Source organism: Natrialba aegyptia DSM 13077 (assembly GCF_000337535.1).
Classification (GTDB): Archaea; Halobacteriota; Halobacteria; order Halobacteriales; family Natrialbaceae; genus Natrialba; species Natrialba aegyptia.
In genome coordinates, this window is record NZ_AOIP01000016.1 from 227,548 (window position 1) to 281,904 (window position 54,357).

Below are 54,357 nucleotides of genomic sequence, written 5' to 3' on the forward strand. Positions count from 1 at the left end.
CGCCCTCGAGATAGTCGCGCATCTGGCGGAAGTTCGAGGCGTTGATCCGGTAGACCTTGACCGCGACTTCGCGGTCGTCGCCGAGCGCGTGATAGACGTTCGCCTCCTTGCCCGTCGAGAGCGGCCCGCCGAACGCCTCGACGTAGCCGTCCTGGACGAGTTTGTACAGCGCGGCGAACGTCGCGTCGTCGAATACCGACTGCTCAACCTTGAACTGGTCGGCGTCCGTGATGCGTTCCTCGAACTGCTCGAACTCGCGGTCGCGCTTGCGGGCGATCCGGTCGGCTTCGGTGTCCGACACGTCGATTTCCTCCCACTCGTCGCCCGGCGTCTCGGCCTCGTCGAGGTCGACTAACCCGAACTCCGCGTCCGTTCCCTGTCCCATCTACTCCGTCGTAGGGGGCGCAGGCGGGTAAAGGACCGGGTATCCCTCGCGGTGCACCGACGGCTTCCACCCGCCTCGAATCAGCATGTTAGGCCTGGCTTTTTTCGCTTGGCGTTGTAGAGGTACAGATGAACGGAACGCAGAACGAGACCATGAACACGAACAGGACCACGACCACGACCACGACGATGACCACGGCCACGACCGAGCACGTCACCGCCCGGTTCGCACAGCCGATGGAGACAGCCAACCGATGACCAGCTACGACGTGACGCTCGAGCGGACCGACGGTCCGACCCAAACGATCGCGGTCGACGAGCGCGAGACGATACTCGAGGCGGCCCGGCAGGCCGGCGTCCGGCTCCCGTCTGACTGTCGAAAAGGAACCTGCACGACGTGCGTGGGACGAGTGCTCGCCGTCGATGGTGAACCCGAGGCCGAATCCGAAGTCGAAGTAGAGACCGAAGCCGAACCTGAACTCGAAACGCCGTCCGGCGATCGGAGCGACCACCAACCCGACGCCGCGACCGCCGTCGACTACCGACGGCCGCCGCGGGCGCTCGAGGAGCGCGAACGCACCGACGGCTATGCGCTGCTGTGTATCGCGCTGCCCAGAGCCGACTGTCGAATCGAGGTGGGGCCGAGGGTACGCGCGGAAGTCGGCGACAGTCCGTGGAAGTAGTCGCTCCCGGCGTCGCCCTCTCAGACCGGGAGCCGGCATCGTCGCGCCACCGACGGACAAGCGACTGCGGTAACGTTAACGGGTGCGCATAGCAACGCTCTACCAAGAATGTCTCTCGCCGACGAGAACGCAGACGAAGACAATCCGTATCTTCGTGATCCGCCGACCGAGTTCAGTCCAGTCGATGCGCTCTCAGCAGAAGAGGCCCGTAGACAGGTCGCGCAGTTACGCGAAGCCATCCGCGAGCACGACCGTCGGTACTACGTCGAGAACGACCCGATCATCGCTGACCGGACCTACGACGCGCTCTTCTCTCGCCTCCAGGCACTCGAGGAGGCCTTCGACCTCGCCCATCCGGACAGTCCGACCAGGAGCGTCGGCGGCGAGCCCATCGAGGCGTTCGAAACCGTCGAGCACGTCGCGCCGATGCTGTCGATCGACAACAGCGGAGACGCGGCGGCCGTCCGCGAGTTCGACGAGCGCGTCCGGCGGGAGGTCGGCGACGTCGACTACGTCTGCGAGCCCAAGTTCGACGGCGTCTCGATGGAGTTCGTCTACGAGGACGGCAGCCTCGCGCGGGCGGTCACCCGCGGCGACGGCCGCGAGGGCGACGACGTGACGCGAAACGCCCGCACCATCGGCTCGGTTCCCCAGCGTCTCCACGGCGATTATCCCGACTTTCTCGCGGTTCGGGGCGAGGTCTACATGCCGAAAGACGCCTTCCAGGAACACAATCGCGAGCGGATCGAACGCGGCGAGGAGCCCTTCGCCAACCCGCGCAACGCGACCGCCGGAACGATCCGCCAGCTCGATCCCTCGGTCGTCGCCGACCGCCCGCTCGACGTCTTCTACTTCGACGTGCTCGAAGCGAGCGATCTGGAGGAGAGCCACCGGGACGAACTCGAGCGCTTCCCCGACTACGGCCTGCGGACGAACGAGCGCGTCGAGGTCGTCGACGACGTCGAGGGGGCGATCGACTACCGCGACCGCATGCACGAGATCCGCGACGACCTGAACTACGAAATCGACGGTGTCGTCATCAAGGTCGACGAGCGCGAGGCCCGCGAGGAACTGGGCCGCACGGCGCGCCACGACCGCTACGCCTTCGCCTACAAGTTCCCCGCCCGCGCCGAGGTGACGCCGATCACCGACGTAGCCGTCCAGATCGGTCGCACGGGCCGCGTGACGCCCGTCGCCCTGCTCGAACCGGTCGACGTCGGCGGCGTCACGGTCTCGCGGGCGAGCCTGCACAACCCCGAGGAGATCGAGGCCAAGAACGTCAACGTCGGCGACACCGTCCGCGTCCAGCGCGCCGGCGACGTGATCCCCTACGTCGAGGAAGTGGTCGAGAAAGGCAGCGACGGCCACTACGAACTCCCCGATAACTGCCCCGTCTGCGACAGCGCAATCGAGCGCGACGGCCCGATCGCCTTCTGCACCGGCGGCCTGGCCTGCGACGCGCAGCTCCGCCGGTCGATCGAGTACTACGCGGGCGACGGCGGCCTCGACCTCGAAGGACTCGGCGAAAAGAGCGTTCGGCAACTCGTCGACGCCGAGTTGGTGGAATCCGTCGCCGACCTCTACGAACTCGAGCGCGAGGAGCTGACCGAACTCGAGGGCTGGGGCGAGACCAGCGCCGAGAACCTGCTGTCCGAAATCGAGGACAGCCGCGAGCCGCCGCTTCCCGACTTCCTCTCGGCTCTCGGCATCCCCCACGTCGGCCCGGCGACCGCGCGCGAACTCGCTCGCGAGTTCAGGACGTTCGACGCCGTCCGCGAGGCCGCCGAGGACGATCCGGAAGAACTCGAGACCGTCGACGACGTGGGTGAGACGGTCGCCGAGACGATCCACGAGTTCTTCGCGAGCGAGGCCAACGCCGAAGCGGTGGACGCGATTCTGGCGCACGTCTCGCCGCGGGAGGCGACGACGGAGGCCGGCGGCGACGAACTCGACGGGCTGACGTTCGTCTTCACGGGTTCGCTCGCGGAGATGACTCGCAGCGAGGCGCAGGAACTCGTCGAAGCCCGCGGTGGGAACGCCACGGGGAGCGTCTCCGGAAACACGGACTTCCTCGTCGCCGGCGAGAGTCCAGGCGCGACGAAACTGGAGGCCGCGGCGGAACACGACGTGCCGGTCCTCGACGGCGAGGACGAGTTCAGGACTGAACTCGCGGCCCGGGGCGTCGAGTTGGACTGAGGCGGTCTGTTGTAACGATTTACCGGCGCGACCGCGCCCGTCCTGCGGTTGCGCCGGAAATGATTTACAGCAGTCCGTATGAGAGGAGCGATCGGGTCGGAAACTCCCTTCAACGGCTAGTAGTCACCGACAGTGGCAGGCAGGGTGCGTAACTTAGTACCAGAACGGTGTACCGCGGCTATGGCGTCGATTCCAGACGACTTCCACGACCTGTTCGAGAAGAAAACGTTCGCCCACGTGGCGACGGTGTTACCGGACGACGAACTGCACGTCACGCCCGTGTGGGTCGACTACGACGCGGACGCGGATCGCCTGCTTATCAACACCGAACGAAATCGACGGAAAGCGAAAAACGCCAGCAACGACTCGCGGATCGGCGTGAGCATGACTGACCCCGACAATCCCTATCGGATGCTCTCCGTGACGGGGACTGTCGACGAGATCACGACCGACGGCGCGCGCGAGCACATCGACGAACTCGCACAGCGGTATACGGGCAACGAAGAGTACCAGAATCCGATCCAGAGCGAGCGGGTCATCATCTCGATCGAGCCCGAGGTGGTGCGCCACGCCGCACAGTAGGGCGAACGAAAATGTGGCGGGGAACGAGAACAGGAACGGGAACGGGAACAGGAACAGAAACGCAACCGCGAACGCAAACTACGATACGACTGCGCTCAGAGGTCGACGCGGTCGAACCGGAAGAGCGCGATCCCGATCGGGATGACGATCCAGGCGAGCAGGATGATAAGCGAGAACCAGTCCTGGAGATAGAACGGGACGCTACCGAACATCCCCTCGAGTACCATCTCGGTCTGATCAGTGAACCCGCCCATCGAGGTGACGAGTGAGAGAACGTTCTGGTAGGCGCTGTTGAGCGAGAGGCTGTTGAATAGCAAGGCGATCTGGGCGGTCGTTTCGTTCTGGGGAATATAATCGAGATTCATCAGCATCCAGAAGGCGGTAAGAAGACCGTTCCAGACGGCATAAAACAGCATGAAGATGCCGAACATCGCAGCGCCGGCGATTGTCGTCGACCGCGTCACGGACGAGAGCGAAACCGCGAGGCTCGTGTAGGCGACCCCATAGAGGATCGACACCGCGAGTAGTCCGACGTAATCGGCGACGTCGAAACTCCCGAGTAACGCGGCGACGACGGCGGCCGCGAGGACGAAGCCGGTAATCAACGAGACCGACAGCACGGCCGATCGGCCGATGAGTTTGCCGAGCAACACGTCCTTTCGCGAGTGCGGGAGCGAGAGCAGGATCTTGAGACTCCCTGACTGGCGCTCCCCTGCGATCGACTTCCAACCCAATACCAGCGCGATCAATGGGATAATGAGACTCGTCATACTCTGAACCATCCCAACGAGGGCCTCCGTCGTCTGCCCCTGCGCAGCGATGTCGCTCCCGAAGTACGAGAGGAGTCCCGTCGTCCCGACCAGCAGCATGAAAAAGAGGAAACTCAGGGTCCAGAACACCCACGAGCGAATCGAATCCCGAAAGTCCTTGCGCGCGACTGCGCGAACGCTGTCCGGGTTGACCGAACTCGCACTGGACGTCGTTCCCGTTCTCGACGTGCCGGTGTCGGCCTCGGTGCTCATCGCGCCGTCACCTCCGCACCCGTCGTGTACGACTGGAACACGTCCTCGAGCGACGCCTCCGTCGTCGAGAAGTCCCGCACCTCGACGCCGTGATCCTCGAGTTCAGCGAGGACGGCCGTCTTCGAGCCGTCGACCTGGGCGGTGATCGTCGGCGGATCGCGGTTCTCGACGGCGACGTTCGAGACGGCCGGCAGCGACCGAACCGCCTGGAGGGCGTCGTCGTCGACCCGGTCGACGGTGACCCGGAGCGAGGTGCCGCCGCCGATGGAGTCGCGCAGTCCCTCGACGGAGTCGACGGCGACCATCTGGCCGTCCTGAAGGATGCCGACGCGGTCACAGACCGCCTCGACCTGTTCCATGCTGTGACTCGAGAAGAAGACGGTCGCACCGCGATCGTTCTCCTCGCGGACGATCTCGCGCATCTCGCGGGCACCGTTGGGGTCGAGCCCGGTGGAGGGTTCGTCGAGGATGAGCAGATCCGGTTCGCCCACGAGCGCCATCGCGAGCATGAGCCGTTGGGCCATCCCCTTCGAGTAGCCGCCGGCCTTCCGGTCGATCGCGTCGGTCAGGCCGACCCGTTCGAGGAGCGCCTCCGGCTCGTCGTCGCTGCCTTTCGACTCGATGGCGAACTCGAGGTGCTGGCGGGCGGTGAGGCGGTCGTAAACCTGATAGCCTTCGGGGAGGACGCCGGTCCGCGAGCGAATCTCGCGGCTGTGGGCCTGAGCGTCGAGTCCGAGGACCTCGACCCGTCCCGCAGTCGGCCGGATGAAATCGAGCACGACGTTGATCGTCGTCGACTTCCCTGCGCCGTTCGGGCCGAGAAAGCCGAACACCTCGCCCTCGTGAACCTCGAAGGAGAGGGTATCGAGAGCGAGCGTCTGCCCGTAGGACTTCGTCAGTTCGTCGACGCGAAGTGCAGGCATGGCTGAGTCATCTCGGCGTTCACCGATAAGAGTTGCCACTTGGGGAGGATAATACACTCGACCACGGACGGTGAAGAAACCGATTCCGGCTAGCGAGGCCGACTCAGCGGCGTTCAGATCGAGTCGTCCGGCTCGTATTGCTCTCGGACGCGGTCGACTTCGGTCGCGTATCGGTCGCGCGTTTCCGCATCGTCGACCGATTCGAGGTCCGATTCGGGAACGTCGGTCGCCGCAGTAACCGCAGATCCCGTTCGAAGTGCCGTCGAGGATCGTTCGCGCCGGTGGTACTGCGATCCGTCCGGCGTCGCGTAGACGAGCGTGACGATGTTTCGCGCGCCGAAGTCGCGTTCGACCAGCCAGCACCGGACCGTCGGGTCAGACATACCCGGAGGTTGCGGCCGGACCACCGAGAAAGTATCGCGTCCGCTCTTCTGTAGGAGATTGTTGATACCGCTCAGCTGTGGCTGTCGAATCAAAGAGGACAAGGACACCGCGTCAGCGGTGTCCGATACGNCGCTCTTCTGTAGGAGATTGTTGATACCGCTCAGCTGTGGCTGTCGAATCAAAGAGGACAAGGACACCGCGTCAGCGGTGTCCGATACGTATGATTCCGCTAGATGTGTTTGGGTCGGAATCGGTCGCAGCGGACCTGCTCCAACAGGTTCGCTGGCGTAACGGAGTTTCCTGTCCCCGCTGCCGTTCTGACCTAACGGTCAAGAACGGCAGCTATGGGCACTTTCAGCGCTATCTCTGTAAGAATTGCGACCGCACATTCAACGACAAGACCGGCACGATTTTCGCCCATTCGAAGGTTGCACTCAGAAAGTGGCTGTTCGCGATTTACGCGTTTCTCCGGTTTAACACGAGTCTTCGCCAACTTCAGCTAGAAATCGACGTTCAGTACAAAACGATCTACCAGCGCGTCGAGCGCTTCACGAAGGCGCTCGACGCACCTTCGCTTGACCTCGTCGGTCCCGTCGAAATCGACGAAGTCTACGTTTCTGCGGGGATGAAAGGCCGCGAGCGCGACCGACCGTCGCGCTCGCGTGGCCTGTCCACGCGCGGACGAGGATCGTACGATCAGGACAAACCGCCGGTGTTCACGATCGTCGATCGCGGCACCGGCAATCGGTACGTGATCCCTGCGAAATCCGCCGATGAATCGACGATTCGGCTCCTTCTCGCAAACCGCGAGAAGGAGCCGCTAACTGTCTACAGTGACGGATTTCGAGCCTACGACCCGCTCAACGAGGACGACGCATTCAACCGCGAATACGTCGTCCACGGCGATGGCGAATACGCCGACGAAGACCTTCACGTCAACACCTGCGAGAGCCACGGATCGTTGCTGCGACCGTGGCTCTTGCCTCATCGAGGTATCTCAAAAGATAAGCTCACACGATATCTCCGAGCCTTCCAGCTTCGACGAAAACTATTGCGAAAACCAGGGAGAAAAGCCCTCAAACACGCTATCAAAGCTACGCTGTGAAATCAACAAAGTGCTACACAAGAGCGANAAAACTATTGCGAAAACCAGGGAGAAAAGCCCTCAAACACGCTATCAAAGCTACGCTGTGAAATCAACAAAGTGCTACACAAGAGCGATCGCGTCGCTCCCGGGTGCCGGGTCAGCGCAGCTAGCCGTCGCGCGGCCGCCCGGTCAGCGTTCGCACACACAGCAGAACGCCCCAGCGTACTTGACCCCCGGCGGTGCACTCTGAGGCGACGACTCACGTCGATTCCGAATCAGATTCAGATGGCCGTCAACTGGACCCACCACGTCGACACCCTGCGCTACGACGGCGAAACAGAACAGCGGCGACTCGAACTCGAAACCGCGACGATCGTCGTCACGAGCCACCGCGTTCTCGCGTTCGATCGCTCCAGCCGTTCACACTCACACTCACCAGGGACACACCCCTATCGTCATGCCGACCGTCCGAACGTCCAACACGTCACCGTCAGCCAAAGCGGCTCGACGAAACACCTGCTCCGGAGCCTCCTGGCCGGCGCGCTCGGACTCACGCTGCTTACCATTGCGGCAGTCGTCTCCTTCGGCGAGTTGGTTCCTGAACTCGAACTCGACGGAACAGCCGCCGGAGACGGGACGGGAGCGGGAACCGACGCCGGAGATGCCGCCGGGACGACTGCGGCTGTCGACAGTACGTTCGAGACGCTCGGGGTGCTGTTCCAGGTACTCGATACCGGTATCCTCATCGGCGGTATCCTCTCGCTCGCGCTCGCCGTCGTCTTCGCCGGGCTCTACATCCGCTCGCGGTCGAGACAACTCGTCCTCGAAGTCGCCGGCGGTGACGACATCGCCGTTCCGCTCGGCGAGACCGACGATGCCGCCCCGATCACCCTCAGCCTCAGCGAGGCCATTCAGCCGGGTCCGACGGCCGATCGGCGCTCGCCGGCCGAGAGAGCCGAGTTCAGCCAGTCCTCGGAGTCGGGCGAATCACACCCGCGGGGCGACCGCCGGCGCGGTCGCGATGAGTCAGGCTGAAAGCCGTCGACGCCCTAGGACCGGCGATGAACGCTGACGGGGTTCGCGACCGCGCGCGATCGCTGCCGCGTGAGCCCGGCGTCTACCAGTTCCGGGCCGACGGGACGACGCTCTACGTCGGCAAAGCCGTCGATCTCCGGAATCGCGTCGGATCCTACGCCGACCCGCGGAGCGCGCGCATCCGACGGATGGTCGACCGCGCCGACGGGATCGAGATCGCCGTCACCGACACCGAGACGCAGGCGCTCTTGCTCGAGGCCAACCTGATCAAGCGCCACCAGCCCCGCTACAACGTCCGGCTCAAGGACGACAAGTCCTACCCGATGGTACAGTTGACCGACCACCCGGCCCCGCGGATCGAGATCACCCGCGATCCCGACGGCGAGACCCAAGGCGTTGCGAGCGGACCGACCGTGTTCGGTCCCTACACGAACAAACGGCAGGTCGAAACCGTCGTGAAAGCCCTCCGGGAAACCTACGGCGTCCGCGGCTGTTCGGACCACAAGTACGCAAACAGGGATCGACCCTGTCTCGACCACGAGATGGGACTCTGCACCGCCCCCTGCACTCGCGAAATCGAACTCGAGGACTACGTCGCGGACGTGACGGCGGTCGAGCGCTTCTTCGAGGGCGAGGCGGGCATCCTCACCGATCCGCTGCGCCGGGAGATGGAGGCCGCCGCCCAGGAGCGGAACTTCGAGCGGGCGGCGAACCTCCGCGATCGACTCGAGACCGTCGAGGCCTTCCACGGCGAGGGCGGCGAGGCGGTCCAGTCGGTCGGCGACGAGCGCGCGGTCGACGTGCTCGGCGTCGCGATCGAAGGCGAGGACGCGACCGTCGCCCGCCTGCGCGCCGAAGACGGCAAACTCGTGGACCGCGAGCGCCACACGCTCGACGCGCCCGGTGCGGCCGCGGGGGCGGAGGTGGAGGTGGAGGAAGAGGAAGCAACCGGACGCGACGAACGCGGCGGCGTCCCCGCCGTCCTCGCCGCCTTCATCGTCCAGTACTACGCCGAGCGCGACCTTCCCGACGCGCTCCTCCTCCCCGAGCGCCACGGCGACGAGGAGGTCGCCGCCTGGCTCGACGCCGAGACCGTCTCCGTTCGGGTGCCGGGTGCCGGCCGCGAGGCCAAACTCGTCGATCTCGCGCTCAAGAACGCCCGCCGGAACGTCGGCCGCCGCGACGAGTGCGGCATGCTCGCCGACGCACTCGAACTCGATGTCGCTCGACGGATCGAAGGGTTCGACGTGAGCCACGCTCAGGGATCCTCGGCGGTCGGCAGCAACGTCACGTTCGTCGACGGAAGCGCCGAGAAGGCGGATTATCGCCGGAAGAAACTGCGCGATCAGAACGACGACTACGATAACATGCACGCGCTGCTCGTGTGGCGCGCCCGCCGCGCCGTCGAGGGACGGGACGACCGGCCCGACCCCGATCTCCTGCTGATCGACGGCGGCGAGGGCCAACTCGAGGCTGCCCGCGACGCGCTCGCCGAGGTCGGCTGGGACGTGCCCGCCGTCGCGCTCGCGAAGGCCGAAGAGACGGTTATCACGCCGGACCGGCAGTTCTCCTGGCCCGCAGACGCGCCGCACCTGCACCTCCTGCAGCGAGTTCGCGACGAGTCCCACCGCTTCGCCGTGCAGTACCACCAGACGCTGCGCGACGACGTGTCGACGGTGCTCGATGACGTGCCCGGAATCGGCCCCGAAACGCGAAAGCGGCTCCTCGGTCGGTTCGGCAGCGTCGAGAACGTCCGCGAGGCGAGCGTAGCGGACTTACAAAGCGTTTCGGGCGTCGGCGAGAAGACGGCACGGACGGTCAAGGAGCGGCTGTAGTCCCGTCGACCGGCGGCTGCGGTCAGGAGTGTTACTCGGTCGGAAGTACCATTCGCCGCGGGCTGGAAGTCCAGCCCACGACGGCCGAATCAACGAATCGCGGACTATCACAGCACCTTTTAAATCATGCTATCGTGAACCACGTTAGCATGACATCGGAGTTCGGAGCGCTGTCGTTGGTGCCGCCACTGCTCGCGATTGCACTCGCCATCATCACCCGTCGGGCGCTGTTGTCGTTGTTCATCGGCATCTGGGCGGGCGGCGCGATCATCGCGGCGGACGGAGCGGAGACCGCACTCGAGTTCGCGGCGGTCCCGCTCCTGGCCGTCGTGGAAGCGTTCGGATGGATCGTCGCCTCCTACGGAGACGATACGTTCCACGCCGAGATCATCGCGTTCACGTTCCTGCTGGGTGCCGGCATCGCGCTCGTCTGGCGGATGGGCGGCTCGGTCGCCGTCGCTCAGGCCGCCACCACGAGAGTCGACTCGCACCGCCGGGTCGGGCTGGCCGCGTGGCTGCTCGGGCTGGTGTGGTTCTTCGACGACTACGCAAACACCGCCATCGTCGGCTCGGCCGTCAAGGATATCGCCGACGAGGTTCGGATGTCGCGCGAAAAGCTGGCGTACATCTTAGACTCGACCGCCGCACCGGTTGCAACGTTCGGCATCTCGAGCTGGGTCGCGTTTCAGATCGGCCTCATTCAGGACGTCTATGACTCCGAGGCGATCAGCGGGGAGACTCCCTCGGCCGTCGGGACGTTCCTCCGGTCGATCCCGTTCAACGTCTACTGCCTGCTGGCGCTGTTGATGGTGCTTATCATCGTGCTCACCCGGCGGGACTTCGGCGAGATGCTCGACGCCGAAACGCGCGCGCAGCGAACGGGGAAGGTGACCCGGGAGGACGCCACCCCGCTCCAGAGCATGAAGAAAGATCTCGGCGAACCCGCCGTCGACGACCCGCTGCTCCGGACGTTCGTCGTCCCGGTGGCCGTCCTCGTCACCGTCGTCGTCGGCGGCGCGACGATCACGGGCTTCCAGGCCGCGGGCGTGACGCCCGGGGAGGCCCTCTCGGAGACCGGCGCGCTCATCGACTTAATCGACAACACGGATTTCACCGGCGCGCTCGTCTGGGGCTCGTTCTCGATGGTCGCGACGGCCGTCGCGATGGCGCTGTACGACGACGTGCTCACCCTCGAGGAGTCGATGGAGACCATCCTCGACGGCTTCGGGATCATGCTCACCGCCGTCAGTATCCTCGTGATGGCGTGGTCGATCGGCACCGTCGCCGAGGTCCTCGAAACCGGCCAGTACGTGACCGCCCTCGCCGAGGGAATCGTCACTCCCACGTTGCTTCCGGTCGTCGTGTTGCTGTCGACGGGGATCATCGCCTTCTCGATCGGAACGTCCTGGGGGACGATGGGCATCGTGACGCCCATCGCGGTGCCGATGGCCTACGAGATCGGCGGCGGATCGCCGGAACTGCTGTCGGTCGCCGTCGGCGCGATTTTCTCCGGGGCGATCTTCGGCGACCACTGCTCGCCGATCTCCGACACCACCATCCTCTCGTCAACGTTCGCCGGTGCCGACCACATCGACCACGTCCGCACGCAACTGTACTACGCCCTCACCGTGCTCGCCGTCTCCATCGTCGTCTACCTCCTGTACGGCTTCTTCGGCCTCTCCCCGTTCGTACTGGTTCCGATCGGCGCGGTCGTCCTCGTCGGGCTCGTCTACGCCCTCTCGGAACTCGACGCCGCCCGCAAGGACCTCGTCGCGAAGCCGTTCGCCGGCGCGAGAGAGCGGGACGTTCCGAGCGACGACTGATACGGTCTGCTGTAACGATTTACCGGCGCGACCGCGCCCGTCCTACGATTGTGCCGGAAATGACTGACAGCAGTCCGTATGAATCGAGTTCAGATCCATTCGACGCTCGAAACGAGTCGGAAAACCGGACGATGGACATTTCTATGCCCTTCGCGAGCGTAGTCTATCCCGTGTCTAACGACGACCCGCTCGATGACCTGCTCGACGAACTCGACAGCCAAAGCGACCTCGAAACGGCGGAACAAGTTCTCTCGATCCGCATGGAAGAACGACGCTACGGCAAACCGGTGACGATCGTCGAGGGCTTCGACCTCTCCGAGTCCGAGATCGAATCGACCGCCTCCGAGCTCAAATCGTCGCTCGGAACCGGCGGGACCGTCGACGAGGGCCGCATCGAACTCCAAGGCGACCACCGCGACAGAGTGCCGGATCTGCTCCGCGACCGCGGCTTCGACGTGCAGACCTAACCCAGTTGTCCCAGTACAAGTCGAGTTGCGAGTACAACTTTGTGCACTGCTGTCGTGACCCACACTATGGAGATTCGCCCGGCAACCACCGACGACCGCAGCGCCATCCGCGAAGTCGCCCGCGACGCGTGGCACGACACCTACGACGAACTCGCAAGCGACGTCATCGATGACACCGTCGACGACTGGTACGCCGACGACGAACTCGAGCGCGCGCTTTCGAAGCCCGGAACCGCCGTCCTCGTCGCAGAAACCGATGCCGGCGTCGTCGGCTTCACCCACGGCGTCGTCCAGGACGACGAAGGCGACGTCCTCCGAATGTACGTCCACCCGGATCACCAGCGCGAGGGTGTCGGAACTGCACTGCACGAGCGACTGCGCGACGACCTCGCCGACTTCAATATGAACCGCATGCGAGCGATCGACCTCGCCTCGAACGCGACCGGACGCGCCTTCTACGAAGAACTCGGGTTCGAAGAAACTGACACTGGGACAGTCGAGTTAGGCGGCGAAGCGTACGAGGAAGTCGTCTATACGCTGTCGTTGTAGGCGACGGTCGCTGTCTCACCCACTCCCGGTGTGTAATCGGCGACCAGCGGCAGCTATTTATACCATGGTGCTAAAGATATTTTTAGAGATGTCTAATAATCGTGCCGTCGGATCGCAGGTTCCGAGTGAGAACTCGTGAACGAGGCGCTGACGGTTCTTCTGGAATCACTTCGAGATGGTTACGTGCAGGTGAGTGCGTTCGTCGCGGTGACGATCCTCGCGTTCGGGCTGCTCCAGTACTACACCGACGGTGCCGTGCTCGCCGCGATCGAAGAGAACGAGCGATTACAGGTACTGTTCGGCGGTCTGCTTGGATTGACGCCAGGCTGTGGCGGAGCGATTATCGTGATGCCGCTGTACGTCCGGGGAACGGTCAGTTTCGGTACTGTCGTCGCCACGCTCGGGGCGACCGCCGGCGACTCGGCGTTCGTCATCCTCGCGCTCGCCCCCGAAGCCGCACTGTACGCCTACGCCATCGCGTTCGCGGCGTCCGTGGCGACCGGCTACCTCGTCGACTCGGTCGGTCTGGGCGTCTCCCGAATCGATGCTGCCGTGGCTCAACTCTCGCCCGCCGCAACTCCCGACGGCGGAACCGTCGTCAACAGCAGTGTTGGACCGAACCCGGCCCACGACTACGGCGGTCCGGCACCAACACACTCCCACGAGACGGGACCGGATCGCCACTCGCGAGTTCTCACGCCGCTCTCGCATCTCGTCCACGTCGGCTGGTGGCTGAGCGCCGTCGCCGGGCTCGTCCTCGGGACGCAGTACCTGCTCCTGGGCGGGCCCGAGGTTCCGATCCGACTCGGCACCGGCTTCGCGGGCGCGTTTACGGCCGTCGGCATCGTCGGTGCGGTACTCTCGTTGTACCTCTACATCGTCGGCCGCCACTACGTGGGTGAAGGAGAGGTCGCCCGCGCTCGCGATTCGTTCGGCTCGGTCTACGAGACGCTTACCCACGCGGCGATGGAGACCAGTTTCGTCACCGTCTGGGTACTCGTGGCCTTCCTCGTCTACGAGTTCGGCGTCCTCTTGACCGGGGTCAACGTCGCGACGGTCGCGGCGGCCGCAGGCGTGTTCGCGCCGATCGGCGGCGCGGTCGTCGGGCTGATTCCCGGCTGCGGCCCGCAGATCCTGCTGGCGAGCGTCTACGCCGAGGGTGGATTGCCGTTTTCCGCACTGACCGCCAACGCGATCTGCCAGGACGGCGACGCGCTGTTCCCGCTGCTGGCCGTCGACGCTAAAGCGGCGATCGTCGCGACGGTCTACAACTTCCTGCCCGCGGTCGTCGTCGGCGTCGCGCTCCACCTGCTGTGGGGGCCGGTCTTCGGCATGGCGGAGTTCGGATTCGGCGTGCTCTGATCGGTTCGTCTTCTCCACACGTGGGTCACTCGAACGCGACGAGACGGCCCTCGTCAGTCCAAACGAAGACCGCTCCGCCGACGACTGCCGGTCGGCTGAAACCGCCGCGCTTTGCGACCGCGACCTGACCCTGATCCGGATCCAGACCGCCGGGGACCGACTCAGAACTCCTCGGTCGGCGGCGCGATCCCCTCGTCCGCGTCGCCCTCGAGTTCGAATTCCTCGCGGACCTCGCGAATGCGATCTCGAATGTCGGCTGCCAACTCGAACTCGAGGTTGGTCGCGGCTTCCTGCATCTGCGTCTCGAGTTCGTCGATGTAGCGGGCGGCCTCGTCTTCGTCGTCGAGTTCGCGGCCGGAGATTTCGGTGGTATCGGTTTTGCTTCCGGGGAGGTTCGTCTCGCTGACGGCCTTGTCGATGGTGGTCGGTTCGAAGCCGTGGTCCTCGTTGTACGCCTGCTGGATGCGCCGGCGACGCTGGGTTTCCTCGATCGCGGATTCCATCGCGTTCGAGGGGTCGTCGGCGTAGAGGACGACCTCGCCGTTGACGTTGCGGGCGGCCCGTCCCATCGTCTGGACGAGGGTGGTCTCGCTGCGCAGGAACCCCTCCTGGTCGGCGTCGAGAATTGCGACGAGGCTCACTTCGGGGATGTCTAACCCTTCCCGCAGGAGGTTGATGCCGACGAGGACGTCGATCTCGCCCAGTCGGAGCGAGCGGATGATCTCGTGGCGTTCCAGGGTATCCGTCTCGTCGTGCATGTACGCGACGTCGACGCCGGCTTCCTCCAGATACTCGGTCAGGTCCTCGGCCATCCGCTTCGTGAGCGTCGTCACGAGCGTGCGTTCGTCGCGCTCGATCCGCTCGTCGATGCGGTCCATGAGGTCGTCGACCTGACCGCTCGCAGGCGAGACGGAGACCTCGGGGTCGACGAGGTGGGTCGGGCGAACGATCTGCTCTGCGATCCGCGCGGAGTGGTCGCGCTCGTAGTCGCTCGGCGTCGCCGAGACGTACAGCGTCTGGTCCGTTTTCTCCTCGAACTCCTCGAAGGTGAGCGGGCGGTTGTCGTACGCGGTTGGAAGTCGAAAACCGTTCTCGACGAGCGAGTCCTTGCGGGACTTGTCGCCGGCGTACTGCCCGCGGATTTGTGGGATCGTCTGGTGGGACTCGTCGATGACGGTCAGGAAGTCGTCGGGGAAGTAGTCGAGCAGCGTGTACGGTGCTTCGCCGGATTCGCGATCCGAAAGGTAGACCGAGTAGTTCTCGATGCCCGAACAGTAGCCCGTCTCCTGCATCATCTCGAGGTCGAACGTCGTCCGTTCCTCGATGCGCTGGGCGGCGAGCATGTCGCCCTGGCGCTCGAAGTACGAAATACGGGAGTCGAGATCGTCGCGGATCTCGTCCATCGCGCGCTCGAGTTTCGGTTCGGGAATCGAGTAGTGCTCCGCCGGGTGGACGAGGACGGCCTGCTGCTCGCCCTGCATCTCCCCCTCGAGCGGGTCGACCTTTACCATGCGATCGATCTCGTCGCCCCAGAGTTCGACGCGGACGGCGTAGCGGCCGTACATCGGATAGATCTCGATCGTGTCGCCGCGAACGCGGAACGTCCCCTGCGTGAAATCGACATCGTTGCGCTCGTAGTTCAGGTCGACGAGCTGGGCGAGCAACTCGTCGCGGCCGATCTCCTCGCCGACCTCGAGTCGCAGCGACATATCGACGTAGTTTCGCGGGTCGCCGAGGCCGTAGATGGCGGAGACCGAGGCGACGACGATCACGTCCTCGCGGGTCAACAGCGAGCGCGTCGCGGAGTGGCGCAGGCGGTCGATCTCGTCGTTGATCGAGGCGTCCTTGTCGATGTAGGTGTCCGTTTGTTCGACGTAGGCTTCCGGCTGGTAGTAGTCGTAGTAGGAGACGAAGTACTCGACGGCGTTCTCGGGGAAGAGGCTGCGGAACTCTTCGTACAACTGCGCCGCGAGCGTCTTGTTGTGGGCGATCACCAGCGTCGGTTTCTGGATCTCCTCGACGGTCCACGAAACGGTGTTGGTCTTCCCCGATCCCGTGACGCCGAGGAGCGTCTGTTTCTCCATATCCGACCGGAACCCGTCGGCGAGCTGCTCGATCGCCTCGGGCTGGTCACCCGCGGGTTCGAACGGGGCGTCGACCGCGAACGGCCGGTCGACATCGGGACGGTCCGGCTGGAGTGGCCCTCGAGAATCACTCATATCCGTTACACGGACTCGAACCACTTTACGCGCTCGCATGCGGATCGAGACGCGTCACGCCCGGGCCGGGCGGTGTGATCGGCGACCGCACACTACCGACACCACCGTTGAACTCGTACCTCTCAGCCACTGATCCACCACACTGCCAGCGACGGGAGTATCACACGTGGCGACTGCTCGCCAAACCGTTATGAGCCGACTCGTCGTGGATCGAACCATGACAGAGCAACTCCAGGCGGCCCGCGACGATCTCGAAGAGGCGGCGAAGTCCGCCGACGACGACGTCCGGGACGACATCCGCGAGACCACCGACGCGTTCGCCGACTACGTGATGGGCGATACCGAGCCCGATCACGCCCTCCTCGACGAGCGACTCAATACGCTCCGTCAGGTCCGCGAGCGAGCCGACGGCAACACCGAAGCGAAGGTCGACTCGGCTATCGAGACGGTCGAAGCGTATCGAGAGACCATCGACCAGGCCTGAGTCGACGACGGCTTGAGGCCGCGGCGCTATCCGACGGGGGTGAAACGGCGGGCGTAGCGCGTGTCAGTGGAGTTCTTTCTCGACGATGTAACCCCATTTCTCGTAGTTGCGGTTTTCGTAGTACTCGTGAACGGCCTCTTTCGCCGATGGTGACGCTAGTGCGACGTACTCACACCCGTTCTCCGTCGCCCACTCTTCGATGAACGCGATCAGTTCGGTTCCGTATCCGTTCTCCCGCCGGGATTCGTCGACAACGAGATCGTAGAGCCACGCGTGGCGAGCGTGATGGAGGACGTGCGTAACGAGAACGCCCGCAACGCCGACTACCTCGCCAGCGACGAACCCGCCAAACAAGCGGTAGTCATCATCCGCCGTCCATTCCAACACGTCCGCCGGGTCGGTATCACGCCATAATTGACGGAGGATCGGAACCGCTTCGCGGCGCTCCGCCTCGGCGGTTAGCTCCCGTATTTCCATGCTGTCCGTGACAAGTGACCGGTGAAAAATATAATCGAGGGACGTTACCAATTGGCAATGAGAACCGAGATCGAGAAACCGCTGTGTCAGTTCCGACCGACGATTGACCATCCGTTCGCGCCTGAAGGCGCGCGAATCCCGAGCGATGGGAGACGACGAATTCCGGAATCAACAGCCGAACGATAGCACGCTCAATACTCGTCCGGCGTCCGCTCGCCCACGTCGACCGCCGCGTCCGTCTCCGCGAGCAACTCTTCAAACCCGTACTGACGGAACTGATCGACGACCGCCGGCCGGTCCCGCTCGTCGACCGCCTCGAGAATCATCCCCAGAACGCTCGTCGTCGCGTCCTGGGCCGGAACGTCGACAGTATCCATGCGCTGATCGACCCGCGAGACGAACGCTTCCTCGGAGAACCGTTGGCCCGATTCTCCCTCGGTAAGGTGCCGTCCGAGGTCGCCCGGAAGCTGTGCGGCCAGCTCCTCGCTCTCGTCCGCGCTCAATCGCTCGCCGATCGTCTCTAACACCGCCCGCGTGGCGTTGGCCGCCGATTCCTCGTCCGTATCGATGCGGTCGCTCACCGTCTCGAGGAACACTGCTCGCTCCATGTCCTTGCCAACTGCGACTCGCCCCCTCACGGTTCGGGCAGCAACTGCCGGGTCCGACGGATTGGGGCGAAAACGCTCTCACACGGCACCGGGGCCGGATTCCGGCACAACCGCCTCGTACCCGAGTTCAGCGAGACGCTCCCGAAGCGCCGCTTGGTGCTCGTCGTCGACGTGCTCGAGCAACGTCGCGACGACGACCCTCGCGAGCCGCTCGGGGTCGTCGGCGTCGGCGTGATTACTCCCCTCGTCAACTCGGTCGATGAACTCGTCGTAGGAGCGGTTTCGTCCCGAGGGACCGTCGGTGAGGTGGTCACCGATCTCGTGGGGGAGCTGTCCGTCGAGATGCTGCGAGCGGGTCTCGTCCAGTCGTTCCCCGAGAGCCGAGAGGACGGCCTGTGTTGCAACGCGTGCATCATCCTCTTGCGGGAGGTCCGCCTGTCGTTGGACGGCCTGATAGAAGTCGTGGCGTTCCATATCGGTCGTTGGACGGAACTGGCCGTGGCGGTTGAGCCGGCGATTGCCGGCCGGCGTCTTCGAGGGGGTCCCTGCGGTCGACTACCGTTTCTCGTCGGCACTACTGCGCGAGGGTCACTCGAGTCGATCTAATACAGCCTCTTTTTCGTAGGACAGCGACAGCGACCGCGACCGACCGCGTCCGTCGACCTCCGTGTATTCGGCGTCGATCAGGCCGAGCTGGTCGAGTTTGTTGACGATTTCGGAGTAGCGGGTGTAGCCGAGTTCAGTTTGCTCGCGGAAGGCCTCGTAGACCTCGCCGGCCTGCTCGCCGTCGTGGTTGGCGATGACTTCGAGGAGCGTCCGTTCGGTGTCGGTGAGTCCGGACAGCGAGCGCGAGAGGTTGACGTACTTCGACTGTTCGTAGGCTTCGTCGACGTCCTGGCGTTCGACGGTGCGGCTGGCGCGCATTTCGGCGTTGAGTCCGGCCCGACGCAGGAGGTCGATGCCGACGCGGAGGTCGCCGCTGTCGGCGGTGAGATCGGCGACGTGTTCGAGCGTGTCGCGGGCGATGACGCCGTCGTGGAAGCCCCGCGTGACGCGCTCGTCGAGGATGTCGACTATCTCGGGGCTGTCGTAGACGGGGAAGTAGACGTCTTCGGGGCGGAAGACGCTCTGGACGCGCGAGTCGAGTTCGTCGATGACATCGAGCGCGGGGTCGGAAGAGACGACGATGACGCCGATCTTCGCGCCGGGGTACTCCTCGTGGGCGCGAAGGAGCGAGTAGAGGGTGTCCGACGCCTCGTTTTCGTAGAAGAGGTAGTTGACGTCGTCGAGGGCGACGACGAGGACGCGGTCATCTTCGACGAGTTTCTCGGCGATCTGGCCGAAGAGTTTCTTGAACGAGATTCCCGAGGAGGGAGGTTCGTAGTCGAAGGTACCCTCGAACAGGCGCGAGAACACCGAGTAGCGGGTGGCGTTGACCTGGCAGTTGACGCGGATCGTTCGCACGTCGCTGGTCTGGGCACCGACCTCGTCGAAGAGTTTCTGGATGGCCGTCGTCTTGCCGGTTCCGGGCGGCCCGCGGACCATGACGTTGAGGGGACGCGAACCACGTACGGCGGGACGGAGCGCGTACGTCAGGTTCCGCATCTGGCCTGCTCGGTGTTTGAACGTCTCGGGGACGTAGTCGATTTCGAAGACGTGCTCGTCTCTGAACACGGACTCGTCCCACGACAGCATCCCCTCTTCGGGGTCGTCTGGCATCACTTTCACCACGCTGTCCGAGTTACTTAGTTGTTTGCCGTGTATCGTATTCTGACCCGCTCGACGTGGCAGTTTCTTCCGACCGACCGCCGATCGGTGATCCCGGAACGGTCGGTTCCGACCGGCGACCGTCGGTGCGCCCGCCCACGGTTCACTCGAACTTCTCGAGTAACCTGGTGTAAAACTGCGGCTCAGAGACCGTTTCGGTGCCGCCGTTTGTGCGGGCGGACTCGGCCGCCGTTGCGCTTGCCGCGTCCGCGCCGGCCGCACCCGCCTCCGTCGCCAACTTCTCGACGATCAACTCCGGCGTCGACCGCGCGAGATGGTCCTTCACCGGCGAGCGGTTCACCTCGAGTTCACCGTCGACCAGCCCGACGGCCTCGATGCCGTCGACGGTCACGTCGAAGCCGGCCATTTCGCGAATTTCGTCCGCCAGGTGGGAGACGAAGACGGCCGTCGCGCCGTTGGCCGCTAGCGCTTCGAGGATGCCGGCGATGATCTTCGCCGACGCGCCGGGTTCGGTGATGCTCTCGAGTTCGTCCACGAGCACGAGCGAGCCCTCGCCGCCCTGGGCGAGGTCGGCGAACTCGCGGACGGTGGACTCGAACGCGCCGGCGTCCAGCGTGCCCTGCGTTTTGGCGTGGTAGTGGAGGTCGTCGAATCGCCGCAGGCGAGCGTGCTCGGCGGGGACGGGAAGTCCCATGTGTGCGAGGACGACGACGCTCGCAACTAGGTCGAGCAGCGAGGTCTTCCCGCCGCTGTTGACGCCGGAGAGGAGCGTAACGCCCGACACGTCGTAGTCGACGGGATCGATGTCGGCGAGTGGCTCGTCGAGCAGCGGGGAGCGGCCGGCCTCGATGCCGAATCCCGCCCTGGTGTCGGCGCTGTCCGCCCCCCAGACGAACTCGGGCATCGTACAGCCGAACTCGTCGGCGAACCGGGCGACCGCGAGTTCGACATCGAGTTCGAGTGCGTTCCGGACGAGGTCGCGCGCACCGGCACGCTGGTCGGCGAGATCGGCCGCGAGGTCGCGTTTGAGTTTTCCGGCGCGGCGCTCTTTGGCCGCGGTGAGGTCCTCGCGTAACCGGGCGGTCGCGTCCTCGTCGCGCTCGACCGGAAACGTCGGTTCGTCGCCGAAGATCCGTCTCGCGACCTCGGCCTCGCCCGAATCGAGGTCGAGCGCGTCGATCAGGTGCTCGCGGGCGGCCGCGACGGCCGCGGCGAACTCGTCGGCCAGTTCCCGGGAGAGCAGCGAGTCGACGCCGGCGCCGCGTTCGACGAGCGAGAGGAGGTCCGAGCCCTCGATCGTCACGTCCTCCTTGCGGATCGCCTCGCGGAGGTGGTCGTTCGCGACGGTTTCGGCCGTGCCGACGGCCGCGTCCAGGTCGTCGACGGCGACCGTCAGCCGGTCGAGTTCGTCGTCGCCGGCGACGGTGCCGTCCGCCTCGAGTCGCGAGAGGCCGTCTTCGAGGGCGTCGATGTCGCAGTCGGACGGCGGGTCTATGTCGGCGGCCCGGTGGACCGCGATGGCGGCGGTGATCCGGTCGCGGTTGCGGGCGAAGAACGAGAGCGGCCGCTCGGGGACGATTTCGGCCGGGTGGTCCAGGGCGTCGGGTCGAACCTGGACATCGCCTTCGACGGTGACGCCCGTGAAGGATTCGTCGAGTGCGATAACAGTCGAGTAGCCGCGGGCGAGTTCGGCCAGGCCCTGGGCGTCCTCGACGATCTCGACGGAGAGTTCGGGGATCGCCTCGCGGGCCGCGGCGTAGCGCTCGGCGTCGGTCGTCGCCAGACAGCGCTCGCGAACGCGAACGTCGCCCGGGGTTGCGAGCGGTTCGACGCCCGTCAGGGCATCGAGTACCGCACGGGAGGGCTCGCGAGTGATCGCCTCGCGGGCGAACGTCTGGACCTGCTCGATGCGCGAGCGTTGTGAACTCGGGTAGAACGTCTCGACGCGCTGGGCGGCGTAGTCGGTGACGGTCCGTTCCGTGAGCAGCGAGAGGACCTCGCGGTAGATCTCTCTCGCGCGGTCGGTTGCGAGGAAGCCGCCGGGATCGTCGTGGTCGTGGCGAATCGCACCGCGAGCGATGCGGGCGGCCCGTCCCTGACTGATCCCGGGTGCGGTAGCGAGCGCCGCGACGTCGCCCGCGCGGAGCGCCCGCTCGGGGTCGTCGAGTTCCGACAGCGCCCGAGCGGTCTTCTCGCCGACGCCCGGGATCGACTCGAGATCCATTGCTTCTCGACGGTCGTATCAAACCGGAGCGAGAAAAAGCTCCCGCCCCGGCCGTCGGGCTGTCGTGCTACCAGTGGCCACGAATCGCGGCGAGACGCCGAGCGAGAAAGATGACAGAAAAGAAAACATACCACGAATCGGATGGTGTTTCTATCGCCCCAGCGAGAACTAGTAGCACGGATCGGCAAGAGATTTATCCCGTTCGGTCTCCATCAGAAAGATATGGGTAGCCGACAGGACAGGTCGGGACAATCGCTTTGGGGAAATCTCGATGCCGACGGTGCACTCACGCGATATCGGGCGCTCGTAACTGCGATCGGTGATAATATTTGTCAACTCGATGAATCAGGGCGGTTCGTTGCAGTCAACGAGCGTATCGCCGAGCTCACCGGATACACGCGTGCCGAACTCCGCGGCGAACACATTTCGCTGGTTCTCGACGAAACCGACATCGAAGCGGTCGAGCAAGAGATTGCCGACCAGATCGACGCCGACACAGACGATGTGACGCCGTTGGAACTGGACGTTCGGACGGCCGCCGGCACCACCGTCCCCTGCGTCTGTCGACTCGCAGTTTTCGAGGAGGACGGGTCGGTTCAGGGAACCGTCGGCGTCATCCGAACGCGTTCGGAGCCGACACAACGGGTGAACTCGTCCGAACCGGCGGAGGCGAGCAACGACAGCACCGATCAAGAGCGTACCGCGAAAGATTCCGGAGAGCGCAAGGAAGCGTTCCAGTCGCTCGTCGGTGCAGTCGAAGACTACGCGATCTTTCGGCTGAACGAGGGCGGACACGTCCTCAGCTGGAATAAAGGTGCAAAACAGATCAAGGGCTACGACCGCGACGAAATCCTCGGGAAACACTTCTCGACGTTCTACACCGAAGAGGACAAGGCGGCGAACGTTCCGCAGCAAAACCTCAAGAGCGCACTTGAGAACGGCTCCGTCGAAGACGAAGGCTGGCGAATCAGAAAAGATGGTTCGCGATTCTGGGCGAACGTCACGATTACGCCCGTCTGGGACGATGATGACACCCACCGGGGCTATCTGAAAGTCACCCGCGACATGACCGACCGGCGGAAACGGGAGATGGAACTCAAAAGCGAACTCCAGCGGATCTTCGATCGGATCTCCGACGCGCTGTACGCGGTCGACGAGGAGTTCAGATTCACGCTCGTCAACGAGCGCGCGGAGGAATTGCTGGGCTATCCGGAAAAAGACGTTCTCGGCGAAAAGCTCTGGGAAATATTCCCCTCGGCCGCCGAAATCGACGAGGTCTGGGAAGCATTTCACACGGCTCGAGAAGAACAGGTCGCGACCAGCTACGAACTCTACTACGATCATCTCGGGTTCTGGGTCGAGGCGAACCTCTACCCGTCCGAGACGGGGATCTCGGTGTACTTCCGTGACGTAACCGAACGCAAACGCCGCGAACAGGCGTTAGAAGAATCCGAACAGCGCTACCGGACGATCGCGGAGTACTTCCCGAACGGGATCGTCACCCTGTTCGATCACACCCTCGACTACACGCTCGCGGCGGGACAGGGCTTCGAGAAGGTCGACGAAGAGCCGAGCGACGTCGAGGGTGCTAACTTTTACGACGCCTGGTCGGCGGAAACGCGCGACGACCTCGAACCGATCCTCCGCGCCGCGTTAAACGGCGAGAGGCGCTCGGTCGAACTCTGGCACGACGGGAGGGAGTGGATCATATACGCGGTCCCCGTCACCGACAGCGAAGGAAACGTCTTCGCCGGCATGACGATGGCCCACGACATCACCGAACGGAAGGAGAACCAGCGGAAACTCGAAGAGACGATCGCACAACTCGAAGAATCGAACAAACGGCTGGAACAGTTCGCCTATGCCGCCTCGCACGACCTGCAGGAACCGCTCCGGATGGTCTCGAGCTACCTGCAACTCATCGAACACCGCTACGGCGACGCGTTCGACGAGGACGGCGAAGAGTTCCTCGAGTTCGCCATCGACGGCGCGGACCGAATGCGAAAGATGATCGAGGCGCTGCTCACGTACTCTCGGGTCGAGACCCGCGGTGAACCGCTCGAGCCGGTCGCACTCGACGACATTCTCGCGGACGCCCGCCAGGATATACGGGTCCAGATCGAGGAAACGAACGCCGAGATTACGGCCGGCGATCTGCCGCGGGTCGAGGGAGATGCCGACCAGTTGCGGCAGGTCTTCCAGAACCTGTTGGGCAACGCCATCGAGTACAGCGGAGACGACCGACCACGAGTGCACATCGACGCCGACCGGCGCACGTCTGACCAACGCCAGGAGTGGGTGATTTCGGTTTGCGACGAGGGGATCGGTATCGAAGCGGACGAGCAGGACCGGGTGTTCGAAGTGTTCGAGCGGTTGCACACCCGCGAAGACCACCCCGGGACGGGGATCGGACTCGCGCTGTGCCGGCGGATCATCGAGCGCCACGGCGGCGAGATATGGGTTGACTCTGAACCGGGAGCGGGAGCAACGTTTTCGTTCACGCTGCCGGCGGTAGAAGACTCGTGATCGCGCCGGGATGCGGCGTCATCCGCCGAGAGGGCTTGCGCGATCCGGGTGACTCGTTATCCGATCAGCATTCCAACCACGAGTATGGTATTCAAACGTTTCCTCGGTTCGAAAGTAACCCGGTCGCTCACCGTTGCCTCGGTGCTGCTCGAGATGAAGCGAGCGCTCAATCGCGGTAACAACGTCCGTGCACTCCTGTTGCTCGGCGTCGCCGTCCTCGCCTGGCAATGGGCAGTTATCGGCCTGGTCGCACAGGGGCTCGCAAGCGTGATCCGTCGCGGGAGCTCGTCGGATTCGGGATCAAAATCGCGTGCATCCTGAGCGTTTACCGAGCGCTCGAAACACACTGACGCGAATCGACAGCACTGTTCCTCGCCAAAACCGGCATTTGACAGCACTACTCCTCGCCAAAATCGGCATCGTCGAAGTGATCGTTCGCCAGGTCGTCGAGTAGCGATTCGGTTTCTGCCTGTACGTCGTCGTCGAGGTCCGAAACCGCACCGACGCCGTGACCGCCGCTTTTCGCCGTCTGGAGGGCGTTCCGGTTCAACTTCCCGCTCGGATCGACGACGGGAAGCTTCAGGTCGGTGAAATTTGCCGGCGGAAAGCCGGTCGCCGAGAGCAAAAAGTGATCGGCGACGTCGCCCAGGTCGTCGGTCTCGAAGTCCTCGAGTTGGGGCTCGGACCACTCGTCGGTCGTCGTCCCGCTGAACTCGGGGTCGTGCAGTTCGTACTCGGTCATATTCGAACCGACGCGCGCGGGGTACGTCGATGTCGGCCCTGCAGTGGCAACGACGCCGAGTGTGGCCGGCGACGGCTCAAGCGAAATCGTCGACGAGCGGAAGCGTCGCCAACTGCGCCGCTGACAGGAGAACGCGGTCCTTCTCGAGGCCGTGGGCGATCGATTCGACCATGCCGTCGCTATCGGTGAGCGGAATCAGTCTCACGACCGTCCCGCGTTCGTCGACGGCGAGTTCAACGAGCGCGTGTGGAAACGAGGAGACGGCGGGGACGGTAAGCTCCGTGATGCCGTCGGCGCGTTCGAGCGCGGGAAAGTGGAGGTGCCCGGTGATGACCAGCGAGACGTCGTGGCTCACGAGCAGGTCGACCAGCGGCTCCGGATTGGAGAAGCCAGGGACGCTTCCCTCGACGGGGAGTTCAGCGCTGTATCGTTCATAGAGCGCACCCGTCGCGGGCAGGTTGTGGTGGACGACGACGATCGACGTATCGGCAGCGGACGCAGACTCGGACAGCGCCTCGTCGAGCCACATCAACTGCGCCGCGTCGATACGGCCATCCCACGTCTCCGCGGGTGCGTCCGGCGTCGCCGCGTGGCTGTTCAACCCGAACACGTCGAGGCCGCCGAACCGGACGTGAAACGGCAGCCCGCCGGGGGTGTATCGATCCTCGAACGTCCCGATCGGCAGCGAGTCGTGCTCGTCGAACGCCGTCGGGAAATCGTGATTGCCGGGCACGGCGACCGCCGGCGGATCGAACCCGGCGAGTTCATCGAACAACCTGAACTCGTCGGGGTTGCCGTTTCGCGTCAGGTCGCCGGCGATGACGACGCCGTCGTAGTCGCGGTCGTTGACGGCGTCGACGGCGGCTCGGAGGCGACGCTCCGTGCGGTGAAAGACCTTCCAGGTGCCCGTTGCGTCCGTCGCGAGATGAACGTCCGAGAGGACGCCGAGCCGGGTCGGGTCGGTCGCCGTCGGCCGTTCGAGGCGTGCGAGAACCTGTCCGGAATGCGGACGAGCTGGCATCGGTATCGTCCCCAACGGCAACGAGCCGTGTAATTCCCGGACCGTCATTCGCCGTCGGAACCGGAACGGTCTCCGCCGCGGTTAGCCACCGTCGCCGTCGTAGCTCGCGATCCGCCCCCACGTCGATTTCTTCCCCCAGAGCCCCGAGCGCATGCACTCGAGTTCGACGATCTGGGAGTTATCGACGAAGAGGTTCACCCGCGGCCCGAACTGCTTGATGTACCACTCGAACACCGCGGGATCGGCGGCCTCGAAGACGCAGTGTTCGATCCCGAGTTCGGTCGCGATCTCGAAGGCAACATCCGTCCGCCAATCGCGAACTCGTTCGGTGATTCCCTCCGATTCGACCATGACTTTGTACGCGCCGGCCTCCAGGTGTCGTTTGCCCTCTTCGATCGCGCTCGTCGGATCGATCGCGGACTCGCTTTCGAGTTCTTCGACGCTCGACGCGCCGCCGGCACCGAACTGGACGTTGATCTCGGGTTTCGCCTGCAGGCCGTGGTCCTGGACGAGTTCGGTGAGCGCGACCGTGTCGTCGACGTCGATCGCGAGGAAGCCGCTCGAGATTTCGACGATGTCGAAGCCGAGGTCGGCGGCTTCCTCGATGTACCGTTCGACCCGGTCGTGGTCGCGGACCAGAACGTTCTCGATGAAGCCGCCAGTCGAGACCAGCACGTCGTGGTCGTGGCAGACCTCGATCAGCTCTCGGACGGCGTCTTCGGGCATCAGCGCGAACGAGCCGCCGGAGAACTTGTAGATGTCGACGTACGCGCCCATCGTCTCCAGGATGTCGCGCAGTTCCCGCGGGCCCATCGGGTCGTAGTAGGGACCGCGAATTTCGGTGATGCCGTTCTCACGGGGTTTGTCTTCGCGCTCGTTGACGTGCAGGAAGTCGAACGCGCGGTCTGTGTCGGCCATGGAGTGCCCGACCACGAGCAGGCCCAAAACGCTGTCACGCCGCTCGATTGAACTCCTCCGCCGGTGATAGATCACCGGTGAGAGGAGTGACTGAAAGATTATACCGTTCCAAACACATTCGTGACTATGCCGTCGCTAGAAGGACTGAAGACCTGGTTTTACTACGAGGCCCGCATCGTAGCGTTCGCCGTCTCCCTGTTTATTGTTTCATGGGCGGTAAATCGGATTACGGGATACCTGGACGGGCTTCCGCTTGCAAGTCCGCGATTTGGACTCGCTATCACGGCGATCTGGTTTGGAACGGTCCTGGTTCTGCTCTGGCTGGCAGGACGATACAACTGACCGGGACGAAGCTCTACGAATCGCCGTTTTCGCACGAGTTCGAACGCGGTCAGGCGAGGAGTGCCGTCAGGTCGGCCACTCTGTGGTCTTCGATCGATCGAATCAACTCCTGAATGTCATCGCGACGCTCGGCGTCGATGAACTCGTCGGTGACCGTCTCGAATTTTTCCGTGAGGCCGTCCCACCCGATCGGATCGGTCGGATGGCCCCGAAAGGCGTCCTTCTCGACCCGGTAGGTGGTCCCGTCGTCCATCGTGACGTCGATGACGGCGGGCATCTCCCCGTTTTCGAAGCGTTCGGTGAGGTCGGGGTCCTCGGAGACGTCGACGACCCGGAGCAACTGCTGGACGTCGTTCCGTCGGATGCGGTCGGGTTCGTACTGCGCCAGCGAGAGGTCGCGATCGAGCAGCGCGACGGCCAGCATGTACGGCAGCGAGTGGTCCGCCTGCGCTCGATTGGCGACCTCGTAGCGGTTGCCCTCGCCGCCGCCGATGATGAGCTTCGCGCCGCCGAACGTCTCGAGTTTGATGCCGGCGACCGCCGTCGGATCGAGCTCCTCGCGCTCGGCGAGTTCGACGACGCCTTCGACCGCGGACTGGGCGTAGGTCTCGGCGACGTACCGTTTCGTCATCACGTCGTGAACTCGTTCGCCCGGCGTCAGTTCGACTTCGAACGGCCCCGAGATCACGTCCTGCCACCCTTTCTGCCCCTCGAAGACGTTCCGCGGGCCGGCCACCCCATGTTTCGCGAGCATCGCCGCGTAAACCGCGTTGCGAGCGGCGTTGGCCGACGCGAGCCCCTTCCACTCGTTGATCTCGCCGGTACGGGTCACGCGAAGGGCGTTGTGACCCGTCGCGGCAATGGCGATCGCACTCCGCGTTTCCTCGAGATCGAGTTCGAGCACCTTCGACGCGCCGGCGGCGGCCGAGACGACGGTGTGGGTAACGTGATCGAATCCCCGCTCGCGGACGGGCGCGTTCCAGGCGAGTTCGGCCTGGATCTCGTAGGCGACCGCGAGGCCGGCGAGCAGGTCGGTGCCGGAGCGGTCGGCGAACTCGGCGGCGGCGACGACGGCCGCGACGTTGTCGCTCGGGTGTGGCGTCTCGCCGGGCGCGAGAAAGGAGTCCATGTAGTCGAGGTAGCGAACGAGCGCCGTGTTGTGCATCGCCGCGCCGACCGGAGACGCGGTTCGCTCGCGCCCCCAGAGCGTACAGGGACCGTCGTCCTCGAGCGCCGTGACCGTCCGGAAGACGGCCTGTGGCGGACCGGCGACTTCGGCGGGGATAGCGATCCCGACCGCGTCGAAAAGCCGTCGTTTGAGCGCGTCGCGAACGTCCGGGGGGAGGTCATCGTAGTCAGTTTCCTGAACGAACTCGGCGAGTTCGAGTGCGGTCGTCATACGGCCGGTACCACGACGACCGCCAAACGTCTTGGCGTGGTCGTCACGGGTAGCGATCAGCGTCGATGCCATCGTCGATCGCGAGTGGCCCGGTCATCCCGAGCAGGAGACGCGCGTTCGATAGCTCGACGGGGCGTCTAACCGGGTAACCGGGTTCCCGGTCAGGGATCGTCGTCGTTGTAGCCGTACTCGCGGTCCGGGTCCTGAACGCCTTCCGTACGCGAGCCGACCCAGGCACCCAGGGCGAGGCCGTAGACGAGGTGGCCGGCATGAAACAGCGCGAGTTCGTCAGTATCGAGTCGGATGTCGAGCAGTTCCTTCAGCATGATCTGGGAGCCGAACGCGGAGAGAGCCATCCCGAAGACGGTTCCCCAGACGAGGCCGCGTTGCTCCGGTTCGATCGACTCTTCGGCGTCCTGGAGGGCGAAGAGAGCGCCGAACACGGCACCGGCCTGGACGCCGTAGAGGAGATGCAAGGCGATACCGGCGATCGGATGGTCGTCGGGGTCGCCGCCGGAGACGTACTGCGCCCAGAAGTTGGCGGACGGTGGCAGCGAGCGCAAGATTGGGAGCCGAAACGCCGTCATGATGAGCGTCGCGACGAAACCGGCTTGAAGCCCGCGAACTGCGGCACCGCCGGCGTGTGCGAGACGCGACTTGTCGGTTACCGATTCGGAACGCTTCGGTGCCGACGAATCCGACCCGAACTGCTGTAACCGATCGAATACTGACATGGGGGTTTGAGACGCTACCACTGGGAGTTCCTTAACGCTCCGGCGTGATCCTGACTGCAAGCTGTGCGGAAATTGTGTCTGTACAATAGATCGACGCGACTGCCGGTATCGATAGACGGTTACGTCGAATTGACCGACTAGTCAGACGGGAGTGCAAGCGTGGACGAGACACCGGGGACGGACGAGACGGCACGATACAGTTCGAGACGGCAGTACCTGATCATCGGCTCGGTCGTCGCCAGCACCTTCTTCGTCGGCTTCGGCGGTGGCGTCATCTTTCCGATCCTGCCGAATTTGGGCGACGTACTGGGAATCTCGCCGTTTCTCGTCGGCTTCATCCTCAGTGCAAACCGGTTCTCGCGGCTCCTCGCGAGCGCGCCGGCGGGCGGACTCGTCGACCGCGTCGGCACGCGAACGCCGTTCATCGCCGGCCTGCTCGTCCAGAGCGTCGGCACGTTCGGCTACGTCGTCGCGATGGTCGCCCCGCTTCCCGAAGCCTGGTTCCTCCTCGCGCGAATCGTCTGGGGCCTCGGGAGTGCGCTGGTCTTCGCAACCGCCTACACCATCGCCGCCGACGTCAGCGGGGCCGACTCGCGCGGGACCAGTATGGGCCTCATCCGCGGCGGCAGCATCTTCGGCTTCCCGACCGGCCTCGTCCTCGGCGGCGTCGTCAGCGAACTCGCCGGCATCCGGGCCGCGTTCCTCGTCGCGACGGCGTTCTCGTTGCTCGCGAGCGTGATGGCCGCCCTGACCGTTCCGGAGACCCACGTCACCGACACCCGGGAGGCCGTCGCGCCCTGGAACGTCGACACCAGCGTGACGACGATCATCGTCGGCCTGGTCAACTTCGCCGTCCTGTTCGCCTACATCGGCGCGCTGTTCGCGACGCTCGTCCAATTCCTCTCCGTCCACGGAATCGGCGTCCTCGGCTTCGACGCCCAGGGCTCTTCCGGCATTTTCATGGCCGTCACCGTCCTCGCCGCGGCCACGTTCATGTTCGCCGGCGGCTACGTAAGCGACCGAACGAACTCGCGGGTGCCGACGCTGCTCGTCTTCCTGCTCGTCTCGTTCGTCGGCTTCGTCCTGCTGGCGGGCGCGAGTTCAGCGGCGACGCTGACCGTCGCCTGTCTCTTCATCGGAGCCGGACAGGGCGGGACCAGCGGCCCGCTCATGGCGCTGCTCGCCGATCTCACGCCGGACGAGCGTATGGGCCGGGCATCAGGAACGACGAACGTTCTCGGCGATGTCGGCGGCGGGCTCGGGCCGCTGCTCTCGGTTCCGCTCGTCGATGCGCTCGGCTTTCCGCCGGTGTACGCCGCGTGTGCGATCATGCCGCTGGTCGCGGGCGGAATCCTGCTCGTCGGCATCTACCGCGAGACGGGCGCGTTGCTTCCAGCGACGAGAGAGCAGAGCGGGGCCAGCGAGTCGCTGGACGACTAACGACAGTTGAGAATACGAGTGCAGAGTAGTCGGTAAAATTCACGCACATTGAAAGTGCAAACCCCACACTAGTCATCAGTATTTCTTCCCTACGTTATCTGAGTCGCCATCATGTGTGTTCTTTTATGGTTGTGTCCTTACTAAATATGCATGGACACGATCACCGTGAAGCAGGATATTCGGTTTAAACAAACCGCTGAACGCGACCTTCTCACAGATGTATTTCTCCCGCCTACCGACGACTGGAGGCGCACAGTCGTTATCTGCATCCATGGTGGCGTCTGGAACCGTGGTGATCGGTCGTTCTTCGATGATCGGTGCCGTGCCCTCGCCAAGCGGGGTGTCCCGGCATTGACGATCGGGTATCGCCTTTCCGGTGAGGCACCGTATCCGGCCGCAGTAAAAGATGTCAAAAGTGCAGTCCGATGGGTTCGGGCTGAGGAACCGTTCGAAACTGCACCACGTCAAATCGTTCTCTGTGGGCACTCAGCAGGTGCGCATCTTGCTGCCTTAACAGCGGCAACTGCGAACACCGGTCCGACGCCCGATGACGAATACGAGGACACTGCGACGACAGTTGACGGACTCGTCGGTTTTGATGGGCCCTACGACTGTCTCGGCGCGAAGGAAGACGGTGAAACGGCAGACTTCCTCGGGGGCGCGCCGACAGAGATCCCTGAACGATACCGGGAAGCGTCACCGCGAGAACGAGTCACATCCGATCATCCGCCGGCGCTGCTGTATCACGCGACGGATGATGAGTGGCTCACGCTGCGTGAAACGCGGGCATACCGTGACGTACTCAACATTGCTGGTGTGGATGTCGAATTGCATACACCACCGGGCGACCACTTCTTTTTCACCGAGGAACCGTGGTTCGAGCGAACAGTCAATCAGACTGTAACCTTCATCGAACGAATACAGTCCTGATACGTTCGCAGGGGGAATTCTCGAACTGATCGATCGGTCTCAACCATAGTTCTGGTAGAGAAACAACGTTCCTACTCACTTCTCGGAGTAACAAACTACGTCTGGCGAGAACTGACGCCGTCCGAGGCCGTCAATGGGCCGCCGAGCGACCGAGACACTGAACTACCACATCGCCACGCCGACACGACGACAACGCGCTTTTGCATATCCGGTCCGAACCAGGCCCCATGACAACCGTCGAGGCCAAACTGGCGGCCGCCCGCGACGAACTGGCGACCTACGACGGCATCCTCGTCGCCTTCTCGGGCGGGGTCGACTCGAGCGTCGTCGCCGCACTCGCTCACGACGCCCTCGGCGACGACGCCGTCGCCTGCACCGCAAAGAGCGAAACCCCTGTCTCTTATACACATCTNTCGCGCCATCAGAGATGTGTATAAGAGACAGGTGCTATCACTGCCGGACGATGCGCCTCGGGGAAATGGAAGACGCCGCGCGCGAACTCGGCATCGAAACCGTCTGTGACGGCACCAACGCCGACGACCCCGGTGCCGGCCACCGCCCCGGCCTGCAGGCCGTCGACGAACTCGACGTGCACTCGCCGCTGCTCGCCCACGACATCGCGAAGGACGAGGTCCGAACGATCGCCGAACACTACGACCTCTCGGTCGCCGACAAGCCCTCGATGGCGTGTCTCTCCTCGCGCATCCCGACCGGGCTCGAAGTCACCGACGACCGACTCACGCGCGTCGAACAAGCCGAAGCCCTGCTTCGACAGTGGGGCTTCGACCAGTTCCGCGTGCGCGATCACGACGGCCTCGCCCGCATCGAGGTCGCCCCGGACGAACTCGATCGGGCGCTCGAGCGCGAGTTCGTCGAAACGGTACGCGACGCGCTCTCGGACCTGGGTTTCGAACACGTCACGCTCGACCTCCACGGCTACCGGACCGGGAGCGTGAGTCCGGCGACGGACGCCGCCACGACCGAATCCGACGACTGACTCCCCGTTTCTGATGGTCTGTTGTACCGATTTCCCGGCCAATCGCAGACGGTCGCGGGTGCGCCGGCACTGACTGCCAGCAGTCCGTATCGAACGAGATTCCCGAACGGGCGAATCGAGAGAGAAGAAGCGCCCAATCGACCACAATATAATCAGATTCTGTCCTTGTAATACACCAATAGTACAGAGACTGCGAGAGGGACAGACAATATTGCACAATACGATACGAACGTAGCATCTCCCCGAGTATCACGGATCGATGGCTGCCGACGTACCGCCCGACTGGACCGTCCACGTCTCCCGGACGTACACACCCGCCGACACCGACCGAGAATTAGAATACCGCATCTACCGCCACGAATCGGACGACCTCCGGATAAAGGTCGCCCCCGCCTCCCTCGACGGTGACGACCGTCCGGGATACGCACTGACGGCCACGAGCTACCCCGAACTCGAGTTCAGCGAGACACACCAGATCAGGACCGTTCTGACGTTCGAACGCTGCGTTGAACTCGCGCGGGATTTCATGGTGCTGTTTTCGACCAGTTACGACGGGGCGGGGTCCCTCGAAACGGCGCGGGAGTACGCGGCCGAGCGGACGCGGTCGCACCGTTGAGATCCGGCGCGGAGAGAAATTGCCTGCGATTCCTGACGGTCAATCGCCGGTGGTAGTGCCGGATCGGAGACAACTACGAGCGCGAAATTGTCCGGTATGTGGACGGTTCTCAACACCGAGAGACTTTTTACTCATAATCGAGTAAGCGATTACGATGATGGAAATGATGTGGCAAGATCTGGTCTTTCTCGCAGGGAGCGTTCTCTCGATCGTCTTCCTCGCACCGACAATCAAAGACACCTCCGCACGCGTGCCGCTCGGATCGAGCATTCCGTCGATGACGATCGGCGCGATCTACGCGCTCACGTACGGCACGATGGGGATGACGTTCTCGGCCGCCGGCTCGTTCGGCGTCGCCACAATGTGGTCGCTGATCGCGTGCTATCGCTCGCCCGGCGAGCAGAAAGGCGTGCTGAACATCCTGCGGTTTGCTCGAACGACGGGCCGACGCCTTCGTGAACTCGTGGGCACTGCCGTTCCCGGACTCGAAGGCGGACGGAGCAACGCGCAGTCGGGCCACCAGCAATCCGCTGATTAACGCTTGTTGTTCGTTTCTCGTTCCTTTCGATCATCTCACTTCGAACTCGCGACGCGATCGCGCGCTCGAACCCTCGACGGTATCGCGACGACGTTAATCGTCCGACGATACCGGGGTTTCACTCGCCGCGGATGACTCCGCCTCCGCGAACGGATACCACGCTTGTTTCCCGTCCGTCATATAGGGAGCCTCGAAGTCGGTCTCCTCGGGCTCGCAGAACTCGACGAGTTGCTCCTCGGCCGTCGCGTCGACCCACTGGCGGAACGTCTGTCCCCGGACGGCTTCTGTCTGTGAGCCCGAGGCGCTTCGCGCCTCGCTGTCACCGTCCGCTCGAGACGCCGCCGGAGCCTCGCACTCGCGATGGGCAGCGTAGGCCTCGAGCAGGTTTCGGATCGCGCCGGGAGCCTCGTCGGCCGGCACGCGTTGACGCACCCAGTCGATGAAGGACGGATCTTCGCCGACACCGCCGCCGACGCCGATATCGAAGGCCTCGACCATCTCGCCGTTCTTCCGGGCGCGCATCCCCTGGAGTCCGATGTCGGCGGTCATCGCCTGTCCGCAGTCGGCGGTACAGCCGGAGTAGTGCATCTTGATTTTACCGACGTCGTCGGGCAGGTCGACGTTCTTGTTGAACCAGCGCAGCATCCGCGCCATCCGCCCCTTCGTCTCGGTCAGCGCGATCGAACAGAACTCGGTGCCGGTACAGGCCATCGCGCCGCGTTCGAACGGACTCGGCTCGGCGGGGTACTCCTCGAGCAGCGGTTCGGCGAGCAACCCCTCGAGTTCGTCGTCGGCCACGTCGACGATGACGGGATTCTGCCGGCGGGTGAGCCGTACCTCTCCGGAACCGTACTCGGCGGCGAGGTCGGCCAGTTCGATGGCGTCGTCGGCCGGCAGGCGACCGACGGGGACGCTCAAACCGACGTAGTTGCGGCCGTCCTGCTGGTCGCCGACGCCGACGTGGTCGTGCTGGCCGTCTTCGACGGGGCGACCGGCGTTGTAGGTGTACTCCGTCCGGAAGTCCTCGCCCGCGGTGTGCATCTCGAAGTCGACGTACTCGTCCTGGAGCGTCTCGCGGATCTTCTCCATCCCCCAGTCCTCGGCGAAGAACCGGGCGCGGTTCTTCGAGCGGTTCTGGCGACCGCCGTACTCGTGGTAGAGTTCGACGAAGCCGCGGCCGACCGCGTAGGCGTTCTCGGGGCGAACGAACACGTCGAGCGGGGTCGCCGCGCGGGGCTGCCGACCGCCGAGACCGCCGCCGATGCGAACGTTGAACCCGCGGACCCGCTCGCCGTCTAACTCCTTAGTCGCCGGCTCGAATCCGATATCGTTGATCGAATCCTGCGCGCAGCCGACCGTACACCCCGACACGCTGATGTTGAACTTCCGGGGCATGTTCGCGAGTTCGTCGTCGCCGCGCAGTTCCTCCTCGAAGCGCTCGAGGAGGGGCCCCGACTCGACGAACTCCTCGGCCTTGCCGTGGAGCGGACAGCCGGAGATGTTGCGCATCGTGTCCCCGCCCGAAGAGCGCGTGTGGACGCCCACCGACTCGAGTTTCTCCCAGATTTCGGGGACATCTTCCAGATCGATCCAGTGCAACTGGACGGACTGGCGCGTCGTCAGGTCGAGCCACCCGTTGCCGAACTCGGGGTTCTCGACCGGGCCCGTCGCGTAGTCGCGGGCGACCTCGGCGATCGCGCGCAACTGTCCCGGTTCGAGGACGCCGCTCGCGTTGGTCAGGCGCATCATGAAGTACGATTCCTGGCCGTCGCGCTGGTGGAACAGTCCCCAGAACTTGAAGCGGGTGAACCACTCCTCGCGTTCGTCCTCGGGAATCGCCTCGAAGCCGCCGTTTGCGGCGAACTCGAGGATGTGCTCGCGCACCTCGTCGCCGTAACATCCCTCCTTGATTCCTTCTTTTTTATGCGCCATCGCAAACCACCGCCGGAGGAATTGAACGATCGGTCCCGACGACACGGGATTTGTCACCAAACATATTTCGAGTCACGGTAGAACGACACGATAGTGAGGAATATAATGCTAATCATTGACACACATCTGTTTTTCGCTCCGTTTAATCGAATAGCTCAGATGTTCAATCGAATATGATCTGTATTAGGGTGTATATCCGAAGGAAGTGGCCCACTCTTTTGGGATTGGGCAGCACGCACCACTTGGCGAAGACGCCTCGTTCGACGGAGAACGCGGCAGCTATTGACGGGAAGATCCGCTCACGAGAACGGTCGGTTCGGAAGCGACGGTGGAGACACATCCCCTTCGAAAACCGGCCCGCAGTAACGGACGATCGCTATCGTGAACTCGGCGTCGCAACCGGCCTGTTCTGGCGAGTTCGCGCCGGTTCGAGTCGCACCGCACACTGCTTGAAGTGGGGTTCTTTCGAGCGCGGATCGACGACCGGCAGCGTGAGGTCGTTGACCGCCGGGTGATGAATAGGAAGCCAGACGACGCCGTCGGGAATCGACTCGTCGGACTCGAGTTCGACGCGGACCGATGCACGCCGCGAGACGACGCGGCCATCCTGAGCGGAGAGGGGCGCGTCGGCTTCCGTCGATCCCCGTTCCTCGTCCTCGAGTTCAGTCGCGAACGCGAGCGCCGTCGCGGGACTGACGCGGGCGACGGGGGCGTCCGCGTCGGACGGACGGGTGCGAACGCCGGTGTTGTACGCGTCGGGCTGCCGGCCCGTCGTCAGCGTGAGCGGGAATTCCGCGTCGGGCGGTTCGGGTGCGGGAGCGGCCCGGCCAGCCGAAAACCGTGCGCGTCCCGACGGCGTCGGGAACGACCACGATTCCGCGACATCGTCCCGGTCAGCGTCCGGCAACTCGGATTCGTAGTACCGATAGCCCCCCGCCGCGTCCGGCGCGGGCGCGGGCCAGCGGACCGCCACGTCTCGCTCGAGGCGCTCGTAGCTGATCCCCGAGAGATCGGCGTCGGTTCCCGCGGTCAGCGCCGCGAGTTCGTCGAAGACCGTCTCGGGCGTCGGCGGCTCGTCGAACAGGTCGGGCGCGAGTCGCGACGCGAGCGTGCCGATCAGGTCGAGATCGGATTTGACGCCGGCGGGCGTCTCCGTCGCGGCGCGGACGCGGGAGACGGTCCGTTCCATGTTCATCGTCGTCCCCTCGGACTCGCCCCAGGTCGCCGCCGGCAACACGACGTCCGCGAGTTCGACCGTCTCGCTGCGGAAGGCGTCCTGGACGACGAGGAACGTCTCCGCAAGCCGCTCGCGAACGCCCGTCGCGTCGGGCATCCCCGCGGCGGGGTTCGTCGCGACGGCGTAAACGGCCGATACGTCCTCGCCGATCGCGTCGGCGATGCCGACCGGTCCCGGTCCGGGGTCGTCCGGAAGTCGCGAGAGCGGAACGTCCCAGGCGTCGGCGACGAACTCGCGGTGTTCGGGCGCGTCGAACGGCCGGTGGCCGGGCCAGGACCCCTTCGACGAACACACGCGCGTCCCCATCGAGTTCGCCTGGCCGGTGAGCGAGAACGGGCCCGACCCGGGCCGGAGGTTGCCCGTCGCGAGACAGCAATCGATCAGCGCGCCCGCCGTCGCGGTACCGTTGACGCTCTGGTTGACGCCCATCCCCCAGTAGACGAGCGTCGACGCGTCGAACGCCGCCGCAAGTCGATCCACGTCGGCCGTCGAGACGCCCGCTCGCTCGGCGGCTGCGGACGCATCGGGAAGGCGCTCGCGGAGCTCCTCGAATCCCGCCGTCGCCCTCGCGATGAACTCGTCGTCGAGGCGATCAGTTTCGACGAGTCGCGCGAGAACCGCGCGAGCGAGGGCGAGATCGCCGCCGGGGTCGGGTGCGACGTGGCAGTCGGCACCGTCGGTCGTCTCGCTCGCGACCGGGTCGACGACGAGCAGTTCGGAGTCGTCCTCGCCGGCCGATTGCTGAATCCAACGAAACAGAACCGGGTGTGCAACGGCGGGGTTTGCACCCCAGACGAGGTGTGTCCGTGCCGCCGGGATGTCGTCGTACGTCGGCGGCGGCGCGTCGCTGCCGAAGGCGTCGTAGTAGGCGGTGACGGCCGAGGCCATACACAGGGTCGTGTTGGCGTCGTAGTACCGGGTTCCGAAGCCGCCGCGGGCGAGTTTTCCGAGCGCGTAGGCGGCTTCGTTGGTCTGTTGGCCGCTGCCGAGGACCGCGACGCTGGTGCTGGCGTTTTCGAGCGCCCGGCCGAGTCCGGCCGTCGCGCGTTCGAGGGCGGTCTCCCAGGTGGTCGGCACGAGTTCGCCGTCGCGGCGGACGAGCGGGCGGGTGAGCCACTCGCCGTCGGGGTCGGCGGTCTCGCGGATGCCGCGCTGACAGGCGAGGCCGCGGTTGACCGGATGGGCCGGATCGCCGCGGACGATATCGAGGCCGTAGCCCTGTTCGACCGGTTGCTGGACGTGTCCACAGCCGACGGCACAGCGCATACAGGTGGTTGGAACCGGGTCGGTCACGCCGCCCACCTCGCGGGGCGACGGGGCGTTCGTCCGCGTCCTAAAAGCGGTGACGCGGAGTACCCGGCTTGGTTCACAATCTCGAACATAGGTACGGAAAGAGAGTACAGACACAACACCTAAACGGTATTCGTTTACAAACGATTGGTTTTAGAGCCATAGAATGCGCATCCATCGATATAGAAACGGATACCAAGAATATAAGGAGTGGTACCAGACGAAGGCTGTCGATGACTGACCGAACGGGCACCAGCGGGCGCATGCGCTGGCGAGAAAAGTGGAGAGAAGCCGTCGCGTAGACGCGACTAAACGTCGACTGAAAGACGGAAAACGGGAGGACGGACCGGTCTCACTCGGTTCCGACCCACTTCAGGATGAACAGCGTTCCCTCGAACAGGAGGATCATCGTGATCCCGACGATAATGGGGGCCATCCCCGTCGGGTCGAACGTGAACATGAACGCCAGTCCGAAGAAGGCCGCCCAGAAGTACAGCCGCTTATTGACGAGCCATCGACGGGTCGTCACACCCATCATAATCGCGAGCATTATAAAGAGCGGAATCTGGAAGACGACGGCGAGAAAGCCGATCAGCGTGATTATCAGGTCGAACGTATCACCGAGTGCATAAGCGATCTCTGCGCTGCCTTCCGCGTAGAACGTGAAGTACTCGAAGAGCACCGGCAACACCAGCACGTAGGAGAACAACATCCCGACGCCGGCAAGAACCACGCTCGTCGGGACAGCCGCGAGGTAGTACTTGCGCTCGTGCGGATACAGCCCCGGTTTCATGAAGCGATAACACTGGTAGACGAACATCGGCAGCGCCACCATGATCCCGAGCAGCGTCGAGACCTTGATTCGTGTCAACCACAGTTCGAGCGGCTGGTAGATATGGGGTAAGGGCACCTCCTCTGCCGCGTACGGGAACACGTTGTACCAGATGTGCTCGATCGCCCACGAGGCACCCAGTAGCCCGATCGCCGTCCCCGCAGAACCGAAGAGCAAGACCACGGCAAACCGAAGCACCATCTCCTCGATGTGGTCCGCAAGCGGCATTTCCTCGTCGTCCGGGGGCGTCGAGATTCCACCGACATCGTCGTCCGGATCGGGGTACTCGGGGCTTCCCGTCCCCGATCCGGTCCCGGTCCCCGTCCCCGAGTCGTGGCCACCACCGACGACTCCCTCACCGTCGGTTTCAACCGGTGGATTGGCATCGGTCCCGGTCGACGCCTCGGGTGAACTCGAAGGCGACGCTTCCGAAGGCGACGCTTCCGAAGGCGACGCTTCCGAAGGCGACGCTTCCGATGGCGAGTGCTCCTCGTCGGACCCGCCGTCTTCACGTGGTTCGTCGGGGTCCACACCGTTCCCCGTCTCCGCCGACTCGTCCGGCATCTATCGGGATATAGATAGGCGGGCGGTTATAGGCCTTTTTCTTGTACGCACTGGGTCACGGTACCGATCGACGCGTTCGTCTGCACCGGTCGCCGTCGAATGCGGTGAACGAGCGCGACGCGCGGTAGGAGACTCGAAAGGTTGATAACTGGATGTCAGTTACCCATGGTAGTAAATGAGTTCTGCCGTCGACGAGGATACCGCCCGTGCGATCAATACCGGGCGCGAAACTCTTGGTGCGATGCTCTCGAGCGTGCAGACACACCTTCAGAAGGTGTTTATCGTCTTCGTTATCGGCTTTATCGGCTCGTTCTACGCGTTGCGCGTCTTCATCTGGGACTTTCTCAAACAGACTGCAAAGGCGGAAATGTCGCCGTACATCGCCGATTCGACGGAGCTTATTACGCGGACTCCGTTCGAGGTTATTCTCTTGCAGGCCAAGATCGGGATGCTCGTCGGTATCGTCGTGTCGGTTCCCGCGTTACTGTACTTCTCGAGGGAGAAGTTGCGCAAACACGGCTACGACACCATCGTGCCCATCTCTCGGAGCTATATTGCGGGCTTCGTCCTGACCGCGATCACGTTGTTCTGCCTCGGGGTCGTCTACGCCTATGCGGTGTTCTTTCCGTACACGTTCGACTTTCTCGCCGGAAACGCCGTCAGCGCCCACGTCAAACCGAGCTTCGGGATCACCGAGTTCACCGAGTTCATCGCGCTGTTGACGCTCTCGTTCGGACTGGCGGCCCAATTGCCGCTGTTTATGGGTGTCCTCTCGTACACCGAGATCGTCCCCTACGAGACGTTCCGGGACAAGTGGCGGCACGCGATCGTCGGGATCACCATCTTCGGCGCGCTGTTCTCGCCGCCGGATCCGTTCACGCAGATCATGTGGGCGACGCCGATGGTCGGGCTCTACATCATCAGTCTCAGCCTCGCGAAGGTAGTTGCAAACATCCGCCGGCGCGGTGCGGCCGAGAGCGACGGAACCGGGACCGATCATATGAAACGAGTCGTCCTCCGGTTCGTCGGCGTTCTGGCTGTTGTCGCCATCGGAACCGGCGCGTTCGTTAATCAGGGTGGATTCGACTACCTCGGGGAAGCGGTCTACCCCAGCCTGCCGGCGTGGCTGCAACCCGGTCCCGAGGGCCCGTTCGGACTCGAATCGCTCGCTGCCGAGCACGGACTCCTCGGTGAGGCCGCTGTTGGGCTTACCATCGCTGCAGGCGTCGGCGTGCTCATCCTGTTCGCCTATACGATCAAAGTGCTCCAGGCACCGATCTACCCGCGGGAGGGAGCCATTCGAACGGCCGAATCGCCCGACGATGTCGACTTCGAGATGCTCACCGCCGAGGACGTGGAGGAAGTGCCAGCGTCCGTCTTCCTCCAGATGAAAGAGGAACAGGCGCTCGAGGTTTCTCGACAGGCGATGTACGACGACAACCGGGAGAAAGCCCAGGCAATCCTGAACCGGTTCGACTCGCTACAAGACCAACAGGCCGAGGACGGCACAACCGGCGATGGCGAGAGTGCAGCACTCACCCGGACCGATGACGGTGGCGCTGCCGAAGAGGAGGAAGGCAGCTTCCTCGCGGGTACGGCCGCCGGAATGCTCGATCCCTTCACCGAGGAAGAGACGACTGAGGACGACATCGGTGGCTACGCCTACGACATCGCCTTCATCCTCAACAGTCTCACCTCGAAGATGTTCCGCATCGTCGGCGTGTTTATGCTCGTCATGGGCGGAACCTTCTTCTGGCTTTACCAGGGTGGGATCGGCCAGATTCTCACGACGTTCCTCCATCGCGTTCCCGAATCGATCCTCCACGAGGTGGCCATCCGTAACGGGGTCGACCCCGCCGGGATGACGCTCCAGGAACTCATCACGGAGATGGACATCGTCATCGCACTCCATCCCGTCGAAGTGCTCATCTTCGAGGTCAAAGTGAGCGTCATCGCGGGGATCATCGCCTCGCTCCCGCTGGTGCTGTACTACGGCTGGCCCGCGATGAAAGAGCGCGGGCTGGTCCGGGGCGACCGCCGCATCTTCGTCGTCTGGGGCGGCTCGCTACTGGGCGGGTTCGCGTTCGGAACCTACCTCGGCTTCTTCTGGGTCGCACCGGCGGTCATCTCCTATCTCGTCTCCGACGCGATCGCCAACGGGATGGTCGTCTCCTACCGGATCAGTAGCTTCTTCTGGATGGTCATCTTCACGACCCTCGGCATCGGTTTCCTGTTCAACATCATCGTCACGATGGCGCTGTTCCACGTCGGCGGCATCATCAACTACCGGACGATGCTCCGACGCTGGCGACCGGCCGTCGTCGGCATCTTCACCGTCGCGGCAATCGCCAGTCCGAAGGGCGTTCTCACCATGCTGATGGTCGCCATCCCGATCGCCCTGACCTACATGCTCGGCCTCGGCGTCCTGTATATCCTCACCGGCGGGGGGCGGCTATTTGGTGGTAGCGGTGGCGGTGGTAGTGGCGAACAAAACGACGCAGACGCCGCCGCTACTGAAGGCGACACCGGCACCGATACCGGCTCCGGACCCCAACCCGACCCGACCACGTAGCGAACTCGTCCGACGGCTTAAGATGGGAGGCATGCGAACGCGTCCCTACGATGCCAAAGATCAGCGTCGAAATCCCGCAGGAACTACTCGAGGACTTAGACGACCACGTCGGCGACGACGGCAAGTTCGTCAACCGGAGCGATGCGATCCGGGCCTCGATCCGAAAAACGCTCGATATTCTCGACGAAATCGACGACCGACACGATCGACTCGACTCCGACGAATAAGTCCGTATTCACCCGGAAACACGACCGAACAGCAACAGGTCGTTACACGACGTACCGCTCAGTCTCGATCGATCCGTTGTGCGAAGCCGAAATTCGGCTTCACGTCCTCGACTCGAACCGTCACAACAGCTCCCGTCTCCGCCGCCGGAACGAACAACCTGTAGCCATCGACCGATGCGATACCGTCACCCTCGCTCCCGACATCGGTGATCTCGACCTCGAGTTCATCGCCCGGTCGCACCGGTGCGGTGAGCCGTCCCTTTCCGATAAAGAAGAGTTCGGAGGATTCGTCCCGCGAGGCCTTCGGGCTCGTGGCGCGAACGTACTGGAACTCCTCCTCGACATCCGCTCTGAACTCGTCGACGTCGGGGCCTTCGAAGATCTTCACGACGAAGTCGCCGTCGGTGTCGAGGAGTTCGAGTGCGGTTTCGAAGGCCTGGCGCGCGAGGTGGAGCGAGCGGGCCTGATCGAGCGAGTACTCGCCGGACATGTTGGGGGCCATGTCGGACAGCACAGCATCGACCTCGCCGCCTGCGGCGTCGATGACCCGGTCGCGCGTTCGTTCCTCGGTCATGTCCCCGCGGATGGTTTCGACGGTGTCGTGGCCCTCGATATCTTTGATGCGCTGCAGGTCGACGCCGATCACCTGCCCGTCGGGGCCGACGGCTTCGGCGGCGACTTCGAGCCAACCGCCGGGCGCGGCACCGAGGTCGACGACGGTATCGCCGCGCGAGAGGACGTTCTCGAGTTCGTCGAGTTGCTTGAGCTTGTAGGCGGCTCGGCTCCGGTAGCCTTCCTGCTTTGCCTTGTTGTAGTAGTGGTCCTTTCGTGCCATGCTCGGATAGTCAGTTGGCTGTGGTACACGGCGAAGACGGATAGGTGTCGCGAAGCGGAGTCACGCGTTGTGCGCGCGAATTTTTGAGGGACTTTGAGGGACTTGCGGAGGCGTCCGGACGAGGCGCGTTATCGGGACTCCGAGTCGCCGTCTGCTGCGTCGGTATCGGTATCGGCGTCGTCACCGGCGCGTTCGGCGCTCAAATCCGCGTCCTCGACGCGCTCTCGTTCCTCGAGATCGGCCTCCTCGTCGACGTCCGAACCGTCCCCGACCTCGGAGTCGATCCGCTCTGGGTCGACGGCCGCGTCGTCCCGTCGGCGTTCGTCGATGTTTCCGGGGGCGAGTTCAGCGTCCGAGCGCTCATCGAGTTCCATCTCGGGCTCGACTTCGGCGTCCGTGCGTTGGCCGACATCCTCGTCCGGGTCGAGTTCAGCGTCGGGATCGCGGCCGGTCAGTTCGGAGGGATCGACCTCGAGTCCGTGCCCTGCTTCTTCTTCGATCGCGTCCATTTCGTCGGCGGCGGTGTCGGCGGACGATTCCGTCTCGTCCAGTTGCTCGTCCGGGTCGATCCGGGGTTCGTCCTCGAGATCGTCGTAGAACTCGTCGTCGAGCATCGGCTCCGAGTGGTCGCGTGCCGTCGATCCGGGTCCTTCTTCGGTTCCGTCGACGCCGGTTTCGGATTCGGTGCTGGTTCCGGAGACCGGTTCGCCGGGGGTGTAGTCCGTATCGCGCCGGTCTGATCGGCGCTCGGCGGCTGCTCGTCCGTCCTCCTGTTGCTCGTCGCTCCTGAGACTCTCCTCGGGGAATGCCGCATCGAGTCGAATCGTCTCGTCAGTGATCTCGGTGACGGCGTCGTCGGTGAGCGCCACGGGCTCCTCGGTCTGGTCGCCCCAGTTGAGCGTCGCTTTGATCGAATCGGTAACGCCGGGATCGGGGTCGACATACACGGTTTCCGGCTCGACGGAGACGACGACACCGAGAAGGGCACCGTTTGCACTTTCGACCGTCTTACCGGCATCGTCGGCGGTGAACGTGGGGCACATGGCTGGGCGTAGCGTCGGCGGCGGGAAGCCACTCGTGCCTGCACACCACGGCAGAAAGAATCGGGGAAGCGCAGACCGCGGACCGGGGACGACAGGCGACGACGCGAGTGGCTTGGTGGAATCAATCGTAAAGGGTGCCTTTTTATGCCAACCGTTCGTATCCCGACGCATATGTTCAAGGCCATCGTGAGCGCGGAAACGCTCACCAGCGCGCTCGATTCGATCAGCGTGCTGGTCGACGAGTGTAAGATCCACCTGGAGGAAGACGGACTCGAAATTCGAGCCGTCGACCCCGCCAACGTCGGGATGGTCGACCTCTCGCTCGACGCGGCTGCCTTCGAATCCTACGAAGCCGACGGCGGGCTGATCGGCGTCGACCTCTCCCGACTCGAGGACATCGCAGGGATGGCCGAATCCGGCCAGCTCATCCAGTTCGAACTCGACGAGGAGACCCGCAAGCTCCACATCCAGATCGACGGGCTCGAGTACACGCTCGCGCTCATCGACCCCGACAGCATTCGACAGGAACCGGACATTCCGGATCTGGACCTGCCCGCCGAGGTCGTCCTCGAGGGCAAGGATGTCAACCGCTCGGTTACCGCCGCGGACATGGTCTCGGACCACATCGCACTCGGCGTCGACGAAGGCGACGACGCGTTCTACGTCAATGCGGAGGGCGACACCGACGACGTTCACCTCGAACTCACCCAGGAAGATCTGATCGATCTGCAGGCCGGTCCCGCTCGCTCGCTTTTCAGTCTGGACTACCTGAAGGACATGAACAAGGCGATCCCCTCGAACACCGAGGTCACGCTCCACCTCGGGGAGGAGTTCCCCGTGAAGATTTACTTCGGGTTTGCGGAGGGCCAGGGACAGGTCACGTACATGCTCGCGCCGCGGATTCAAAGCGACTGAATCCCTGCTCCCCTGAGACGAACTGAGCGGATGCACGCTGATCGGCCGGTGTGGGGGGAATACAACGGGCTTTCTGTCCTCGACTGCGATCTCGTCGAGTTTTTTGAGGTATGTCTGATACCCAAGACTATATCGATGCGGGAATAAAGCCTGCACAGCGACAGGACAGTCATTACGGAGCCACTACTGGAGGACCGGAGTATGCCCTCCAACGATGACTCGCCAGATAGCGCGGTCGCTGCAGATACCGATATCGCGGACGAACCGCACAGACACGCCAGTTCGTCGCTGGACGATCTCGACTATACAACCACGTTCGATCCGACTACCGACTGTGCAAGCGAAACGGTAATTATCACCGTCGCCGCCCTCACCGACTCGACGCCGGTCGATCTTCCGGCACTCGCACGCGTTATCGACCCCGATGCACTCGATGCACTGCTCGATCGCGCGGCACGGGACGACGACCGTGGCGTCCAAGAACTCTGGTTCACGTACGCCGGCTTCGATATCGGGCTCCGAAGCGATGGCAAACTCAGAATAACGCGAGCGACTACGTCGACGAATACAACGACGGCTTAGGTATCGGTGTTGGCCTGAGCGCGGGTCCGTGAACGGTTCCGCGTTCCAGTTCCAGTTTCAGTATCCCGTTCGCCGAGAAACGACACCAACGCATCAGAGACAGTGTCAGCCCGTTCGATACACGCCAGGTGTGAACCGCCCTCGATCAGTTCGAGTCGAGCATCGGGAATCGCCTCCTCGAGCAGCCGCGCGTTCGACGACGGAACCACCGCGTCGTCGGTCCCGTGGATTACCAGCGTCGGAACGCGAACGCGATCGAGTTCAGCGCTGGCGTCGAACGCGAGGGCCGCCCCGAGTTGGGCTTCGATCGCCGGTTCGGTTGCGTCTTGCTCGCGTCGCCACTCGATGATTCGGTCCATCAGGTGCGGGTTCCGGTTGGTGAACGACTCGCCAAAGACGGGACGCATCCGGTGACGGAGCGTTTCCCGTTCGTTCGCGCCCGAGGGCGTTTCGAGCAGCCGACCGGGGATATCCGCGGGAATCGCCATCGCGTCCGGACCGCCGTGGGTCGTCGCACACAGCGTCAGCGACGCCGCGCGGTCGTGCTGGATCGCGTACTGCTGGGCGACCATCCCGCCGAGACCAATCCCGACGAGATGCGCGCTTCGAGCCCCGGCATCGTCGAGAACCGCCTCGAGATCGGCCGCCAATCCATCGACCGAGTAGCCGGCCGGCTTTCGAAGGAGCGGCGACCGAATCCGACCCGGAAGTCGCGGAACGAGCGGTGGAAGTCCGGCATCCGAGCGCCCGGTCCCCCGCATGTCCGGCGCGATCACGGGCGCGCCGAACTCCCGAGCGACGGCCTCGCGCTGCCAGCGCCACAACCACCGCCCGTAGCCGATGTCCTGCAGAAAGACGATCGGGGTTTCGATCGCGTGACTCTCGTCGGTCGACTCGCGTTCGTCGCGGTCGTCGAACTCGTAGTAGATCGACACGCCGTCCCGCATCGCCCGTGGCATGCTCGACACAACGTTCCGGCCCCTCTTGAAATCGAGCCTCCCGTTCCGACCCGTGCGATCACCCGACGAAGCGACGGTGGACCGACGGGCGAGAACCGACTCGATCGAGGGGTAGCGGGGTAATACTATGTTATCGACACTATCGCACTCGATCGACAATCAGTGGACTTAATCCATCAGAGTAGTTTTCAATTACCGATGCAGCGACTGCACGCTCGATACCCGTTTCTCGAAGCCGCCCGCGAAACCGTGGCGACGGAGACGGTCGATTTAGCAACCGTCGTCGAGCAGGAGCGAGCAGTCGTCGAGCGCGCACGGAAACGCGTGATTACCGCGCTCGAAGACGGCGAGATCGGCGAGCCACACCGCGATCCCCGCACCGAACTGCTCTCTTACCCCGTCGCTCGCGTCCTCGTCTCGATGGTCGACGAACGCGTCCTCGTCCGCAAGTACGCCCGTGCCGAGGCAGCCACCGCTCACGAGCGGTTTACCGCCGACCTCGAATCGACGACCGAACTCAAAAGCGTCGAGTCGACCGGCCTCGAACTCGAGACCCTCCTTGAGGAGTTCAATTTACAGGAGACAGTGACTCCCGCACCCGCAAGTACTTCCCGCGGGGCTGGGACCGCCGCCGCGGCCGCCGACGGCGACGACATCGATGACGTCGACGAGTTCAGGATCGATGTCGGCACCTACCTCCCGCTGGCTGCGGACCTCTGGGACGACGAGTGGGGGCTGGTCAACCAGCCGCTGACGAACGGCGAGGTCCCGGTCGCGCGAGACGACCTCCTCGTGCTGTTGCGGGAAGCCATCCGCGACCGAATCGAGGAGGGCCTTCCCTTCGAGGTTCCCGACCCGATCGCGACGGGGCTGGAAGACGACGTCGCCGCCGTCCGGGACGTCCTCGCCGAACTCGATCTCACGCGCGACATCGATACCGTCGTTCCCGAACTCTTCCCGCCGTGTATGCAGGCGCTGTTGGATCAAATCCAGAAGGGCGAGCACCTGCCCCACCACTCGCGGTTTGCGATTACGGCCTTCCTGTCGAGCATCGGGATGACGACCGACGAGATCGTCGACCTCTATCGCGTGAACTCGTCGTTCGGCGAGGAGATGACCCGCTATCAGACCGATCACATCCGCGGCGAAACGTCGCCGACGGAGTACTCGCCGCCGTCGTGTGCGACGATGCAGTCCTACGGCGACTGCGTGAACAAGGACGACCTCTGCGAGCGCATTCCCCATCCGATGGCCTACTACGAGGAACGGATCGACGAGGCCGACGAGGACGAACTCGAAGACTGGCGAACGGCGGACGCAGAGACGGACGCCGACGGGAACGGGAAGCGCGAGGAGAGAAACGAGGGAACTGGAACGGTCAACAGCGACTGAGAGCGGCCGGCCACCACCGCTCGTACTTAAATAGCGTTCTGCGTCTCGAAGTCGTTGTCGTCATCGCCGTCCTCGGGGTCGTTCAGCATGTAGGCGACGCCGAATCCCGCCGACGTAATCACGAGAATAAAGCCGACGATTGCACCGACGAGCAACTGTGCGCCGCTGGGGGAGAGAGTCCCATCATCACCGCCGTACATCATTCCGATGGCGATCATCGTACCGAGCAATAGCAAAACGGCGGAGACGGCAACGACCAGTTCGATGAGACGCTCACGCTCGAGCATTACTGCTACTTTTATCGGGGCCGTCAAAAGCGCTTCGAACGGGCAACGGGGAGCGCACGGCAGGTGCGCCGGCCGGGTCGTGATTTAACTCGAATCGGTTACGGTTACGGTTACGCCGTTGCGACCGTTCGTTCGAGATCGCGCAACTGTTCGACGCGGCGTTCCGTCGAGGGGTGGGTGCTGAACAGGCGGCCGACGATGCCGGACTTCAGCGGGATGATGAAGAAGGCGTTCATCTCGGCTTCCTCGCGCAGGTCCTTATCGGGGACGTTATCGACCTCGCCCGAGATTTTCAGGAGTGCGGAGGCAAGGGCGGACGGATTGCCGGTGATCGCCGCAGCGCCGCGGTCGGCGGCGAACTCGCGGTAGCGCGAGAGCGCGCGGATGAGCAGGTAGCTGATGACCCAGACGACGAGCGAGACGAGGATGGCGACGAGAATGCCGCCACCGCCGCGGTCTCCGCCGCCGCGGCGATGGCCGCCGCCGAAGAACGCGCCCCAACGGACGATCATGAACGCGATGGTCGAGAGGAACGAGGCGATGGTCATGACCATCATGTCCCGGTTTTTCACGTGGGCGAGTTCGTGTGCGAGGACGCCGTCGAGTTCGTCGCGGTCGAGGGTGTTGAGGAGGCCGGTCGTGACGGCGACGGCGGCGTTGCGCTGGTTGCGGCCGGTCGCGAAGGCGTTCGGGACGTTCGAATCGACGACGGCGACCGACGGTTTGGGGAGGTCGGCCTGTTGGGAGAGGCGTTCGATCGAGCCATGGAGTTGCGGGTACTCGTCGGCCGAGACCTTCTTCGCGCCCATGGTCCGAAGTGTGAGCGTGTCGCTGAAGTAGTACTGGACGAGCGAGAAGCCGCCGAACAGCAGCGCGATCATCCACAGTCCGCCGCCGATGTACAGCGTGAGCACGCCGGCGAAGACGATGTACAGTGCAAACAGCAGGAACATCGTCAGAAACATTCGAGCCCGAAGCCCCCAATCCGACTGCCAATTCATAGACTCCCCTAGGGGCTCTGACGAAATAAGTATCATGACCGTGATGGGCGGTTCGTCGGTCGAGTCGAACCGGACGTATCAACGGCGGAACCGATAAACGGGCCGCCGGGGCAACCCCTTCGTTTCGCATGGAAACCCAGCGACGGGGGCCGTTCGATCCGGACGCATTCGACTTCCGTCTGACGGGCGACTGACGCCGCACGTGAACTCGTCGGACCCCCTCGTTTCGTGTCGAGTTCTCACGCTGTGAGACGTGATTTCAGAAATCCCCTCCAAAAGGAAAGAGGGGGCGTCGCAGTGGAGTGTACTGCAACCGTCGGTCGACAACTCTTGTGCCTGCACGAACGGAAGCCGCCGGCTGTTCGGGCAGAGAAACGGTACTACCGATCGGATAGAAAAGTAGTGACCCGTCCGAGAACAGGTCGCATGGTCGAACATGATCGGCGGAACGTCCTGAAGTACGCCGGCCTCGCGATGACCGGCGGAGCGCTCGCAACTGGCAGTACAGTTGCTGATACCACTGGGTCCAGAATCGGGGCTACCGGGACCGACGGATCGGCTGCTGAATCGCGCGGCTGGTCGTCAATCGGCGGGAATGCGGGCAACAACCCGGTCGTCTCGGCGGACGATGCGCCCGAGACGCCGGTCACCGTCGCCTGGGAGTACGACCAGGCCGGTCCGGCGGCGGTCGTCGACGGCACCGTCTACCTGACGACCGAGGGCGAGGTCCACGCCCTCGACGCGGCCGACGGCTCGGTCGAGTGGCGGACGGACGCCATCGGCGCGAGCGGTACACCCGCCGTCGCGGACGACACCGTCTACGTCGGCGGCGAGCGCCTCACGGTGATCGACGCCGCAAACGGCGACCTCTGCTGTCAGCACGACCTGGGCTACGACGAGGATATCGCCTCGCCCGTCGTCGCGAACGGCCGCGTCCTCACCGTCGGCGACGGAACGCTGTACGCGCTCGACGCCGCCGAACGCGAACTCGCCTGGGAGTTCACACCCGACGGCGACCCGCTGTACGAGCAACCCGTCGCCGTCGGTGGCGACGCCGCGGTCGCCGTCAGCGAGTCCCGGGCGTTCGCGCGTGAACTCGCGGACGGAACCGAGCGCTGGCGTCTCGACGAACCGGTCGGCGACGACGAACACAGTCGGTTCGCGAAGCCGAGCCATCGCCAGACGAGTTTCCCCGTCGCGACCGACGACGTGGTGGCGATCGGCAGCGCGGATACGGAGCCGGAAGCGATGTGGCCGCTCGGGTACACGACGCTGTACGACGTGGAAACGGGCGAGCAACGCGTGAGCAGCGCCCGCGCGGCGTTCGATCCGGCAGCGATTACCGACGCTAGACTCTACGCGCTGGAGTCGCACAACGCTCGGGGACACGACCGAGAAACCGGCGAAGAGGGCTGGGACACGGCGGTTAGCACGTATCAGGTGTCCTCGCTGGCTATCGGCGACGGCACCGTCTATGCGGGCCTGACGATTGACGGGGAGGCGTACGGTCCCGGCGAGGCACCCGAAGACGAAAACGGCGTGTACGCCTTCGACTCGGAGACCGGCGAGGTCGAGTGGAGCGTCGGAACGGACGACATTCCGACGATCGCGGTCACCGACGGGACGATCTACGCCAGTTCCGAGACGCTGGTCGCCATTCGCTCCGAGGGCGACGACCGCGACGCTGAGTCTGCCGACGGGGAAGGGAACGAAGACGAGACCGACGGCGAAAGCGACGGGGAGGCGGACGGTAACGGAACCGAGTCCGATAGCTCCGACTCCACCGACGGAAACGATACCGGCGAATCGTCGACCGGCGGCGCGAACGAATCGGAGTCCGGGGCCGGGAACGGAAGCGAAACCGGAAACGGAAGCGGAGACGGCGACTTGGGCGAAGGAAACGTCGAATCGGAAGCCGACTCGAACGAGGAGAGCGAGGGAATGCCCGGTTTCACCGCCGGTGCAGGTGTCGTCGGTGCCGCGGCGGGGATCGAAGCCCTCCGCCGCCGAACCGACACGGACGAGACGGACGAGTAATTCGGGACACTACCAGTAGTTGGGAATACGGTTTCTTTATTCAGTCATGGTGATGAACGTGCGTCGGTCGAGTCGTTACGTAGCGTTGCTTATCGACCGGTAAACTCCTATCTGGTTACTGTGATGTTCGTCCGTCCTGCTGAATACAGGGCGTGATATCGCGGGCGAACGTGGCCAGCAGAGACGAGTCAATCGGTGTCGAAGAGTCGGTCTCACGATCCGCAACGCGCAACGACGAGTTCAATCGGGACGACGAGTACCCGCTCAACGTGGGTCTGAACGATCTCGAAACCGGCCTCAGCGAGGACGCCGCTGACATCGAAAGGGCGACTGTCGACCAGCGTCGGAAAAACCTCGTTGAGTCGCGCGTAGAGTAGGGGGATGGGATCGCTCGCTGTAGCCGAGGGGCTGATGACACAGATTCGGCCCCCGGGTTCGAGTACGCGACGGAGTTCGCCGAGCACGGTTGTCCGGTGATCGTCTTCGAACAGTTCGAGCGTGAAGCTCACGAGAACGACATCGAAACTGTCGGAATCGAACGGCAACGCTACTGCATCGCCACAGACAACCGCGGACGGATCCTCGGTTTCGAGGCGATCCTGTGCGAGCCGACACATCTGCTCTGCAACGTCGATCCCGACCACGTGGCCCTCGGATTCGACAGCGTGCTCCAACGTGACGATCCCGCGGCCGGTCCCACAGCCGACGTCGAGAACGCGGTCGTCGGGAGACGCGCGGAGGGAATCGATTCCGCGTCGCCGAAGACGACCCTGAAAGGGATCGATGAGGACGTCGTAATACCGGCTGAGCGCGTTATACCACGCTTTGCTGTGGCGCGTCTGTTCCCGCGTCACTGTCCTGTCCGCTCTTCAGATCCGCGAGAGAACCGACGGAAGAGATAGACGAGACCGAATAGTAGTCCCCCACTAATCAGTCCGCCCACAAGTAGAATGAGCAGGATGAGGGTGGTAGGAATAGCAATGTTGGCAATCGGGAGCGTCGTCACCGAGCGAGGATCCACGATGATGGACATCGATCAATGGTTCACTTTTGCTACATTTATAAGTTCGTTTGTATTTATCGGCCCCTGTGCATCACAGGAGGGGGCCGTGTTGATCCGAGCTGAGAGGGAAACAACATTTGCTGAGCGACGACCGCCCACACGTACAGAGCGCGCCGTTTAACTCTCTCAGCCACCAATCGGTGATAATGAGTGATTCTCGCGCGTTCTGTCCCCGATGCGGGGACCCCGTTCCCGAGCGATCGGCCGACGAGGCCGACGCCGCCGACCCGCTGCGCCCCGGCAGCGAGGTCGATCTCTGTGACGCCTGCTATTTCGACGAGTTCGACTTCGTGGACGCGCCGGACCGAATCGACGTGCGTGTTTGCGCCCGTTGCGGGGCGGTCTACCGGGGGAACCGCTGGGTCGACGTGGGGGCGCAGGACTACACGGATATCGCGATCGAACAGGTGAGCGACGCGCTCTCGGTGCACGTCGACGTCGAGGACGTGGCCTGGCAGGTCGAACCCGAGCAGGTCGACGAGAACACGATCCGAATGCACTGTTTCTTCACCGGTGTCGTGCGGGGAACGCCGGTCGAAGAGCAGGTGACGGTCCCGGTCAAGATCGCCCGCCAGACCTGCACCCGCTGCGGCCGGATCGCCGGCGACTACTACGCCAGCATCGTCCAGATCCGCGCGGAGGGGCGCACCCCGACGAGCGAAGAAACCGAGCGCGCGGAGGAAATCGCCCACGATATCGTCGCCGACATGGAGGCGACGGGCGACCGCAACGCCTTCGTCACCGAAATCGGCGAGACCGACGACGGCCTGAACATCAAGGTCTCGACCAACAAGATCGGCAAGAAAATCTCGAACAAGATGGTCGAAGAGTTCGGCGGCACGATCAACGACGCCGAAACGCTCGTCACCGAGGACGAGGACGGCAACGAGGTCTACCGCGTCACCTTCGCGGTTCGCCTGCCGCCGTACACGCCGGGCGACGTTATCGAACTCGATGGCGACGACGAGGGGCCGGTCCTCGTCCGCAGCGCCCACGGGAACCTCAAGGGTGTTCGGGTGACGACCGGCGAACGATACGAGGCCGATTACGAGGAGGGGGCCTCGCCCGACGCCCGCAAACTCGGCGAGCACGAGGACGCCGTGGAGACGACCGTCGTCACCGTCGAAGACGAGAACGCCGTCCAAGTGTTAGATCCGGAAACGTACCGAGCCACGACCGTCTCCCGGCCGGAGTACTTCGATCCCGACGCCGAGACGGTGCCCGTCCTGAAGAGCCGCGCCGGACTGCACGTTCTGCCCGACGAGGGCGAGACGGAGGAGCCGACGCTGTCTCTTATACACATCTCTGATGGCG

Annotated in this window: 50 protein-coding genes and 3 pseudogenes (2 of these 53 cut by a window edge); 29 read left to right on the forward strand and 24 right to left on the reverse strand. The window is 64.0% G+C overall.

The window, feature by feature from the left end; genetic code table 11:
- On the reverse strand, positions 1-385 hold the beginning of the coding sequence (rio1, locus tag C480_RS07780; protein WP_006665067.1) for a serine/threonine-protein kinase Rio1. 491 nt of this gene lie to the left of the window's left edge; the window shows 385 of its 876 coding nt (coding positions 1-385); it begins with the start codon at positions 383-385; its stop codon lies beyond the left edge, outside the window.
- A 128-nt stretch (positions 386-513) separates the two neighbouring features.
- Between rio1 and C480_RS24510 the strand changes: the two genes are divergently transcribed.
- The 4 genes from C480_RS24510 to C480_RS07795 all read left to right on the forward strand — a co-directional run bounded on the left by C480_RS24510 (position 514) and on the right by C480_RS07795 (position 3,845).
- Entirely contained in the window at positions 514-642 is a 129-nt protein-coding gene (locus C480_RS24510) for a hypothetical protein (protein WP_275040270.1), read from the forward strand.
- Positions 639-1,067, forward strand: coding sequence for a 2Fe-2S iron-sulfur cluster-binding protein (locus C480_RS07785; RefSeq protein WP_006665068.1), 429 nt, complete (start codon positions 639-641; stop codon positions 1,065-1,067). The genes C480_RS24510 and C480_RS07785 overlap by 4 nt, the downstream gene beginning before the upstream one ends.
- Positions 1,068-1,175: 108 nt before the next feature.
- Complete coding sequence (gene ligA / locus C480_RS07790) at positions 1,176-3,263, forward strand: NAD-dependent DNA ligase LigA (protein WP_006665069.1); 2,088 nt, start codon at positions 1,176-1,178, stop codon at positions 3,261-3,263.
- A 180-nt stretch (positions 3,264-3,443) separates the two neighbouring features.
- Complete coding sequence (locus tag C480_RS07795) at positions 3,444-3,845, forward strand: pyridoxamine 5'-phosphate oxidase family protein (protein ID WP_006665070.1); 402 nt, start codon at positions 3,444-3,446, stop codon at positions 3,843-3,845.
- A gap of 95 nt (positions 3,846-3,940) precedes the next feature.
- Here the strand turns inward: C480_RS07795 and C480_RS07800 are convergent, their stop codons facing one another.
- The 3 genes from C480_RS07800 to C480_RS07810 form a co-directional block, all read right to left on the reverse strand.
- Positions 3,941-4,867: an ABC transporter permease gene (locus C480_RS07800; RefSeq protein WP_006665071.1), complete on the reverse strand. Its 927-nt coding sequence runs from the start codon at positions 4,865-4,867 to the stop codon at positions 3,941-3,943.
- Positions 4,864-5,790, reverse strand: coding sequence for an ABC transporter ATP-binding protein (locus tag C480_RS07805; RefSeq protein WP_006665072.1), 927 nt, complete (start codon positions 5,788-5,790; stop codon positions 4,864-4,866). Before C480_RS07805 ends, C480_RS07800 begins: the two co-directional genes overlap by 4 nt.
- 113 nt (positions 5,791-5,903) lie before the next feature.
- Positions 5,904-6,173, reverse strand: coding sequence for a hypothetical protein (locus C480_RS07810; RefSeq protein ID WP_006665073.1), 270 nt, complete (start codon positions 6,171-6,173; stop codon positions 5,904-5,906).
- A gap of 221 nt (positions 6,174-6,394) precedes the next feature.
- On the opposite strand from C480_RS07810, the gene C480_RS07815 reads away from it, so the two are divergent.
- From C480_RS07815 to C480_RS07845, 7 genes are all read left to right on the forward strand, one after another.
- Positions 6,395-7,279: an IS1595 family transposase gene (locus tag C480_RS07815; RefSeq protein WP_006665074.1), complete on the forward strand. Its 885-nt coding sequence runs from the start codon at positions 6,395-6,397 to the stop codon at positions 7,277-7,279.
- A gap of 267 nt (positions 7,280-7,546) precedes the next feature.
- Positions 7,547-8,296: a hypothetical protein gene (locus tag C480_RS07820; protein WP_006665075.1), complete on the forward strand. Its 750-nt coding sequence runs from the start codon at positions 7,547-7,549 to the stop codon at positions 8,294-8,296.
- A 26-nt stretch (positions 8,297-8,322) separates the two neighbouring features.
- The gene (locus C480_RS07825; protein ID WP_006665076.1) at positions 8,323-10,131 is read left to right on the forward strand and encodes an excinuclease ABC subunit C; all 1,809 of its coding nucleotides are present in this window, start codon (positions 8,323-8,325) and stop codon (positions 10,129-10,131) included.
- Between the two features lie 149 nt (positions 10,132-10,280).
- Positions 10,281-11,954, forward strand: coding sequence for a Na+/H+ antiporter NhaC family protein (locus C480_RS07830; protein ID WP_006665077.1), 1,674 nt, complete (start codon positions 10,281-10,283; stop codon positions 11,952-11,954).
- Between the two features lie 170 nt (positions 11,955-12,124).
- Complete coding sequence (locus tag C480_RS07835) at positions 12,125-12,421, forward strand: SUI1 family translation initiation factor (protein WP_086009648.1); 297 nt, start codon at positions 12,125-12,127, stop codon at positions 12,419-12,421.
- 66 nt (positions 12,422-12,487) lie between these two features.
- Positions 12,488-12,970 carry a GNAT family N-acetyltransferase gene (locus C480_RS07840; RefSeq protein ID WP_006665079.1) on the forward strand — a complete coding sequence of 161 codons (483 nt, stop codon included), beginning with the start codon at positions 12,488-12,490 and terminating at the stop codon, positions 12,968-12,970.
- Positions 12,971-13,105: 135 nt separating this feature from the next.
- Positions 13,106-14,332 (forward strand): putative manganese transporter, encoded by a 1,227-nt coding sequence (locus C480_RS07845; RefSeq protein ID WP_006665080.1) that lies wholly within the window; start codon positions 13,106-13,108, stop codon positions 14,330-14,332.
- A 161-nt stretch (positions 14,333-14,493) separates the two neighbouring features.
- Here C480_RS07845 and uvrB read toward each other — a convergent pair whose 3' ends face one another.
- Positions 14,494-16,551: an excinuclease ABC subunit UvrB gene (uvrB, locus tag C480_RS07850; protein WP_006665081.1), complete on the reverse strand. Its 2,058-nt coding sequence runs from the start codon at positions 16,549-16,551 to the stop codon at positions 14,494-14,496.
- A 217-nt stretch (positions 16,552-16,768) separates the two neighbouring features.
- Between uvrB and C480_RS07855 the strand changes: the two genes are divergently transcribed.
- Entirely contained in the window at positions 16,769-17,035 is a 267-nt protein-coding gene (locus C480_RS07855) for a DUF7553 family protein (RefSeq protein ID WP_049903451.1), read from the forward strand.
- Positions 17,036-17,098: 63 nt separating this feature from the next.
- Here the strand turns inward: C480_RS07855 and C480_RS07860 are convergent, their stop codons facing one another.
- From C480_RS07860 to C480_RS07880, 5 genes are all read right to left on the reverse strand, one after another.
- The gene (locus C480_RS07860; RefSeq protein WP_006665083.1) at positions 17,099-17,512 is read right to left on the reverse strand and encodes a GNAT family N-acetyltransferase; all 414 of its coding nucleotides are present in this window, start codon (positions 17,510-17,512) and stop codon (positions 17,099-17,101) included.
- Between the two features lie 191 nt (positions 17,513-17,703).
- A complete protein-coding gene (locus C480_RS07865) occupies positions 17,704-18,120 on the reverse strand; it encodes a DUF2267 domain-containing protein (protein ID WP_006665084.1) in 417 nt (138 codons plus the stop codon).
- Between the two features lie 78 nt (positions 18,121-18,198).
- Positions 18,199-18,594: a DUF2267 domain-containing protein gene (locus C480_RS07870; protein WP_006665085.1), complete on the reverse strand. Its 396-nt coding sequence runs from the start codon at positions 18,592-18,594 to the stop codon at positions 18,199-18,201.
- Between the two features lie 114 nt (positions 18,595-18,708).
- Positions 18,709-19,839 carry an ORC1-type DNA replication protein gene (locus C480_RS07875; RefSeq protein WP_006665086.1) on the reverse strand — a complete coding sequence of 377 codons (1,131 nt, stop codon included), beginning with the start codon at positions 19,837-19,839 and terminating at the stop codon, positions 18,709-18,711.
- A 151-nt stretch (positions 19,840-19,990) separates the two neighbouring features.
- Positions 19,991-22,072 carry a MutS-related protein gene (locus C480_RS07880; protein ID WP_006665087.1) on the reverse strand — a complete coding sequence of 694 codons (2,082 nt, stop codon included), beginning with the start codon at positions 22,070-22,072 and terminating at the stop codon, positions 19,991-19,993.
- 222 nt (positions 22,073-22,294) lie between these two features.
- Between C480_RS07880 and C480_RS07885 the strand changes: the two genes are divergently transcribed.
- Positions 22,295-24,598, forward strand: coding sequence for a PAS domain-containing sensor histidine kinase (locus C480_RS07885; protein WP_006665088.1), 2,304 nt, complete (start codon positions 22,295-22,297; stop codon positions 24,596-24,598).
- 84 nt (positions 24,599-24,682) lie between these two features.
- Positions 24,683-24,919 carry a hypothetical protein gene (locus C480_RS07890; protein WP_006665089.1) on the forward strand — a complete coding sequence of 79 codons (237 nt, stop codon included), beginning with the start codon at positions 24,683-24,685 and terminating at the stop codon, positions 24,917-24,919.
- A gap of 76 nt (positions 24,920-24,995) precedes the next feature.
- Here C480_RS07890 and C480_RS07895 read toward each other — a convergent pair whose 3' ends face one another.
- The 3 genes from C480_RS07895 to C480_RS07905 form a co-directional block, all read right to left on the reverse strand.
- Positions 24,996-25,340: a hypothetical protein gene (locus C480_RS07895; protein WP_006665090.1), complete on the reverse strand. Its 345-nt coding sequence runs from the start codon at positions 25,338-25,340 to the stop codon at positions 24,996-24,998.
- A 76-nt stretch (positions 25,341-25,416) separates the two neighbouring features.
- On the reverse strand, positions 25,417-26,361 hold the full coding sequence (locus C480_RS07900; protein WP_049903409.1) for a metallophosphoesterase family protein: 945 nt from the start codon (positions 26,359-26,361) through the stop codon (positions 25,417-25,419).
- Between the two features lie 81 nt (positions 26,362-26,442).
- Positions 26,443-27,279 (reverse strand): phosphosulfolactate synthase, encoded by an 837-nt coding sequence (locus C480_RS07905; protein WP_006665092.1) that lies wholly within the window; start codon positions 27,277-27,279, stop codon positions 26,443-26,445.
- A 126-nt stretch (positions 27,280-27,405) separates the two neighbouring features.
- Here C480_RS07905 and C480_RS07910 point away from each other — a divergent pair, with 126 nt between their 5' ends.
- Complete coding sequence (locus C480_RS07910) at positions 27,406-27,621, forward strand: hypothetical protein (protein ID WP_006665093.1); 216 nt, start codon at positions 27,406-27,408, stop codon at positions 27,619-27,621.
- A 49-nt stretch (positions 27,622-27,670) separates the two neighbouring features.
- Here the strand turns inward: C480_RS07910 and C480_RS07915 are convergent, their stop codons facing one another.
- Together C480_RS07915 and C480_RS07920 are read right to left on the reverse strand one after the other, a co-directional pair.
- Complete coding sequence (locus tag C480_RS07915; RefSeq protein ID WP_006665094.1) at positions 27,671-29,020, reverse strand: MmgE/PrpD family protein; 1,350 nt, start codon at positions 29,018-29,020, stop codon at positions 27,671-27,673.
- Between the two features lie 161 nt (positions 29,021-29,181).
- Complete coding sequence (locus C480_RS07920; RefSeq protein ID WP_006665095.1) at positions 29,182-29,754, reverse strand: DUF6789 family protein; 573 nt, start codon at positions 29,752-29,754, stop codon at positions 29,182-29,184.
- Positions 29,755-29,913: 159 nt separating this feature from the next.
- Between C480_RS07920 and C480_RS07925 the strand changes: the two genes are divergently transcribed.
- From C480_RS07925 to C480_RS07945, 6 genes and pseudogenes are all read left to right on the forward strand, one after another.
- Positions 29,914-31,194, forward strand: a complete 1,281-nt coding sequence (locus C480_RS07925) for an MFS transporter (protein ID WP_006665096.1) — start codon at positions 29,914-29,916, stop codon at positions 31,192-31,194.
- 150 nt (positions 31,195-31,344) lie between these two features.
- Entirely contained in the window at positions 31,345-32,124 is a 780-nt protein-coding gene (locus C480_RS07930; RefSeq protein ID WP_006665097.1) for an alpha/beta hydrolase, read from the forward strand.
- A 227-nt stretch (positions 32,125-32,351) separates the two neighbouring features.
- Positions 32,352-32,516: pseudogene (locus tag C480_RS24755) on the forward strand (ATP-dependent sacrificial sulfur transferase LarE); the annotation flags it as partial.
- Between the two features lie 47 nt (positions 32,517-32,563).
- Positions 32,564-33,121 (forward strand): annotated as a pseudogene (gene larE, locus C480_RS07935) (ATP-dependent sacrificial sulfur transferase LarE); the annotation flags it as partial.
- 259 nt (positions 33,122-33,380) lie between these two features.
- On the forward strand, positions 33,381-33,737 hold the full coding sequence (locus tag C480_RS07940; protein WP_006665098.1) for a hypothetical protein: 357 nt from the start codon (positions 33,381-33,383) through the stop codon (positions 33,735-33,737).
- 157 nt (positions 33,738-33,894) lie between these two features.
- The gene (locus tag C480_RS07945; protein WP_006665099.1) at positions 33,895-34,275 is read left to right on the forward strand and encodes a hypothetical protein; all 381 of its coding nucleotides are present in this window, start codon (positions 33,895-33,897) and stop codon (positions 34,273-34,275) included.
- Between the two features lie 93 nt (positions 34,276-34,368).
- Here C480_RS07945 and C480_RS07950 read toward each other — a convergent pair whose 3' ends face one another.
- The 3 genes from C480_RS07950 to tatC form a co-directional block, all read right to left on the reverse strand.
- Positions 34,369-36,207 (reverse strand): nitrite/sulfite reductase, encoded by a 1,839-nt coding sequence (locus tag C480_RS07950; RefSeq protein WP_006665100.1) that lies wholly within the window; start codon positions 36,205-36,207, stop codon positions 34,369-34,371.
- A 376-nt stretch (positions 36,208-36,583) separates the two neighbouring features.
- Entirely contained in the window at positions 36,584-38,710 is a 2,127-nt protein-coding gene (gene nasA, locus C480_RS07955) for an assimilatory nitrate reductase NasA (protein ID WP_006665101.1), read from the reverse strand.
- 376 nt (positions 38,711-39,086) lie between these two features.
- Positions 39,087-40,130 (reverse strand): twin-arginine translocase subunit TatC, encoded by a 1,044-nt coding sequence (tatC, locus tag C480_RS07960; protein WP_006665102.1) that lies wholly within the window; start codon positions 40,128-40,130, stop codon positions 39,087-39,089.
- A 175-nt stretch (positions 40,131-40,305) separates the two neighbouring features.
- Between tatC and C480_RS07965 the strand changes: the two genes are divergently transcribed.
- A complete protein-coding gene (locus tag C480_RS07965) occupies positions 40,306-42,702 on the forward strand; it encodes a twin-arginine translocase subunit TatC (protein ID WP_006665103.1) in 2,397 nt (798 codons plus the stop codon).
- Positions 42,703-42,752: 50 nt separating this feature from the next.
- Complete coding sequence (locus C480_RS07970) at positions 42,753-42,929, forward strand: ribbon-helix-helix domain-containing protein (protein WP_006110673.1); 177 nt, start codon at positions 42,753-42,755, stop codon at positions 42,927-42,929.
- Between the two features lie 58 nt (positions 42,930-42,987).
- On the opposite strand, the gene C480_RS07975 is transcribed toward C480_RS07970, so the two are convergent.
- Complete coding sequence (locus tag C480_RS07975; RefSeq protein ID WP_006665104.1) at positions 42,988-43,764, reverse strand: 23S rRNA (uridine(2552)-2'-O)-methyltransferase; 777 nt, start codon at positions 43,762-43,764, stop codon at positions 42,988-42,990.
- A 128-nt stretch (positions 43,765-43,892) separates the two neighbouring features.
- The gene (locus C480_RS07980) at positions 43,893-44,807 is read right to left on the reverse strand and encodes a putative sodium/potassium/calcium exchanger (RefSeq protein ID WP_006665105.1); all 915 of its coding nucleotides are present in this window, start codon (positions 44,805-44,807) and stop codon (positions 43,893-43,895) included.
- A gap of 171 nt (positions 44,808-44,978) precedes the next feature.
- Between C480_RS07980 and C480_RS07985 the strand changes: the two genes are divergently transcribed.
- Positions 44,979-45,722 (forward strand): DNA polymerase sliding clamp, encoded by a 744-nt coding sequence (locus C480_RS07985; RefSeq protein ID WP_006665106.1) that lies wholly within the window; start codon positions 44,979-44,981, stop codon positions 45,720-45,722.
- A gap of 201 nt (positions 45,723-45,923) precedes the next feature.
- Positions 45,924-46,304, forward strand: coding sequence for a HalOD1 output domain-containing protein (locus C480_RS07990; protein WP_006665107.1), 381 nt, complete (start codon positions 45,924-45,926; stop codon positions 46,302-46,304).
- On the opposite strand, the gene C480_RS07995 is transcribed toward C480_RS07990, so the two are convergent.
- Positions 46,301-47,263 carry an alpha/beta fold hydrolase gene (locus C480_RS07995; RefSeq protein ID WP_006665108.1) on the reverse strand — a complete coding sequence of 321 codons (963 nt, stop codon included), beginning with the start codon at positions 47,261-47,263 and terminating at the stop codon, positions 46,301-46,303. The two genes, C480_RS07990 and C480_RS07995, sit on opposite strands and share 4 nt — an antisense overlap.
- A 198-nt stretch (positions 47,264-47,461) precedes the next feature.
- Between C480_RS07995 and priL the strand changes: the two genes are divergently transcribed.
- Entirely contained in the window at positions 47,462-48,655 is a 1,194-nt protein-coding gene (gene priL / locus C480_RS08000; RefSeq protein WP_006665109.1) for a DNA primase regulatory subunit PriL, read from the forward strand.
- Positions 48,656-48,681: 26 nt separating this feature from the next.
- Here the strand turns inward: priL and C480_RS08005 are convergent, their stop codons facing one another.
- Both C480_RS08005 and htpX read right to left on the reverse strand, forming a co-directional pair.
- Positions 48,682-48,942: a DUF7472 family protein gene (locus C480_RS08005; protein WP_006110680.1), complete on the reverse strand. Its 261-nt coding sequence runs from the start codon at positions 48,940-48,942 to the stop codon at positions 48,682-48,684.
- Between the two features lie 110 nt (positions 48,943-49,052).
- The gene (gene htpX, locus C480_RS08010; RefSeq protein ID WP_006665110.1) at positions 49,053-49,943 is read right to left on the reverse strand and encodes a zinc metalloprotease HtpX; all 891 of its coding nucleotides are present in this window, start codon (positions 49,941-49,943) and stop codon (positions 49,053-49,055) included.
- Positions 49,944-50,369: 426 nt separating this feature from the next.
- Between htpX and C480_RS08015 the strand changes: the two genes are divergently transcribed.
- Positions 50,370-51,980: an outer membrane protein assembly factor BamB family protein gene (locus tag C480_RS08015; protein WP_006665111.1), complete on the forward strand. Its 1,611-nt coding sequence runs from the start codon at positions 50,370-50,372 to the stop codon at positions 51,978-51,980.
- A gap of 212 nt (positions 51,981-52,192) precedes the next feature.
- Here the strand turns inward: C480_RS08015 and C480_RS08020 are convergent, their stop codons facing one another.
- Positions 52,193-52,834 carry a class I SAM-dependent methyltransferase gene (locus tag C480_RS08020; RefSeq protein ID WP_006665112.1) on the reverse strand — a complete coding sequence of 214 codons (642 nt, stop codon included), beginning with the start codon at positions 52,832-52,834 and terminating at the stop codon, positions 52,193-52,195.
- A 355-nt stretch (positions 52,835-53,189) separates the two neighbouring features.
- Between C480_RS08020 and C480_RS08030 the strand changes: the two are divergent.
- Together C480_RS08030 and C480_RS08035 are read left to right on the forward strand one after the other, a co-directional pair.
- Positions 53,190-54,308, forward strand: a pseudogene (locus C480_RS08030) (60S ribosomal export protein NMD3); the annotation flags it as partial.
- Positions 54,309-54,338: 30 nt separating this feature from the next.
- Positions 54,339-54,357: the beginning of a class I SAM-dependent methyltransferase gene (locus C480_RS08035; protein ID WP_086009649.1), read on the forward strand. It continues 1,289 nt past the right edge of the window; the window shows 19 of its 1,308 coding nt (coding positions 1-19); its start codon is at positions 54,339-54,341; its stop codon lies beyond the right edge, outside the window.

Bases quoted from the DNA above. Each gene is read 5' to 3' on its own strand.
- C480_RS24510 (WP_275040270.1), top strand. From the start codon at position 514: ATGAACGGAACGCAGAACGAGACCATGAACACGAACAGGACCACGACC.
- C480_RS07785 (WP_006665068.1), top strand. From the start codon at position 639: ATGACCAGCTACGACGTGACGCTCGAGCGGACCGACGGTCCGACCCAA.
- ligA (WP_006665069.1), top strand. From the start codon at position 1,176: ATGTCTCTCGCCGACGAGAACGCAGACGAAGACAATCCGTATCTTCGT.
- C480_RS07795 (WP_006665070.1), top strand. From the start codon at position 3,444: ATGGCGTCGATTCCAGACGACTTCCACGACCTGTTCGAGAAGAAAACG.
- C480_RS07800 (WP_006665071.1), bottom strand. From the start codon at position 4,867: ATGAGCACCGAGGCCGACACCGGCACGTCGAGAACGGGAACGACGTCC.
- C480_RS07805 (WP_006665072.1), bottom strand. From the start codon at position 5,790: ATGCCTGCACTTCGCGTCGACGAACTGACGAAGTCCTACGGGCAGACG.
- C480_RS07810 (WP_006665073.1), bottom strand. From the start codon at position 6,173: ATGTCTGACCCGACGGTCCGGTGCTGGCTGGTCGAACGCGACTTCGGC.
- C480_RS07815 (WP_006665074.1), top strand. From the start codon at position 6,395: ATGATTCCGCTAGATGTGTTTGGGTCGGAATCGGTCGCAGCGGACCTG.
- C480_RS07820 (WP_006665075.1), top strand. From the start codon at position 7,547: ATGGCCGTCAACTGGACCCACCACGTCGACACCCTGCGCTACGACGGC.
- C480_RS07825 (WP_006665076.1), top strand. From the start codon at position 8,323: ATGAACGCTGACGGGGTTCGCGACCGCGCGCGATCGCTGCCGCGTGAG.
- C480_RS07830 (WP_006665077.1), top strand. From the start codon at position 10,281: ATGACATCGGAGTTCGGAGCGCTGTCGTTGGTGCCGCCACTGCTCGCG.
- C480_RS07840 (WP_006665079.1), top strand. From the start codon at position 12,488: ATGGAGATTCGCCCGGCAACCACCGACGACCGCAGCGCCATCCGCGAA.
- uvrB (WP_006665081.1), bottom strand. From the start codon at position 16,551: ATGAGTGATTCTCGAGGGCCACTCCAGCCGGACCGTCCCGATGTCGAC.
- C480_RS07855 (WP_049903451.1), top strand. From the start codon at position 16,769: ATGACAGAGCAACTCCAGGCGGCCCGCGACGATCTCGAAGAGGCGGCG.
- C480_RS07860 (WP_006665083.1), bottom strand. From the start codon at position 17,512: ATGGAAATACGGGAGCTAACCGCCGAGGCGGAGCGCCGCGAAGCGGTT.
- C480_RS07865 (WP_006665084.1), bottom strand. From the start codon at position 18,120: ATGGAGCGAGCAGTGTTCCTCGAGACGGTGAGCGACCGCATCGATACG.
- C480_RS07870 (WP_006665085.1), bottom strand. From the start codon at position 18,594: ATGGAACGCCACGACTTCTATCAGGCCGTCCAACGACAGGCGGACCTC.
- C480_RS07875 (WP_006665086.1), bottom strand. From the start codon at position 19,839: ATGCCAGACGACCCCGAAGAGGGGATGCTGTCGTGGGACGAGTCCGTG.
- C480_RS07880 (WP_006665087.1), bottom strand. From the start codon at position 22,072: ATGGATCTCGAGTCGATCCCGGGCGTCGGCGAGAAGACCGCTCGGGCG.
- C480_RS07885 (WP_006665088.1), top strand. From the start codon at position 22,295: ATGGGTAGCCGACAGGACAGGTCGGGACAATCGCTTTGGGGAAATCTC.
- C480_RS07890 (WP_006665089.1), top strand. From the start codon at position 24,683: ATGGTATTCAAACGTTTCCTCGGTTCGAAAGTAACCCGGTCGCTCACC.
- C480_RS07895 (WP_006665090.1), bottom strand. From the start codon at position 25,340: ATGACCGAGTACGAACTGCACGACCCCGAGTTCAGCGGGACGACGACC.
- C480_RS07900 (WP_049903409.1), bottom strand. From the start codon at position 26,361: ATGCCAGCTCGTCCGCATTCCGGACAGGTTCTCGCACGCCTCGAACGG.
- C480_RS07905 (WP_006665092.1), bottom strand. From the start codon at position 27,279: ATGGCCGACACAGACCGCGCGTTCGACTTCCTGCACGTCAACGAGCGC.
- C480_RS07910 (WP_006665093.1), top strand. From the start codon at position 27,406: ATGCCGTCGCTAGAAGGACTGAAGACCTGGTTTTACTACGAGGCCCGC.
- C480_RS07915 (WP_006665094.1), bottom strand. From the start codon at position 29,020: ATGACGACCGCACTCGAACTCGCCGAGTTCGTTCAGGAAACTGACTAC.
- C480_RS07920 (WP_006665095.1), bottom strand. From the start codon at position 29,754: ATGTCAGTATTCGATCGGTTACAGCAGTTCGGGTCGGATTCGTCGGCA.
- C480_RS07930 (WP_006665097.1), top strand. From the start codon at position 31,345: ATGGACACGATCACCGTGAAGCAGGATATTCGGTTTAAACAAACCGCT.
- C480_RS07940 (WP_006665098.1), top strand. From the start codon at position 33,381: ATGGCTGCCGACGTACCGCCCGACTGGACCGTCCACGTCTCCCGGACG.
- C480_RS07945 (WP_006665099.1), top strand. From the start codon at position 33,895: ATGGAAATGATGTGGCAAGATCTGGTCTTTCTCGCAGGGAGCGTTCTC.
- C480_RS07950 (WP_006665100.1), bottom strand. From the start codon at position 36,207: ATGGCGCATAAAAAAGAAGGAATCAAGGAGGGATGTTACGGCGACGAG.
- nasA (WP_006665101.1), bottom strand. From the start codon at position 38,710: ATGCGCTGTGCCGTCGGCTGTGGACACGTCCAGCAACCGGTCGAACAG.
- tatC (WP_006665102.1), bottom strand. From the start codon at position 40,130: ATGCCGGACGAGTCGGCGGAGACGGGGAACGGTGTGGACCCCGACGAA.
- C480_RS07965 (WP_006665103.1), top strand. From the start codon at position 40,306: ATGAGTTCTGCCGTCGACGAGGATACCGCCCGTGCGATCAATACCGGG.
- C480_RS07970 (WP_006110673.1), top strand. From the start codon at position 42,753: ATGCCAAAGATCAGCGTCGAAATCCCGCAGGAACTACTCGAGGACTTA.
- C480_RS07975 (WP_006665104.1), bottom strand. From the start codon at position 43,764: ATGGCACGAAAGGACCACTACTACAACAAGGCAAAGCAGGAAGGCTAC.
- C480_RS07980 (WP_006665105.1), bottom strand. From the start codon at position 44,807: ATGTGCCCCACGTTCACCGCCGACGATGCCGGTAAGACGGTCGAAAGT.
- C480_RS07985 (WP_006665106.1), top strand. From the start codon at position 44,979: ATGTTCAAGGCCATCGTGAGCGCGGAAACGCTCACCAGCGCGCTCGAT.
- C480_RS07990 (WP_006665107.1), top strand. From the start codon at position 45,924: ATGCCCTCCAACGATGACTCGCCAGATAGCGCGGTCGCTGCAGATACC.
- C480_RS07995 (WP_006665108.1), bottom strand. From the start codon at position 47,263: ATGCCACGGGCGATGCGGGACGGCGTGTCGATCTACTACGAGTTCGAC.
- priL (WP_006665109.1), top strand. From the start codon at position 47,462: ATGCAGCGACTGCACGCTCGATACCCGTTTCTCGAAGCCGCCCGCGAA.
- C480_RS08005 (WP_006110680.1), bottom strand. From the start codon at position 48,942: ATGCTCGAGCGTGAGCGTCTCATCGAACTGGTCGTTGCCGTCTCCGCC.
- htpX (WP_006665110.1), bottom strand. From the start codon at position 49,943: ATGAATTGGCAGTCGGATTGGGGGCTTCGGGCTCGAATGTTTCTGACG.
- C480_RS08015 (WP_006665111.1), top strand. From the start codon at position 50,370: ATGGTCGAACATGATCGGCGGAACGTCCTGAAGTACGCCGGCCTCGCG.